The following is a 57,671-nucleotide window of genomic DNA, read 5'->3' on the forward strand; positions in this document are numbered from 1 at the left end:
AGGGTTAAGGTTGCCAAATATGAGCTGGATTCCCGTGAAGGATCCCGTGTGTAGGTGCGAGGTGGGCCTCGAGTGGAAAGATAAGCGATATTTGTCTCCCGCCGTAAGGCTGTTCCGCGAATTCGTCATTGAATTTTATGAAAAGAAGGAAGTCGAAGCGCTTCCCGTATGACTATATCTTCCGGCAATCGGGCAATACTACCAAGTATAGCCCGGGTGCCGGTTTCTTTGTCTTTGGCCGTGCCTGCCCGAGGGCATGAACGGGGAGGATGATCCTGATGACTTTAAGTTTGGTTCTTATGTTGGTACAAGTTTTTTTTGCCGTCGTAATCGGCATTTACTTTTGGAATTTGCTGCGCAACCAGAAGAACAACCGCAGCTCCGTGGATCGAGAGTCCCGCAAGGAAATGGACAAATTGCGCAAGCTTCGCTCCATCTCCTTGACGAAGCCGTTGTCGGAGAAAACGAGGCCGGCGGTCATTTCGGATATCGTCGGACAGAAGGAAGGGCTTAGGGCGCTGAAAGCGGCCCTGTGCAGCAGCAATCCTCAGCACGTTCTCGTATACGGTCCTCCGGGCGTCGGGAAAACCGCTGCCGCGCGCGTCATCTTGGAGGAAGCGAAAAAGAACAAGCTGTCTCCCTTTCGCATGGAGGCTAAGTTCACGGAGATCGACGCGACGACGGCCCGGTTCGACGAACGCGGCATCGCGGACCCGTTGATCGGCTCCGTGCACGATCCGATCTATCAAGGGGCCGGGGCGATGGGAGTCGCCGGCATTCCCCAGCCGAAACCGGGAGCGGTCACGAAAGCGCACGGCGGCATCTTGTTCATCGACGAGATCGGAGAATTGCATCCTATTCAACTGAACAAGCTTCTCAAGGTGCTGGAGGATCGCAAGGTTTATTTGGAAAGCGCGTACTACCATGCGGAAGATACGAATATTCCGCTGTACATTCACGATATTTTCCAGAACGGGTTGCCGGCGGATTTCCGGCTCGTCGGAGCAACGACGAGATCGCCTAACGAGCTTCCGCCCGCGCTGCGAAGCCGTTGCATGGAAGTGTATTTCCGGCCTTTGCTTCCCGAAGAGATCTCCCAGATCGCCGAGAACGCGATACACAAGATCGGGTTCGCTCCGCGCGAGGACGCGCTGGACGTCGTGAAACGGTATGCGACGAACGGACGCGAAGCGGTGAATATTATTCAGTTAGCCGCCGGTCTCGCTCTGTCGGAGAATCGCGAGGAGCTGACCGCTGCCGACGTGGAATGGGTTGTCAACAGCAGCCAGTTGCCGCCTAGGCCCGACCGCAAGGTGCCATCCAAGCCTCAAGTCGGTTTCGTGAACGGACTTGCTGTATACGGACCAAGCATGGGAGCGCTGCTCGAGATCGAAGTTACCGCGATTCCGGCCTTGCACGGCAGGGGACAGATGAACATTACCGGCGTCGTGGAGGAAGAAGAGCTAGGCGGCGGACAACGGACGTTGAGACGCAAAAGCATGGCCAAAGGCTCCCTTGACAATGTATTAACGGTGCTTCGACGTAACGGATTTCAACCGGATAATTTCGACCTGCACGTTAATTTTCCGGGCGGCACGCCGGTGGACGGGCCCTCCGCCGGCGTAGCGATGGCCGTCGCGATCGCTTCGGCCATGACCAAGCAGCCCGTAGACAACAAAATCGCCATGACCGGGGAAATCAGCATTCATGGCGCGGTTAAGCCGGTCGGCGGAGTAGTGGCCAAAGTAGAAGCGGCTTTCCAATCCGGCGCGGAAACCGTCCTTATTCCGAAAGAAAATTGGCAAGCGATATTCGAAGGGCTGGAAGGAGTTCGAGTCATTCCGGTCGATCGGATGGAGGACGTTTTCCGCCATGTATTCGGAGATCTATTGCCGTGGGCGGAGACGAACTGGCAAGCGGGAGAACTGCCGGTTGCGGCGGACGCGTTCGCGGCGGCTCCGACCGGTTCGGTGTTGCATGCAACGCCGGTTCTTAACGAGCCTAAATCGTTAGACGGAGCTAATCTTCGAATCGAAGGGTAGGAAGGCGATTTTTCGGAGAGCCGCCCTAAAGGGAGGCTCTTTTTTGCGGCGAGCGAATACATTTGATACAATGACTGGAGTGTTTGAAATCGTTCCAGAACTGCGAGGTGCGTCAATTATGGGTTCGAGCAAACAGATAAGCCGTTCCATACCCCTGCTACCCTTAAGAGGGCTACTCGTGTATCCCAGCATGGTGCTTCACTTGGATGTAGGCCGGGAGAAATCCGTTAAAGCGTTGGAGCAATGCATGATCGACGATCATATGATCCTGCTCTGCTCGCAATCGGAGATCAATATCGAGGAACCGACCCAGGAAGATATTTATCAGGTCGGTACCATTGCCAAAGTACGCCAAATGCTGAAGCTGCCCAACGGAACGATTCGTGTTCTGGTGGAAGGCGTGACGAGGGCGGAGATCGAGCAGTATTTGCCCAACGATGATTTTTACGAGGTGCTGGCCCGCGAATTGCACGAGGGACAGACTAACGATTCGGAGCTGGACGCGCTTATGCGCGCCGTGCTTAGCCAGTTCGAGCACTATATCAACCTATCCAAGAAGGTCACTCCGGAGACGCTTGCCGCCGTATCCGACATTGATCAGCCGGGTAGGCTGGCCGACGTTATCACGAGCCATCTGTCGCTTAAAATAAAAGATAAACAGGAAATTCTCGAAACGGTCGAAGTTCGGCCTCGCTTGGAGAAGCTGCTCGATTTTCTCAACAACGAGCGCGAAGTGCTGGAGCTTGAGCGCAAGATCAGCCAGCGCGTCAAGAAACAGATGGAGAAAACCCAGAAGGAATATTACCTGCGGGAGCAAATGAAGGCCATTCAGAAAGAGCTTGGAGAGAAGGAAGGCCGCGCCGGAGAAGTCGAAGAGCTTCGGGCGCAGCTCAAGGAAGCGGAGCTTCCGGAGAAAATCTCCGCCAAAGTCGAGAAGGAAATCGACCGTCTGGAGAAAATGCCCGCTTCTTCCGCGGAAGGCGGAGTAATCCGGACTTATATCGAATGGCTGCTCGCCTTGCCGTGGACGAAGATGACGGAAGACGATCTGGACATTCAGAACGCCGAAGCGATATTGAACGACCAGCATTACGGTCTGGATAAGCCAAAGGAAAGAGTGCTGGAGTATTTGGCCGTTCAGAAGCTGGTCAAGAAGCTGAAGGGTCCGATCCTTTGCTTGGTCGGCCTCCGGGGGTCGGCAAAACCTCGTTAGCCAAATCCATCGCATCGTCTCTCGGACGCGAGTTCGTGCGGATATCGCTTGGAGGAGTAAGGGACGAAGCGGAAATTCGCGGTCATCGCCGGACTTACGTCGGAGCCATGCCGGGACGCATTCTGCAAGGAATGCGCAACGCCGGCTCCGCTAATCCTGTGTTCCTTCTTGACGAGATCGACAAGATGGCGATGGATTTTCGGGGCGACCCGTCTTCGGCATTGCTGGAAGTGCTCGATCCCGAACAGAATACGACGTTTAGCGACCACTATATCGAGATGCCTTTCGATCTGTCGAACGTCATGTTCGTAACGACCGCCAACGTCGTGCATAATATCCCTAGGCCGCTGCTTGACCGGATGGAGCTTCTTCAAGTTCCCGGGTATACGGAATTAGAGAAGCTGCAAATCGCGGAACGTCATCTCCTGCCGAAGCAGAAACGCAATCACGGTTTGGAAGATGACCAGCTCGTGTTGGAGAGCGAAGCGCTTATGGCCTTAATCCGCCATTACACGAGGGAGTCCGGCGTCCGCAACATGGAACAGCAGCTGGCTTCCATTTGCAGGAAAGCGGCCAAGGCGATCGTAGCGAACGCCGAAGCGTCTCCGTTCGTCGTGGACGAGGAGAAGCTGAAAGAGCTGCTCGGACCTCCGAAATTCCGCTATGGCATGGCGGAACAGGAAGACCAGATCGGCGCCGTTACCGGGCTTGCTTGGACGGAAGTTGGAGGAGATACTCTCGTCATCGAGGTTACGGTAATGCCGGGGAGCGGAAAGCTGACCTTAACGGGCCAACTCGGCGACGTCATGAAAGAATCCGCTCAAGCCGCGTTCAGCTATACGCGCAGCCGCGCGAAGGAGTTCGGCATCGATCCGCAATTCCATGAGAAGAACGATATTCACGTTCATATTCCGGAGGGAGCCATCCCGAAAGACGGTCCGTCAGCGGGGATAACGCTGGCTACCGCTCTTATCTCGGCTCTGACTAACCGCAAAGTAAAGCGGGAAGTAGCCATGACGGGCGAGATTACGTTGCGCGGCCGCGTGCTTCCGATCGGCGGATTGAAGGAGAAATCTTTGGCCGCGCATCGCGCCGGAATTACGAAGGTGCTGCTGCCCAAGGATAATGAACGGGATCTGCGCGACATTCCCGAAAGCGTGCGGGCGAACATGACGTTCGTTCCGGTTGCTCATATGGATGAAGTGCTGCAGCATGCCCTGTCGGAGCCGCTGGGCCTGGGTTCAATCGAAGCGGGCGTTACCGGTCAGGAAGAGGATGAGCTGCAGGCGGGGGCCTCGGCGATCCAGACTCCAGTAGACGATAAAGCGGAGGACGTACCGCCGCTTGGAACGCACTGACGGAATTCGGCTCTGGCGGATTCGATACACATGGATGGGAGACCTTTGGTTACATGAAGATCAAGCAAACGGAATTTGTCATTAGCGCGGTAGGCCCAGGCCAATATCCGGAGGATGGTTTGCCGGAGATTGCCTTGGCCGGCCGCTCCAACGTAGGGAAATCTTCCCTGATCAACAAAATGCTGCTGCGCCGCAATTTGGCCAGGACGAGCCAACAGCCCGGCAAGACGCAGACGCTGAACTACTACAGAATCAACGGAGATCTATTCTTCGTTGATTTTCCCGGTTACGGGTATGCCCGGGTATCCAAGTCCGAGCGAGAAGCGTGGGGTAAAATGATCGAGCGGTATTTAAGAGGGCGAGAGCCTCTTAAGTTAGTGCTGCAGCTGGTCGATTTGCGGCATCCGCCTTCCGCGGACGACGTGCGGATGTATGAGTGGCTTTCCCATTACGAAATCCCGATGGCCGTCGTGGCGACCAAAGCGGATAAAGTATCCAAATCGCAATGGCCTAAACATATGAAGATCATCCGCCAAAGCCTGGGAATGCCGGGTCATGTTCCGCTCGTCTTGTTTTCTTCGGAAACGGGACAAGGAAGAGACGAATTATGGAGCATTATCATGCAATCGGCAGGAATACCGCTTAATCCCCCCTCTGAACCCCTTAACAACGTACAGGAAACAGAGGATAACGGGTAAAAGGTTGGCTGGATCGCGGGAGAAATCGATTTTTGCGCGTTTTTCCCGGGAATATCAAGTTTGGGCGAGAGGAAACGGCTTGCGAATTGGCGTATAATAAAATTAATTATCGAGTAACACAATCGCAAGACAATGGGAATTGAGGAGATTTTATGGCTCAACGCGTAGCCACGGAGTATGTCAATGCCACTCTGACACTGACGGAAGCCGAAATGCCGAGATTGATCTCTCTGTGCGAGTTCCAGCAGCTTCGTCTGCAAGTATTTGTATTGGATAACGGCAATCAGGAGATCGTGTTGGAAGAAGATGCCGGCGGTGAATCCATTCGCCTGACTTTTGAACGCACGAACGGACAGTACCAGTGCGTATTGACTTGCCGCGTCGTTCAACCCAAGCTGACCAACGCTTTACGCAAACTCGTTTCTTCTTTCAAAGGCGATGCGGTAGTAAATCGGATTTATCAAGGTTTTACGATGATATATCATTATATTCAGGGTAACGTTGCTCGGATCGTGGAAAGCAAAGGAACGATTCTAAGGACGGTATTCGAGCATAAGGATACGCTAGGCCGATTGGAATCCCGGTTCAAGTTGTTCTCGGTCGAAGAGGAAATAAGCCGTTTGCGCGGAACCGTGAACGAGCTGCTCGACATTCGCAATCAAACGAAAAAACCTGAACTCATCGCCGAAATCGACCAAAAGTTGAAATATCATAGCCGTCTATTGTTCGCGTTAGAAGCTTAAGCAAGCAGGTTAATCACAATAGAGAAGAAGAGCCATTCCGATGGCTCTTTTCTTTTTAGCCGGCGCAGGCACTTTCCCTGCCTCGGCGGCATATTTTAGGACGTATTAGCTCTCCGGGGCAGCTATGCGGGAAGTTGGGCAAAACCCTGTCGGGACGCGGAAATAAAAGGATTTGTTAACCTTCGAAAAAACTGTTGCATTTACCCCGGATAGATGTTATTTTTAGATTCGTTGACAACACAATACAATAGGAACCAGGATTCACTCAAGGAATGCGGTGAGAGCAAATTCCCTCCAAGTGAATGACGTAGGTCCTAGCGGATGAAATCAGTTTCACATTTTATTCCTAGGAAGGGGGAACCGAAAGATGGAATATTCAACTTTCGGACGGCACGTTGCGGTTGATACATGGGGAGGAAACATCGACTTACTGAATAGTGCGGAACTTCTCCAATCGCACATGGTGGAAGCGGCTGAAGCATGCGGCGCGACTGTACTCTCGGTTCAAGCTAAACAATTCGAACCTCAAGGCGCAACGGTATTGGTCCTGCTGTCGGAGAGTCACATCTCCATTCACACGTATCCTGAGAGAGGTTTTGCCGCGATCGATTGTTATACCTGTGGCGAGACCGTGGATCCGCAATTGGCAATTGATTATCTTGTCAGTGTCCTGAAACCGGAAAAAACGTATGCAAAAAAATTGATTCGCGGACTCGGCGAATTGCAGGTCGAAGAACCAACGATTAAGCAAGTCGAGTTTGTCAAATAAAGTAACGGCAACGGAGCCATGAGGGTCTATCCTCGTGGCTTTTTCGTATTCATAGGGAATACGAATGGAACAAAACGCCGACAATAGAAAGAAGATCCGTGCACGGTTTTCATAAAGTTTTCATATTTAAGGGTAAAGAGTCCGGTTAACTGTGCTATAATAATCGTTGACATAAAGGCTTGCCCTTACTCTCATGCAGAAAGTCAGGTGAATGCTATGCATCTTATCGTTGTCGGATTGAACTATCGTACAGCCCCTGTAGAGATAAGGGAACGGTTTGCCCTGTCCGAACGGGAGATGCCGCTTGCCCTGCAAGCGTTAAAGCAAACGACGGGCATTCTCGAGGGAGTAATCGTGGCGACCTGCAACCGAACGGAACTATATGCGGTCGTGGACAGGCTTCATCTGTGCGGACATTACATTCGCGCTTTCATGGAGCAATGGTTCAAGATCCCGCGCAAGGAATTTAACTCTCATCTCTATATGTACGAGGACGATCGCGCCGTTGAGCATCTTTTCAGAGTGTCGAGCGGCCTGGATTCGATGATTATCGGCGAGACGCAGATTCTGGGTCAAGTTCGCGATGCTTTCCTGTTGGCACAGGATCAGAAGGCAACGGGAACGCTGTTCAACCGGTTGTTCAAGCAAGCGATCACGCTGGCTAAACGGGCCCATTCGGAAACTTCCGTCGGGGAAAGCGCCGTATCCGTAAGCTACGCCGCCGTAGAATTGGGCAAACGAATTTTCGGGCGGTTCGACGACAAGTCGATCATGATCGTCGGAGCTGGGAAAATGAGCGAGTTGACGGCGCAGCATCTTCACGCCAACGGCGCGAAAGAAGTATTCGTCGTCAATCGGACGTTGGAGAAGGCGGAGGAGCTGGCCGAGAAATTCCAAGGCTCGGCAATGGCTCTGGACGAGGCGCTAGGACGCTTGAAAGATGTAGATATCGTCATCAGCAGCACGGGGGCGGAGAAGTTCGTCGTCACGCGCAAGCATATCGAAGCCGCGATGTCCGCGCGGAAGAAAAAACCGTTGTTTCTGATCGACATCGCGGTACCTCGCGATATAGAGCCGTCTTGCGGCGACATTCCGAACGTGTTTCTCTACGATATCGATGATCTGGAAGGCATCGTGGAGACGAATATGGCCAAACGGCGCAAAGAGGCGGAGATCATTGAGGAAATGATCGAGCTGGAACAGGAAGCTTATCGCCAATGGTATGCCACTCTCGGGGTTAGTCCGCTCATTCGGGCGCTTCAGGAGAAGGCTGCAGCCATTCAGGAAAATACGCTGGAGAGTTTAATGCGCAAGCTGCCGGAGCTGGATGACCGACAGGTGAAAGTCATTAGCAAGCTAACCAAGAGCATCGTCAATCAAGTCATTCACGATCCGATATTGCGGATCAAGGAACTTGCCGCGGAGAAGCGAAGCGATGAAGCGATGAAGCTATTCGTTCAACTGTTCGCTCTTGAAGACGAGGTCGCTCAGTTGAAAGCGGAAGAAAAGGCCGAGGAGAAGTCCCGGAAAGAACCGCACCCTTCCGCCAGCGGCTCGGAAACAGCCTCGGGCTCCATCCTGGACGTCGAGAAATTGCTGTCACAGCTAGCGGGAGCGCTAAGATAATGCAAGGGATGCTGGAGGCGCTGCTCCCATGGTAACACAAGACTGGTTAACCGACGCCGTACTTTATATTTATGCCCTGAGCTTGCTTTTTTTCGTGTCCGATGCCGCATCCGGCAACCGGAACGCGAGGAAGGTAGGAACAGGGCTGCTTGTTTTTGTCTGGGTGCTGCAGGGGGCCTTTTTATTGGTCTTATTGATGGAGCGTTTCTCCGTTCCTACTTTGACGCTGAGAGATTTCTTGTTTGTCGTATCTTGGCTGCTCGTCTCGGCGTCTTTTATCCTTAACAGGCTTATGCGGGCAGAACTGCTAGTGCTTCTGGTCAACGTGGTCGGTTTTGCGGTATTGGCCCTTAATTTGATCGAACGGCCTAAGCGAGCGATGGAGCTCGAGCCATGGGAAGTCGCGAGGAGATTGCTCATCGTCCATGTCAGTCTCATTACGTTGGCGTTCGCGGTATTGACGGTAACCGCGATTCTCGGCGTGATGTACCTGTTCCTTCATCAGAGGCTGAAGGCTAAAAAGTGGACGCACGTCATGAGCAGAATGCCTAGCTTGGAATGGATCGATCAATATGCGTACCGAGCCGGGCTGATCGGTATCCCGCTGCTGCTATTGTCTTTGTCTACGGGTACCGTCGCCTTATTAATCGATAAGAGTCCGGCGTTGCTGTTAGACGAGAAGGTTTTGCTGTCTTTCGCGGCCGGATTGCTATATATCTTTTATTTGATCCGAAGATTAGCTTCCCGCGATGACGGCTCTAAGCTGGCGATATGGAATTTGCTCGGCTATCTCGCTTTGGTCGCAGGATTTTTCGCTGATTCCCTTTCTTCGTTTCATCAATTGCTATAAGCGAAAAAGAAGTATCCGAGTTGGTTGCCGGCCGAGCGTAAAGTCGGATGGGGGAGGGATTAACGGTGTCGGATTGGTATCCGGTATTGTTAAAAGTAGAAGGGCGAAAATGCGTCGTCTTCGGCGGAGGTTTCGTTGCGCAGCGCAAAACGGAGGGGTTGCTCCAAGCTCGGGCGGACGTCCGTCTGATTAGCCCGCGATTGACTCCCGAGTTAAGGGCGTGGGCAGAAGCCGGACGACTGCTCTGGACCGAGAGGGAGGCGGAAGAGAAAGATTTGGACGGGGCCATGCTCGCGTTCGCGGCAACGGACGATCCGGATGCGAATCGGAGTCTAGCGGATGCCGCCCGGATACGGGGCATTCCGATTAACATTGCGAATGCCGGCGAAGCGGGGGAGTTTATTTTACCCGCCGTCTTGAGGCGAGGAGGTCTGGTGTTGACGGCTAGCGCTTCAGGGGCGGGGCCCGCGTTGGCTGCTCGGATCATAGATGAGCTTGCTGAACGCTACGGCCCGGAATACAATGAGAACATTGAAGCATTAAGAACGATCCGCGGTATCGTGAAATCGGAAGTGGCAAACCCCTCGGAGAGGCGCGCGTTGCTGCAAGCAGCCGTTACCGACGAGGCCTTGGAAGAATGGCGGTCGTCGCCGAGGCTGCAGGATAACGCCGAACTCCTCGCGCGATTACGACAACGGGCAATTGACCGGAAGGGATAGATAAACATATGCGTAAAATTATTGTCGGATCCAGACAGAGCACGCTAGCTCTGACGCAGACGAATCAGACCATCGACCTGCTCAAACAACTGTGCGCCAGGGATAATCTGGACTATACGTTCGAAGTTAAGCCTATCGTCACCCGAGGTGACCGCATTTTGGATGTTACCTTGTCTAAGGTTGGCGGCAAAGGGCTGTTCGTGAAGGAAATCGAAGAGGCGTTGCTGAACGGAGAGATCGATCTCGCTATCCATAGCATGAAGGACATGCCGTTCGAGCTTCCCGAAGGATTGGTTATCGGGGCCGTACCCAAACGGGAGGACCCTCGGGATTGCTTAATCAGCAAAGAAGGCGTAATGCTGTCCGAGCTGCCTCACGGGGCTCGCGTCGGAACGAGCAGCCTGCGCAGATCCGCTCAGCTTCATGCTCATCGTCCGGATCTGCTGATCGAATCCATTCGCGGCAATATCGATACGAGGCTTCGAAAGCTTACCGAGGAAGGCTTCGATGCCATTCTTCTTGCAGCAGCAGGCTTGCATCGGATGGGCTGGAAGGAGCGGATTACGGAATATCTGCCTCCGGAAGTCTGCTTGCCTGCCGTTGGGCAAGGCGCGCTGGCGATCGAATGCCGCGGCGACGACGAGAATGTGCTCGGCGTGCTTCGCCGGCTGAACGACCCGGCAACCGAAAGAACCGTCGCTGCCGAACGTCGCTTGTTAGGTTTATTGAACGGCGGGTGCCAGGTGCCGATCGGAGCTTACGCGCAGTTGGAATCCGATGCTCCCGAGGCTGGGGTCGCCTTGACGGGATTGGTTGCTTCCCCTGATGGAACGAACATACTTAGAGAAGCCGCTGTCGGACCGGATCCGCGGCAGGTTGGCTCAGATGTCGCGCAAGCGCTGCTTCGCCGCGGCGCGGATACTATTTTAGCGGAAGCGAGGGAATAGTCGGATGGAGAAGGGTAAGGTCTATCTGGTCGGCGCCGGACCGGGCGATCCTAAGCTGATTACGGTGCGAGGATTGGAGGCTTTAAAGCGGTCCGACGTCATCGTGTTCGACCGGCTGGCGGGGCCGCAGCTGCTTAACTTTGCAAAACCGGACGCAGAGCGCATATACGTCGGCAAGCTCCCCGATCGCCATACGATGAAGCAGGAAGACATCAATCGGTTGCTTGTCGATCTGGCGCTTCAAGGCAAGACCGTTATCCGACTGAAGGGCGGAGATCCGACCGTATTCGGGCGGGTCGGGGAAGAAGCCGATTTATTGCAGAAGAACGGCATCATTTATGAGATCATTCCCGGCATTACTTCGGCGATATCCGTTCCCGCATATGCGGGCATTCCCGTGACGCATCGCGACATGGCATCTTCTTTCTCCGTTATTACCGGACATGAAAGCCCGGACAAGCTCGATCTGTCGATCTACTGGGACAAAGTAACGAACGCAACGGGCACGCTCGTCTTCCTGATGGGCGTTGCCAAAATTGCTTATATTAGCGATCAGCTCATTAAACACGGCAGATCTCCGGATACCCCGGTTGCGCTCGTGCAGTGGGGGACGCGGGCGGAACAAAAAACCGTAGTCGGCACCCTAAGCAATATCGAGGAACGGGTCAAGGCAGCGAACTTGAAGCCGCCCGCGGTCATTGTCGTAGGCGACGTCGTGCGCCAGCGGGAAACGTTATCTTGGATCGAAAAAAAGCCTTTATTCGGGCAGAGAATTCTCATTACCCGCGCTCGTTCGCAGGCTAGCGATTTGCTTGCGAAGATAGACGATCTAGGCGGAGAAACCTACGAATATCCCGTAATCGAAATGAAGCTGCCGGAGAAACCGGAACAACTGCAGGAGATCGAACAGGCTTTGGCGCAGGCGGAAGCTTATGATTGGGTTATGCTGACGAGCGTTAACGGAGTGGAATATTTTTTCCGCTGGCTAGACCGGTATGGAGTCGATATTCGCCGATTCCATAAAGCGAAGTTCGCCGCGGTTGGACCGAAGACGGCGGATGCGCTTAGAGATCGGGGGATTCGCGCCGATCTGCTGCCGGAGAGCTTCCGCGCCGAAGGGTTATTGGATAGCTTGGACGGGGTTATCGCCCCGGGACAGCTCGCACTCCTTCCTAGAGGAGATCTGGCAAGGGAAACGCTGCCTAAGGAATTGAAGGAACGGGGAGTTCGAGTTGTCGAGCTCGACGTCTACCATACCGTTCTGTCGGCGCCCAAGGATCTATGGCTTCCGGAGATGCTGGAGAACGGAGAGATCCACGTCATTACGTTCACAAGCTCTTCGACGGTCGTTAATTTGATGGAAGCGTTGCGGCAATTAGGAGTGAGCAATCCGGCCGAAGCCTTGCGAAACGTTGAGATCGCCTGCATTGGGCCGGTTACCGCCCAGACGGCCAAGGAACATGGTCTAACGGTGACGGTCGTTCCAGAGAAATATACGATTGACGGCTTAGTGGAGGCGTTGGTGGATAGAAGACGCATGACGAAAGGGGATTAACATCATGGCTATAACTTTTGACCGGCATCGCAGACTGAGAGGCACTGCCGGACTGCGTAATCTGATCAGAGAAACAAGCATCGGGGTCAACGATTTCATCGCTCCGATCTTCATAACGGAAGGCTCGGGGATTAAAGAGGAAATTACGTCGATGCCGGGCGTTTACCATTGGTCGTTGGATACGGTGGATCAAGAGTTAGCTGACATTGTCGGTCTAGGGATTCAGTCGGTTCTCGTATTCGGGGTTCCCGACCGCAAAGATCCGAGAGGCACTTCCGCATACGATGACAACGGAATCGTCCAGAAGGCCATTCGGCAAATCAAAGCGACATATCCCGAGCTTGTCGTCGTTGCCGACACTTGCTTGTGCGCATATACGGATCATGGACATTGCGGCGTCGTTCATACGACGGAGTGCGGAGCGGTGATCGATAACGACGAATCGCTCGCCCTTCTGACGCAAACCGCGGTTTCCCAAGCTCGGGCTGGTGCCGATATTATCGCTCCTTCCAATATGATGGACGGTTTCGTAGCGGCCATACGCCAAGGACTGGATGAAGCGGGCTTCTCGAATACGCCGATTATGTCTTACTCGGTGAAATATTCTTCCGCGTATTATGGACCGTTCCGCGAAGCTGCGCATTCTTCGCCGCAATTCGGGGACCGCAAGACTTATCAAATGGATCCGGGCAATGCGCGCGAAGCGCTAAGGGAAGCTCAATCCGATGCGGACGAGGGAGCGGATTTCCTCATGGTGAAACCGGGGCTTGCTTATCTCGACGTCGTTAGAATGCTGAGAGACCGTTATTCCGTGCCGATCGTCATCTACAACGTGAGCGCGGAATATTCGATGGTGAAAGCGGCGGCTATGCAGGGGTGGATCGACGAGAAGGCGATCGTGCTGGAGACGTTAACCGGAATGAAACGCGCGGGAGCGGATTTGATTATTACTTATCACGCCAAAGATGCCGCGCGCTGGTTGCAAGGCATTTGAGGCGGTTAGCCCCGAAGCTTTAATAAATTCAGTTTGTATTCGTTGATGCCGAACTGCAGAACTCCGCGAGATTCCAATTCGCGAATGACTTCGGATAATACGGCTTTGGTTACGCCGGCCATCTGGGCAAGCTCGTCGTAATTAAGCGACACCGGGATGGAGATGATATTCCCGTCCCTCTTGCCGTTCTTGTTGGCTAGAGCGATCAAGTTTTTGAGTACCCGGGTACGTCCGTCGAGGAAAGTCAGATCGTTCACGTGCTCGTTCGTCGTACGCAATCTCCGGCAGAGCTCGGCCAAGATACCGCGGGTTATATCGAAGTGCGCCTGCAGCAAGTCCATGAACTGCTCGCTGGAGAGCTCGAGCACGGTGGTCGGTTCCAGCGTTTGCGCCGTAGCGGAGCGCGGACGTCCGTCGAGCAGCGACAGTTCGCCGAAGCTTTCGCCGCTATTGACGAGAGAGAGGATCTTCTCTTCGCCGGTATTGCTCCTCGTAAACAGTTTAATGGATCCGCTTAGAACGACGTAGAAGGTCAAACCCATTTCTTTTTCGTGAAAAAGAGTCGTTCCTGCGGCCAAACTGCGTCTGTGGGATATTCTAAGAATGTGCTCGAGCTGTTCGTCGTTTAAGTTGTCAAACAGCGATACTTTTTTCAGCCATTCGATCATCGGTATCTCTCCTGCTCTACTAAAGTACGATAAGTACGATTATTTGTCCTAAGTTTACCACAGCCATTTCCAATTCTGATAGTAGGGACGTGACGAAAATGAGCGAAAATCATCGAAAACGCGTGGAAACCCGCTCTAAGGCGGCCTTTGAACGTGCGAAACATGTCATACCCGGAGGGGTTAACAGTCCCGTTCGGGCTTTTAAGTCCGTCGGTTTGACGCCTCTGGTCATAGAGAAGGGCGAAGGCAGCCGAATTACGGATATAGACGGCCAGACGTATATCGATTACGTCCTCTCATGGGGACCGTTGATCGCGGGACACGCCCACCCTGAAGTGGTCGAAGCGATTAAACGGACCGCCGAAAAGGGGACAAGCTTCGGAGCGCCTACCGAACTGGAAACGTTGATGGCCGAGCTCGTGTGCGAGCGGGTTCCTTCCGTCGAGATCGTTAGGATGGTCAATTCCGGGACGGAAGCGACGATGAGCGCGTTAAGATTGGCTCGGGGGTATACGAAACGGAGTAAAATATTGAAGTTCGAAGGCTCGTACCATGGCCATGCGGACAGCTTGCTCATCAAAGCGGGCTCAGGCGTTGCGACGTTGGGTTTGCCCGACAGCCCTGGCGTGCCCGAGAGCGTCGCCTCTCATACGCTAACGGTTCCTTATAATGATCTTGCATCCGTTAAGCTGGCGTTCGAGCGTTACGGAGAGGAGATCGCGGCGGTTATCGTCGAGCCGATCGCGGGCAACATGGGCGTCGTTCCGCCATTGCCGGGATTTCTATCCGGCTTGCGGGAACTGACGGCCAGCTACGGAAGTCTCCTCATTTTCGACGAAGTCATGACCGGTTTCCGCGTCCATATGAACTGCGCGCAAGGACTGTACGGGGTTACTCCGGATTTGACCTGCTTGGGCAAGGTTATCGGGGGAGGCTTGCCGGTCGGAGCATACGGCGGCCGGAGGGAAATCATGGAGCAGATGGCTCCGGTCGGACCGATCTATCAAGCCGGAACGTTATCGGGCAATCCGCTGGCGATGGCAGCGGGATATACGACGCTTAAACTAATGACGGAGGAAGCTTACCAGCTTCTGGAGAGATTGTCCGTTCGCCTGCAGGCGGGGCTTGAACGCAATGCTCGGGAGACGGGCATCCCTATGACCATTAACCGCGTAGGCTCGATGGTTTGTCCGTTCTTCACGGACAAGCATGTCATTAACTACGACGTTGCCAAAACCGCGAATTCGGAACGGTTCCGCACCGTGTTCCGCAGGCTGCTGGACAATGGCGTAAACATCGCTCCTTCGCCCTTCGAAGGTTGGTTCGTTTCTACCGCGCATTCCGAAGACGACATCGATCAGACGATCGCGGCGCACAGGGCGGCGTTGGAAAAAGGATAATTTATTGCCACAAGCGCACCCCTTGTCATTTTGATGGCAAGGGGTGCGCTTGCATCCGCCGAAAAAACCCGAGTGAGTCGTGCTAAATCCGCCTAAAGTGTCTCCCCGATCGAAATAACCCGAGTGAGTAGTGTTAAATCCGCCTAAAGTACCTCCCCCGATCGAAATAACCCGAGTGAGTCGTGTTAAATCCGCCTAAAGTACCTCCCCCGATCGAAATAACCCGATCGAGACGTGTTAAATCCGCCACGAGTACTTCTTCCACCAGCCAAAATCCAAGGGGTTGTTTGCTTTTTCAGTCATGCCCGACTAACCACGGCATATAGATAATTAGTGAATTGTAAAGGACCCCGGTCTATGCGATCGGGGGCTTATGCCGAAAGGAGGACTTCGTCGTGACTGACCAGTTGAACGGGTTACGATTCGATATTTACGAACGTGTGCATCTGCCAGACGATGTAGCCGCAATTGAAGAGCTGGAAGAAATCGAATTGGTGCCCCATATGCAGGCGCTGCCTCAAGATGATCAGGTCCTGTTAAGGGGCCATCTGTTGCTGTCCGGAATTTACCGGTCTCAGGACGTCGCCGGCGCGAGCCAGCTGGAGCATTGGATACCAGTAGAAATCTCGTTGCCGCTGAATCGGATTCAGAACGTGGAAGAACTTGCCGTGGAGATCGATAATTTCGATGTCGATTTGCTGACGTCGCGTTCGTTAAACGTTACGGGCGTATTAGCGTTGCGAGGGTTGCAGGTCCAGTCGGCGGAAAGTCCGATATGGAGGGACGACAGCTTTACCGTCGTGCACCAAGCCCGATCGGATACCGACGAGATCGAGCTGACCGAGCCGGGAAGGTTTCCGCAAGCAGGGGGCGGGTTAGAAGACGAAAATCCGGGCTCATTCCCGGCAGGCGATTATGCACCCGAATATGTCGAGCAGCTCATTGAACAGGAGCGCGAGGAATCGTTGGAGCCGCAGTCCGCGGCGGACCTGAATGAAGTCCAAGACAACGCCAAGGAAAGCGGTTGGCTGTCCATGTTTCAGCACTCGGAACAATCCAGAGAAGAAGCGGATCTTCCGCAGGAGCAGTCGGCGGAAGCCGTGAACGAAGCGCAAGCGTCCTCTCCGTGGGGCGATGTGACGAAGGAACGGCTGGAAGAAGCGGAGGTTGTTCCGGAACTTGAATTAACCTTGGCCCAAGAGGCGGTAATCGAAGCGGAGCCAAAACCGGATTTGAAGGTAGCGCTTGGAGGCAAAGCGCTTGACACCGCCCCGGCACTGCAACAACAGCAACAGCAACCATTCGGGGTCGGGCTGCTGTCCCAATTAGGCGACAAGGGAGCGAAGAGAGAAGCGGAGCTGCGCATCCAAGAGGCCGCGCAGGCGGAAGAAAAGGCTCAGCTGGCGAGCAATTCGGCGCAAAGTACCGGCGACGAGCTGGAATGGACCCGGTTATTCTTGAATAACGCTCCCGCGCAATCGTTCCGCAAAGTGAGATTGTGCATCGTTCAACGCGAGGAAACGCTCGAACTCATCGCGAATAGATACAATGTCCAGCCGCGGGAGCTTCAGCTCTATAACAGATTGCACGAACCTTACTTATCCGAAGGGCAAGTCCTCTACATTCCGTAATAAACAATAAGGCCGATCCTCGATTCCATTCGACGAGGATCGGTCTTTTGGCTTGTCCGCAAACGTGATTGAATTAGGGCACTTCCTTGTGGGATTTTCGCCCTTCGCCCATGAATCTTTTTGCTAGAATGAAGTCAGAGCTTCTTCCATTCCTCTTGGTTTCATCTCCTCTCTCGCAACAAATCCATCGCAACGGTTAAGAATAACGAATCCGGTTTTCCCTATTCAGTGCGTCATTTCGCGAATATCAAGGAGATCTTCTTAATTTAAAGGAGAGTGCTCGTTCTATGAAACTGCCAATTGGCAAGCCTCCGATCGTCGGATTGTTACGTTGGGCGCATACGCTCGGCATTACTTCGAGCTACAAGGATACGCAACCATGGTTTTACGGCAACTTCATCCAACTTAGCGGAAACCGACGATTCATTGAAAACGGGGAAGAGTTTTTTTTCGATTTTTACAGGGGCGGACGTTCCGAGTTCGATAATAATAACCCCTTCCTGCATTACCGCAAGCTGGGAGTCGAGGTATTCCGAATGCTCGGATTAAAGTCGATGTCCTCCTTTTGCGTAGAGGCGCTTGAGGAGGGGTATTACCCTGACGTATTCATCGACGAGCAATGGATTCCGCATAGCCACGCTTTCGGCTCCTATCGGTTACCGCATCACCTTCTCATTTACGGATATGATTTCGGTAAGCATTTCTATTGCCAAGGCTTCGATAAATTCGGGATTTACGGGGATCACATGGTTTCGTTCGATGATTTGGACCGCGCTTACGGCTCATTGTCCGAGCTTATCCAAAACGGGCAAGTGGGGGAGCAAGGTACTTACCTGTTCAAGTTCAATGCTAACTATCGTTATCATTTCGATATGCGTTCCGTTGTCAATCAATTGCAAGATTACTTACGCGCGGATACGGACGAGAACCGGATCAATCGCAATCCGGAGCAAGACGTTCTGGGCGTCGAAGTGTACGACAGCTTGCTGAAGTATTTCGATTTTGTCAGCAGGGAAGATCCCACTCTAAAGAGAAGGGCGGACATCCGGCAGCTACACATTCTATGGGAGCATAAGAAAACGATGGTCGATCGCCTCGACTATATGAAGAGGGAAGGCTATTTAACCGATTCCGACGAGCTCATCGCGGCATATAAAGAGGTAGCTAAGAAGGCGATGTCGATGCGGAATCTTTATTTGAGAGACGCGATGGCGCAAACCGACGATTCCCCCTTTCCCGCCGCGCGAGTCCAAAACTTATTCTTGATGGTGGAAGAAAGCCTGCACGAAATAAGGGGAATGGAGACCGTGATTTTGCATAAGCTGATAGAAGTATTGGGACAAGCTTCAAACCACCATATGTCTTGAGATTCCATCCGTATTGACTCTCCCACGGACGGCGGGTAGAATAGGTAAGAAAGACACGGATAGGGAAGAGCAGGCAGTTTAACCCTTCAGAGAGCGGAACCGCCGGTAAATACGGCGCTGCGAGGTTCCGCAGGACAACACGCTGCTGCAAGTCGCCCTGGAGTTTCCTGCTTGAATAATCGTCCGTTTCGGGACGATCCTGTAGAGCTGGACGGTAGCAACCGTTATCTTGCAACGAGTGCCGTTACGGGTAATGATGCCGAACGGAACGAAGGTGGTACCACGGAAGTTTACCTTTCGTCCTTTGCGACGGGAGGTTTTTGTGTTTTTTTAAGCATCTTTACGAGGAATATTTCTCGGTAAAGCCGAATTGACGTCTTATGGAGGTAGTGTCACTCATGTCCGAATCCCAAGAACGCCTTAACGTCGAAATGCCGACGACCTATGATCCTACAAGCGCTGAACGCAAATGGTACGATCATTGGCTGAGCAATGGTTATTTTCAAGCCGGACGTCGTCCGGACGCTCCTAAATACACCATCGTGATCCCTCCCCCGAACGTAACCGGTATGCTGCACATCGGCCATGCCTTGGATTTTACGCTGCAAGATATCCTCATTCGCTTTAAGCGGATGCAGGGCTTCGATGCGTTATGGCTGCCGGGCACCGATCACGCGGGTATCGCCACGCAGACCAAAGTGGAGCAGAAGCTTCGCGAAGAAGGAAAGAGCCGCTACGATCTAGGGCGCGAAGCTTTCCTCGACAAGGTATGGGAGTGGAAAGAGCATTATGCGGGGACGATCCGCGACCAGTGGTCCAAAATGGGACTTAGCCTCGACTATTCGCGCGAGCGCTTCACTTTGGACGAGGGGCTTTCCAAAGCCGTGCGCGAAGTGTTCGTTCGATTGTACGATAAAGGCCTTATCTACCGCGGCAAAAGAATCATCAACTGGGATCCGGCGGCTCGTACCGCGCTCTCGGATATCGAGGTCGAATATAAAGAAGTAAACGGGCATTTGTATCACTTGCGTTATCCGCTCGCGGACGGCAGCGGCCATATTACGGTGGCGACCACGAGACCGGAGACGATGCTCGGCGATACGGCGGTTGCCGTTCATCCGGAAGACGAGCGTTACAAGCATCTCATCGGGCGCATGATTCTGCTTCCGATCGTAAATCGGGAAATACCGATTATCGGAGACGAATACGTCGAGAAGGAATTCGGAAGCGGCGCGGTCAAAATTACGCCTGCCCACGATCCTAACGATTTCGAAGTAGGCGCGCGGCACGATCTTCCTCAGATTACGGTCATGGACGAAGGCGGACGCATGAACGAGCATGCGGGCCCGTACCAAGGACTGGATCGCGCGGATTGCCGCAAGGCGATCGTGAAAGATATGCAAGAGCAAGGAATCTGCATCCAAATCGAGGACCATGTCCACCAAGTCGGCCACAGCGAGCGTTCCGGCGCGGTCGTCGAACCTTATTTGTCCACGCAATGGTTCGTGAATATGAAGCCGCTCGCCGAGAAAGCGATCGAATCGCAGAAATCGGGACAGGGCGTGAACTTCGTTCCGGATCGCTTCGAGAAAATTTATTTGCACTGGATCGAGAACGTTCGCGACTGGTGTATTTCCCGCCAGCTCTGGTGGGGCCATCGGATTCCGGCATGGCATCACGAGACGACGGGCGAAATCCACGTCGGCGCGGAAGCTCCGGAAGGAGCGGACCAGCCGGATTCCCCGTGGAAACAAGACAACGACGTTCTCGATACGTGGTTCAGCTCGGCGCTATGGCCGTTCTCTACATTGGGATGGCCGGAAGACAGCGACGATTTGAAAAATTATTATCCGACCGGCGTACTCGTAACGGGGTATGACATCATTTACTTCTGGGTTGCCCGAATGATTTTCACCGCGCTTGAATTCACGGATCGAATTCCGTTCAAGGACGTCCTCATTCACGGACTCGTCCGCGACGCGGAAGGACGCAAAATGTCCAAATCGCTGGGCAACGGGGTCGATCCGCTGGAAGTGATCGAGAAGTACGGCGCGGACGCGATGCGTTTCATGATCTCCACGGGCAGCACTCCGGGACAGGATTTGCGTTTCCGGTTCGAGAAGGTCGAGCAAGCGCGTAATTTCGCGAACAAAATATGGAACGCGTCCCGGTTTGCCCTCATGAACCTTGAAGGGTTCACCTACGAACAGATCGACCTTAGCGGCGAGTTGTCGACGGCGGATCGTTGGATTCTTCACCGCTTGAACGAAACCGCCCGGGATATTACCCGGTTGATGGAGAGCTACGAGTTCGGGGAAACAGGCCGGTTGCTCTATAATTTCATCTGGGATGACCTGTGCGATTGGTATATCGAGTTCTCGAAGCTTACGCTGTACGGAGACAATCCGGCGGCTAAGCGCAGCACTCAATCCGTCCTTGCCTACGTGCTTGATCGCACGTTGCGCTTGTTGCACCCGTTCATGCCGTATCTCTCCGAAGAGATTTGGCAGCATTTGCCTCATGAGCCGGGCGAGACGATCATGCTGTCCGCATGGCCGGAATATCGCGCCGACTTCGAAGCGGCGAACTCGCTCAAAGAGATGGAACTATTGATGGAAGCCATCCGCGCCGTTCGCAACGTCCGAGCGGAAGTGAACGTGTCCCCGGGCAAAAAAATCGAGCTGCTGCTGAAACCGACAGGCGAAGCGGAAGAGGGAATATTCCTCCGCAACGAAATTTACGTTCAACGTTTCTGCAACACGTCGTCTTATACGCTCGATCGCGCATTGACGCCTCCCGACAAAGCGATGACGGCGATTATTACCGGAGCGGAGCTTTTCTTCCCGCTTGCGGGGCTCATCGACATCGGACAGGAAATCGCGCGTCTAACCAAGGAAGTAGACAACTTAAACGCGGAAGTAGAACGCGTGGAGAAGAAGCTGTCCAACGAAGGTTATATCGCCAAGGCGCCGGCTCACGTCGTGGAGCAGGAACGCGCCAAAGGCCAGGATTATAAGGAAAAACGGGATAAAGTACTGGCCAGAATCGCCGAGCTTCAAGGATGACGGAGGAGATGAGCGGCATGAATAAAGACGGCATCTCTCCATCGGAGGCTCTTCGAAGCGCCGAAGAAGCCATGGCTTGGATTACGGGCCTTACTGCCTTCGGTATCCGGCCGGGCTTGGATAGAATTAAGCAGCTGATGGAAAGCTTCAATCACCCCGAGCGGAGATTGAAGTTTATCCATGTGGCCGGGACGAACGGCAAAGGCTCGGTTTGCGCTTATCTTACGAGCGTGCTCAGGCAGAGCGGATACGACGTGGGGACCTTCACTTCTCCGTACCTCACTTCCTATTCCAATCGCCTCCAATATAACGGGCAAGATATCGGAGACGAAGATTTGGTACGGTTGGCCAATCGGCTAAAACCCGCCGTCGAGGAGATGGCCCGTACCGAGTGGGGATCGCCGACGATGTTCGAGGTGACGACCGCGTTGGCGTTGCTTTATTACGGGACCGTCGCTTTTCCGGATTTCGTCGTGTGGGAAACCGGACTAGGCGGCCGATTAGACGTTACGAACATCGTAACTCCTATCGTGAGCGTCATTACGAACGTAGGCCATGACCATATGGACGTGCTCGGACCGACGTTAGTCGATATTGCAAAGGAAAAAGCCGGGATCATTAAATCCGGCGTTCCTGTCGTGTCCGCGGTTTCGCAACGCGAAGTCATAGATGTCGTCAGAGAGTCGGCAAAAGCGCGCAAAGCGACCCTGTACTTGCTGGGGGACGAATTCTCTTACGAGAAATCAGCCATAGCGGAAAATGAGCAAAAGTTTTCTTTTCAAGGACCGTTCCGTGCTTTACAATCTTTAACGGTGACGATGAACGGAGCGCATCAGATTACGAATGCCGCCACCGCGGTGATGGCCTTGGAAGTGCTGCGGCAATATTATGCATTGATCGTGGACGACGAGGACCTTGCCGCCGGGCTTAAGAATACGGCATGGCCGGGTCGGCTGGAGATGGTGTCCCATGATCCGAGAATTCTAATTGACGGCGCGCACAATCCCGAAGGAATGGAAGCTCTGAGCCACGCTCTTCGGGATATTTACAAGTTCGATCAATTAAATGTGATGATGGCAATGATGCCAAATAAGAATCATGAGCATTCCCTGCGGCATATACTACCAATGGTGGATACGCTTGTGATTACGGAACCCGATTTTCATAAAAAAATGAACGCCGCCGACCTGGCCGACGTCGCCGAAAAGCTGCGTTCCGAGCTCGGACGGCCGCGCAATGTCATCGTGGAGCCGGATTGGCGCCGTGCTCTGGAGCTTCTGAAGGAAGCTTCCGCATCGTCTAAAGCCGAGCAACCTCTAAACGTCATTACGGGCACTCTGTATTTGATTGCCGACGTTAGATCGTGGGTGCTCCATGGAACGAAATCTGAAAAAGGCTGGTGAAGCGTTGTTGCGGACCGCTGAACACGTGCATTTTATCGGCATCGGAGGATATGGAATGAGCGCCATCGCCCGGGTCATGCTGGAGATGGGTTATCAAGTGTCCGGTTCCGATGTGGTACGCCAAGAACTGACCGACAAGCTGGCGGCCAAAGGGGCACAAATCTATATTGGTCACGAACCGGAGCATGTCCGGGGCGCTGATCTGGTCGTTTATTCAACGGCGTTGTCCAAGGACAACGTCGAACGGCAGGAAGCCGAACAGTTAAACATCCCGATCTTGCATCGGGCGCAGATGTTAGCCCGTCTGCTCAATTCCCGTACGGGAATTGCGGTTGCAGGCGCGCATGGCAAAACGACTACATCTTCCATGATCGCGTTGGTCATGGAAATCTGCGGCTTGGATCCGACCTATATTATCGGCGGAGAGATCGTGAACGTCGGAACGAACGCCAAAGCAGGCAAAAGCCGGTTCGTCGTGGCCGAAGCCGACGAGAGCGACGGCTCGTTCTTACAGTACGAATCCGCCGTCGGCGTCGTGACGAACATCGAAGCCGACCATCTGGAAAATTACGATGGAGACTTCAATAAGCTTAAAGAAGCTTACGTCTCGTTCCTGCGCAACATCAAGCCGGAAGGCTGCGCCGTCGTGTGCGTAGACGACGAGAACGTTCGGGAGCTTCTGCCTCAAGTCGGCGGACAAAGAGTCATCACGTACGGCATGCAATCCGAGGATGCCGAATATCGGGCTACCGATGTTCAACTGGGCGATCGCTGCGCGACATTTACCGTTAGCCATCGTGCCGATGTCCTCGGTACCGTAACGTTGTCGGTGCCGGGCAAACATAACGTATATAACGCGCTTGCGACGCTTATCGTTTGCTTGGAAGCGGGAGCTGCATTCGAAGCGATCGCGGAAGCGATTCGCGAGTTCCGCGGCGCGAAACGCCGGTTTCACGTGCTCGGCGAAGTGAAGGACATGCTCGTCATCGACGATTACGCCCATCACCCGACGGAAATCGAAGCGACGATTCAAGCGGCCAAAGCTACCGGCAAGCGGATTATCGCGGTATTCCAGCCTCAGCGATATACAAGGACGTTCTTCTTGCTGGATGCGTTCAGCAGAGCTTTCGCGGGTGCGGATGAAGTCATCATTACCGACATTTATTCGCCGGCCGGCGAGCAAAGAATCGAAGGGGTCAATTCCCGCAAGCTGGTGGAATTGATCGCCCAGAATAGCAATTCCAACGTCAGTTACGTTCCGACCAAGGAAGAAGTTCGGGATCAGCTCGCCGAGCGCGTGGCTCCGGGGGATCTCGTACTGACGATGGGGGCGGGGGATATTTGGAAGACGGCGGTCGAGTTGTCTCGCATTCTGCGCGAACGCAGCGCTGAGTAGGTCGAGTCGCCAACTGAAACGGGATGGAGAATGGGGAGACCCTTTCTTCATCCCGTTTCGGTTATTCGGCAACCGCGTGGACATAGCGCTAGCATAGCGGCACGGCGTGCCGTTATTCGGCAACCACGTGGACATAGCGCGAGCATAGCGGCACCACGTGCCGTTATTCAGCAACCTCGTGGACATAGACCGCTAGCATTAGCGGCACGGCGTGCCGTTATTCGGCAACCGCGTGGACATAGCGCGAACGCAGCGCTGAGTAGGTCGAGTCGCCAACTGAAACGGGATGGAGAATGGGGAGACCCTTTCTTCATCCCGTTTCGGTTATTCGGCAACCGCGTGGACATAGCGCTAGCATAGCGGCACGGCGTGCCGTTATTCGGCAACCACGTGGACATAGCGCGAGCATAGCGGCACCACGTGCCGTTATTCAGCAACCTCGTGGACACGTAGCGCTAGCATTAGCGGCACGGCGTGCCGTTATTCGGCAACCGCGTGGACATATCGCGAGCATAGAGGCACCACGTGCCGTTATTCAGCAACCTCGTGGACATAGCGCGAGCATAGCGGCACCACGTGCCGTTATTCAGCAACCTCGTAGACATATCGCGAGAATAGCGGCATGCATGTCTTACCTAGCTAGAAGGAGAAAAATAGCCAGCATAACATAGTGCGGAGCCGATCATATTTCTCTCTATCCTCTCATATTCTAATTACTAGATTGAGGGACAAGGGGAGACTCCGCATGCAACAACCGAAAGCAAGGATGACCATTCGTTTCGAGCCGCCGGTGAAACCGAAAGGATCGGCGAAGCCGACCCTTCGAACCGTCGAGCTCGACGCGGAAAAGGCAGAGCCCGTAACCGAAGAAGTACTTACGGCCTGGAATAGTCCTTATCAAGACGATATACATGCTTTGGAGGAAATCATTCGCAGAACGGAACCCGCCAAGGAATCCGACTATCCGACTGTCCAATCGCTCGTTCCCTCCGTACCGATCATCGACAATCCAATTGCCCGCAAGCCCGAATATTTCCGGAGAGAAATTACGATTGACGAAACTTCCGAAGACATTTGGAGCAGGGAAACGCCGGAATTCGGGCAGGAGGACTTGCGGCATGCTGAATGGTATAGCCGCACGCCAAACGTTCGAGAAGAGAATCCGTCTTGGGGCAGGGTTTTCCTGTCCGTCGCCGCGGCCGTTGGCACGGGGGCCCTGTTCGGATATATGGTCCTTAGCCTATTCACGGGGGAACCGTTGTTTCCCGGCAAATCGGGAACGGCTGCGCAACTGCCCGTGCAGGCTTCGTCCAGCCAAACCGATACTCCGGGAAGCGCGCCGCCTGTTTCCCGCGAGCCTGAACAATCCGACGTACCGTCTGCCGCGACTCCCGTTGCCGAGGAGAACGCCGGAAATTCCGTTAACGCCTCTAATACGGAATTGAAAACCGACGTTTACTACATGCTTCAGTACGGCGTGTTTCAAAGCGAAGAGAGCATGGAGACGGCGGTCAAGCAACTGCAAGAAAAGGGGCTTGCCCACGCGTCGGAAACGAGCGACGGATATCGGGTGTACGTCGGGACGGCAAGGTCGCGGGATGAAGCGGAGCTGCTCGCCGCGCAGATGCCGGATACCGAGATTTACATTAAGCCTATCGGGGGAGACGAACAGTCGGTTCCTGCAACAACGCTCTCCGAAGAAGACGTTGAATTTATGAACGCGAGCGCCGGAATGATCCGGAAGCTGGCGCAAATATCGGCTATCGGCTTGCAAGACAAGCTGCCTCAGCGATTAGGAGAAGCGGATCTTGATTCCTTAGAGAATTCGCGTCGGGCATGGGTGGAAACTATTCCGGCGGCCGACAAGTTAAACGGCAAGACGGCGGAGGATGCGGAAGCTATCGTGAAAGGAATTCAATCGGCGATGCTCTCGATGACGGAGTTTAATCGCAAGCCATCGCGATATCACCTATGGAACGTGCAGTCCTCCGTGATGGCAGCCTTGCTCGCGGACAGACATATGCGCTCCCTTTTTTCAAGCGGCGACCTAGGATAGGAACGGTTCATAATTCGTACTCGGGACTTTAGAACGGGGCAGCCTGCAACCTTGGGGCTGTCTTTGTTTTATACGTTGTGTGACTTGTCCGAGGAACGTATAATGAGTAGACGGGTGTCAAAAAATGGTGGGAGACGGAGAATCATGAAGAAAAACGGATGGATATTGGTGCTGTTTATTTTCTTGGGAGTACTTGCCGGAGCGTTGGTGGCCGTCTGGCTTCAGGAAGTTCCCGGACTCACCTTTTTAACTCGCGCGATCAAGGTCAGTTGGTCTCCGGCAGCGGATTTGTCAGTCATTAAGTACAGCTTGAACTTAAGCATTAACTTTAGCTTGTTAAGCGTGATAGGCGCTATCGTCGCGATATGGCTGTATCGCAAAATGTAATGCGAAAGGAATCGTGACAACATGCAGTCCGTTACGCAGCATCTCGTACTAGCTTCTTCTTCGCCCCGCAGGCAAGAATTGATTTCATTGCTGGGGTTGCCGGTGCGAATAATGCCTAGCCAAGTTTCCGAAGAAACTCCGACGGAATGGTCTCCCGAGGAGATCGTCGAAGGACTTTCATTGCGCAAAGCGTTAGCCGTGAAAAAAGATTTAACTAATCCGGCGGAACAATCGTCTATTATCGTAGGCAGCGATACGATCGTCGTGTTGAACGGTCAAGTGATGGGAAAACCTAGAGACGAGCACGATGCCAGAGAAATGCTCGGCAAGCTCTCCGGAGCAACGCACGAGGTTTACACCGGGGTGACGTGCCTTCGGGTTTCCGACGGGAAGACGGTAACTTCCCATCGCGTAACGAAAGTGTCCATGAGGCCGTTATCGGCCGGCCAAATTTCCAGATACGTCGCTACCGGCGAGCCTATGGACAAGGCCGGGGCATACGGGATTCAAGAGATCGGCTCCCTGCTCGTCGAATCTATCGAAGGCGATTATTTCAACGTCGTGGGTTTGCCTGTTTCTCTCTTAGCGGTTCTATTGGAACAATTCGAAATTACGGTGCCATGAACGACGAAGCCAATTCCGCGGCCGACGCGGCATTCGAGGGTAGGTTAACGACGTGGAACAACGATCCTTCCGACTGCGAGAAATCCCTTCCGAGGAACGGCCGCGGGAACGCATGCAGAGATACGGCGCAGAGGCGCTCAGTCACGCGGAATTGCTGGCTATATTGATTCGGACGGGCACGTCCAACGAATCCGCGATTCATCTTGCCCAACGTATTATTAACGAGAGCGGCGGGCTTAGGCGATTGGCGGAAAAAAATTGGGAAGAGTTGACGCAAATTCACGGAATCGGACCGGCGAAGGCTTTGCAGCTTCAAGCCTCTCTTGAGCTCGGGAGAAGGATAGCCCGTTCCAGGTTGCCGGAAATGGTTAAGATCACGAGCCCTCAGGATGCGGCCGATCTTCTAATGGAAGAACTCAGGCATCACAGGGAAGAGCATTTCGTATGTTTGTTCCTTAATACCAAGAATCAAGTTATCGGTCGCCAAACGTTATCCATCGGCAGCCTGAACGCTTCTATCGTCCATCCAAGAGAAGTGTTCAAAGCGGCCATCAGGCGCAGCAGCGCTTCGATCCTCTGCGCTCACAACCATCCGAGCGGAGATCCGACTCCGAGCGCGGAGGACATTCAGCTTACTAAGAGATTAGGGGAAGCCGGACACTTGATCGGGATAGAGCTTCTCGACCATTTGGTAATCGGTGACAATCGCTTTATAAGTTTGAAGGAGATGGGTTGCTTGTAATATAATAATAAGGATTGTCCCGACGACTGACACGCATCTTGAGGCGTCAACATAGCAGTCGCGGTCAAAGCAGGAGGTAGCGGAATGGTAGGAGGATTTACGCGGGATCTGGGAATCGATCTTGGAACCGCAAACACGTTGGTTTATATCAAAGGTAAAGGAATCGTCGTCAGAGAACCGTCAGTGGTCGCTCTGCGTACCGATACAAAGAAAATCGAAGCGGTCGGATCCGATGCCAAAAAAATGATCGGACGCACGCCCGGGAATATCGTTGCCATTCGTCCGATGAAGGACGGGGTTATCGCCGATTTCGAAACGACGGCCACGATGATCAAATATTTCATCCGTCGCGCTCAGAAGCCGCGGTCGCTGTTTCCGCGCCATCCGAACGTGATGTTTGCGTCCCGTCCGGAATTACGGCCGTTGAGAAACGCGCCGTAGAAGATGCCACGAAGCAAGCCGGCGCACGCGAAGCTTACATTATCGAAGAGCCTTTTGCGGCCGCTATCGGAGCGGATTTGCCGGTATGGGAACCGATGGGAAGCATGGTCGTCGATATCGGGGGCGGAACGACGGAAGTCGCGGTGATCTCGCTAGGCGGCATCGTAACCAGCAAATCGATTCGCGTTGCGGGCGATGAAATGGACGATGCGATTATCGCGTACATTAAACGGTTGTACAATTTGATGATCGGGGAGAGAACTTCCGAGCAATTGAAGATGGAGATCGGTTCGGCGATGCCGCTGGACAAAGTCGAATCCATCGAAATTCGCGGACGGGATCTTGTCTCCGGGCTGCCCAAGACGTTGGCTATTACTTCCGATGAAATCACGGAAGCGTTGTCGGATACCGTGAACTCGATCATCGACGCCGTTAAGGTGACGCTCGAGAAGTGTCCTCCGGAACTGTCCGCGGATATTATGGATCGGGGTATCGTATTGACGGGCGGCGGAGCTTTGCTTCGCAATTTGGACAAGATGCTGGCTCGCGAGACGGGAATGCCTGTATTGGTGGCGGAGAACCCGCTTGATTGCGTTGCGATCGGTACGGGAAGGGCTCTCGAGAACATTCATCTCTTCAAGTCCAAAGGCGGAGCTTCCCGATCTGGACGCTAATACAGTGATAATTCAGAGAGGTTAAGTTTAGGACGGGAAAGCAGGTGAGCGGGATCTTTCGATTAATGCGCAACAAGCGATTGTTTATCCTCATGATCGGGCTTATCGTATTTATTGCTCTCATGGGATTTACGATGGGCCGAACTCGCTTGACCTGGCCGGAGAAATTTCTCAATGATGCCTTTGGGACAGTGCAAGGAGCTTTATACCGGCCGGTCGGAGCGGTCGCGGATTTCTTCCGCGACCTCGGCCGGCTTTCCGATGTATATAAGGAAAACGAGCAGTTACGCCAGACGGTAGCCCAGTATACGCAGGACCAGATCAAATTCAACTTGCTTGAAGCGGATAACAAGCGGTTGGAAGATGCGTTGCATTTTACCGAGCAACAGAAGAACATGGACAACTACCGCTATCTGATTGCTCAAGTCGTAGGAAGCACGTCCAATCCGTACGAGAAAACGATCACGATCAATCTAGGAAGCCGAGACGGGATTAAACCCGAGATGGCCGTCAGAACGGTCGATGGTCTGGTCGGATTGGTAAGCAAAGTCAAAAATTTTACTTCCACGGTCACATTGATTACGAGCCTAGACCCCAATTCATCCAAAGGCACCCCAGTGTCGGCTACCTTCTTAGGAAGGCCTGAATCATTCGGAATCATAGAATACGACGATGAAACCCAATCGCTTCAGATGACCAAAATCGATGAGCACGACAAACCCGCCGAAGGAGACAAGGTCATCACTTCGGGGTTAGGCAGTTTATTCCCCAAAGGAATCATTATCGGAACGGTCAAGAGCAGCCAGGTAGGAGATTTCGGTCTGACATACACCGCTATTATCGAACCCGCGGCCAAGTATGATCATTTGAGGGAAGTATTCGTAGTCGTCGTTCCAGAGGTGGAAGAGCCGTGAACATGCGAATCAACTGGGTGATCCTGTGCGGCATAGTCCTGCTGATCATAGAGAATTCCATCGTGCCATGGATCGTTCCTCCGCAATGGAGCGAAAGATTGCTTCCCCATTTGAACCTGATCATGACTTTGTTCGTAGCGGGTTTCGCGGGACGGCACAACGCATTCCTGTTCGGACTCGGCTTCGGATTGCTTCAGGACCTGTTATCCTATGGATATTTGATAGGACCTTACGGCTTCGGAATGGGCTTGATCGGTTATATGGCAGGGCTCGTTGCGGAACGAAAAAGCTTCACGCTCGGTTTCTTTGCCTGGGTTGTCCTTATATTCGGGATTATACTAGATTCGATTGTCTACTCCATATACAAGCTGTTCCGGATCACGAACCTCGAGTATGATTACATCTTGTATTGGCAAGTAGCTCCGACGGTGCTGCTTCAACTGATGATCGCGCTGCTGATGTATGTTCCGGTTCGCCGCCTTCTGGTTAAACCTTCGCACTCTTCGGGAGAAGAATCTCCGGAATGAGCATCGTTTAGCTTGACAGGCAGGAATTCCGCTTCTCGAAGCAGAATTTCAAATACCGTGGGGAGGAGCGGACGCAGTGACGGGCAAATCATACATTACGATCAAAGGAACAAAGGAAGGCCTCGTCTTTCTACTGGATGACAAATGCGATTTCGTCCTGCTATTGGATGAATTGAATTCGAAACTAGATAAACATGTACAGCAATTTACCGGACCAATCGTCCATATTTTTATAAAGCTAGGCGCTAGGCAGTTGGAAGAGGAAGACAAGGAACGCATCCGGTCCATCCTTCGCAGGCAAGGCAATTTGCTGATTCAGTCCATTGAAAGCGATCCTCCGGCGGTGGATCCGAACCTTAAGCTTGCGCCGACTTTGCATACGATGACCGGTATTATCCGTTCCGGCCAGACTGTCGAATACGAGGGGCATCTGCTTCTTCTTGGGGACGTCAATCCTGGCGGCACGATCAGATGCAGCGGGGATGTATATGTGTTAGGAGCTCTAAGAGGAACCGTGCATGCGGGCAAGTACGGAGACGAAGAAGCGATCATCGCGGCATCGCTGATGAAGCCGACGCAGCTGCGTATCGCGGATATCATTAGCCGTCCGCCGGATGAATGGACTTCCGCCGAGCCTTGGATGGAATATGCGTTCTTACGCGAAGGCACGATGGCCATTGACAAAATGACGAGCTTAAGCCGTCAGCGCAAAGAAGTCATGCTGTTCAAAGGAGTGTAGAAGGATGGGAGAAGCGATCGTTGTCACTTCTGGCAAAGGCGGAGTCGGCAAAACGACGACGTCAGCCAATCTAGGCACGGCATTGGCGATAATGGGGAAAAAGGTATGCATGGTGGATACGGATATCGGCCTGCGTAACCTTGATGTCGTCATGGGGCTTGAGAATCGCATTATTTACGATTTGATCGACGTAGCCGAAGGCCGCTGCCGGGTAAACCAGGCATTGATCAAGGATAAACGGTTCGATGAGCTTTACATGCTCCCGGCGGCCCAGACGAAAGACAAGAACGACATTTCGCCGGATCAAGTACGTCAAATTATCGAAAGCTTGAAGCCGGATTTCGATTATATTATCATCGATTGCCCTGCCGGAATCGAGCAAGGGTTCCGCAACGCGATTGCCGGCGCTTCTCAAGCTATCGTGGTGACCACGCCTGAGAACGCGGCGGTTAGGGATGCGGATCGGGTTATCGGCCTGTTGGAGAAGAGCAACTTTCCGTCTCCCAAGCTGATCATCAACCGCATTCGTCCGAACATGATGAAAAGCGGGGATATGCTGGAGATCGAAGACATTTGTCAGGTGCTTGCCATCGATCTGATCGGAATCGTCCCGGACGACGAACACGTCATCAAAGCGGCGAATTCCGGGGAACCGACGGTCATGAACGTCAATTCGCGCGCTGCGATCGCTTATCGCAACATCGCCCGGCGAATTTTGGGCGAGACGGTTCCATTGTCGCAGCTAGAGGAAAAGGCAGGAGTGTTCCGCAAAGTAAAGAAGTTTTTGGGAATGGGATGATCGGACTTGCTTAACCGATTGAAGAAAATGGACTGGATGATGCTCATCATTCTCATACTGTTCATGGGAATAAGCACCATCCTGGTTAGAAGCGCTACGTATAATAATCCGTTATACCCGAACCATGACGTGAAAACCCTAATTTTCTATGGTTTGGGGTTCGTCGTCATTTTACTTGCGACGTTGGTCGATTACCGGCTAATCTTGAAGGTTTGGTACGTATGGTACGCGCTAGGGATCGTTCTTCTCTTGCTTATTTTCGTGTTCGTCGAAGAGAAGAACGGCGCTCGCAGCTGGTTTGAGTTCGGCGAAGTTTCCTTCCAGCCCGCGGAGGTCATGAAGCTTTTCCTGATTATCGCTATCGCGGCGTTGATGGGAAGAAGGCAAGGGGATCCGCTGCGCATGCGAAGCGACGTAATGGTCGTGGCGGCGGTTGCTTTTCTGCCTTTTCTGTTAGTCATGATGCAGCCGGATCTCGGGAACGCGATTATTTACATTTTTATCGTGCTCGGGATGCTATGGATCGGTAACGTGCGCTACTCTTATGTCATGATCGGATTGGCTGCGGTCGTGGGCGGATTGATCCTGTTCGTTACGTTGTTCAATGCGTACAATACGGAGATTCGCGACTACTTGAAGGAACACAAAAAAGTCCACTGGTACGAACGGATCAACACGTATATTCATCCAGAGGAAGCTTCGGCAGACGATAGGCGCCAATCCGAGTATGCCAAGATAGCGATCGGTTCCGGCGGGCTTGCCGGCGACGGGTATTTGCAAGGGGAATCGAAAAACCGGAAATTCATTCCGTACACGTATTCGGATTCCATCTTCGTCGTTATCGGGGAAGAATTCGGGTTCCAAGGAGCGGCCGTGCTGTTGCTGCTGTATTTCCTCTTCATCTATAGGATGATTCTTATCGCCTATCAATGTTATGACTTACGAGGGTCGTTCATCATTATAGGGATAGCGACCATGATGGTGTTTCAGATTTTCGAGAACATCGGAATGATGATCGGAATCATGCCGATAACGGGGATTACGCTGCCGTTCATTAGCTATGGCGGAACTTCCCTGTTGCTCAACATGATGTCGATCGGACTCGTATTCAGCATACGCGCCCATCAGGAGAAGTATCAGATGGAGAGCTAATCGCGAAAATGCGAATAGAGAACAACAGGGACTGACCGCTCGTCTCTCCCTTCAAACAGATATTGAAATAAAGCGTAATACTGTCCAGCGATCTATTCTCGGTATTCTACCGGGAGAGATCGCTGATTTTTTGTTAGCGATCATTCCCATAGTCGCAAGAAGCGACGATGGGCGCAGCCCGATACGCCGAACGCAGAAGCCCAAGGTCTAATCACCGCTTGTCCGCCATAAAGTAATAGGAGAGAGCGGACAAGGAGGGCTTGCTATGCAAATACGGAACAACGTTCGGGAACGCAGGCGGCAGCGGATCGAGCAAATCATTGGACGGCACGAGGCGGAGAAGACGAGCCATGCCGCCGAACGATCGATAGACGAAGCTAGGATAAAGGAAAAGGAAAACGCCGAAACGGCTGGGCCGACTTACTCGAACGCGGAGATATCTGACATCCATACCGAATCGGATCCGACTTATTTTGCCCCCGATAACCCGTCTTCCGTCACTAAAAATGGCTATGCGAATCCGCGCCCAACGAACGAACCGGATCCGGAGTTGTGGTGGCGGGAGCGAGAGAAGCGTCTGAAATCCGGACAAGCCGCCGATTGGCAAGGATTAAAAGGAATTCCTCCAACCTCTTCCGCTAGAATCGATCCCCCGAATAGCGATGCGATTAGCTTTTTTATGCGGGGTTTTACTTTGCGAATCGTGCTGGCGGCGTTAGCGTTAGCCGGAATCTGGGGCTGGCTTAAGCTTGAATTGCCGGGAAGCGGGGAGGCGCGCGATTGGATGGTGACCTCGGTAACCCGCGATATGGACTTCGAAGCGGTCGAGGCATGGTATGGGGATACGTTCGGAGGCTCTCCGTCTTTTTTCCCGTTTAACCGCAACGAACCGGAAACGAAAGAAGCTTCAACGTTATTAAATCCGACGGAAACGGCGGTTCCCGTGCAAGGACGGGTCGTGCAAAGCTACACCCAGGAGGGGACGGGCATCAAAATCGCGGCGGCCGGGGGCAGCGAGGTGTCCGCAATTTACACGGGGCGAGTGCAGCAAGTGACCCCCGATCAGGACGGCGGCATCACCGTCATCGTTCAGCATCAAAACCACATTCTCTCCGTCTACGGCGGCTTGGAACAATCATCGGTCAAACCGAACGACTGGTCGAAACGGGGCAGCAAGTCGGGCAACTGAAACCTTCCGGCGACAACGATACGGAGGGCGTTCTTTATTTTGCCGTTCAACAAAAAGGGAAAGCGTTGAATCCTGCGGAAGTGGTTGCCTTTGATTAAATGGCGGGGAATCCAGTTCCGTCTGCATCCGTTATTCGTGCTCGTCATGATCGCCTCGGTCGCGACAGGCCGCTTTGCGGAGCTTGCTATGCTATTCGTCATCGTTCTATGGCATGAATTAGGCCATCTCTTAGCCGCGCTTCGCTTCGGATGGACGGTTAAGGAGGTCAAGCTGCTGCCCTTCGGAGGCGTCGTGGAAGTGGAAGAAGCGGGGACGTTGCCGGCAAGGGAAGAAGGTTGGGTGGCGATAGCCGGTCCCGCTCAGAACGTGATCCTAGCGGCAATCGGCTATTTTCTTGGTCACGTCGGGTGGATCGATAGGGGGTGGTCGGACGATTTCGTGCGTGCTAACGCGCTGATCGGCCTTTTTAATTTATTGCCGGTTCTTCCGCTCGACGGGGGAAGAATATTACAGGCTTGGATCTGTTTGCAGGTGCCCTATCATCGAACTTTAATGTGGAGCGCGAAGATAAGCTTGGCGTTCAGCGGGTTAATCGTCGTCGCTTCGATATATCCGCTCTGGAACGGCGGGTTACTCCATTTGAATCTGTTGGCCGTGGGACTCTTTTTGTGCGTTTCGAACTGGATGTATTACCGTAATGTTCCTTTTGTGTTTCTGCGTTTTCTAGTTCACCGGAGCGAACGGGCTGAAAAGCATATCGATCGGGGCAAGCTATCCCAACCGATCGTGATCGCCGAGAACCGACCGTTGTCCACGATCATTCGGCTATTCATGAAGGAACAATATCACCTCATCTATGTGATGAAACGCGGTAAAATCGCGAAGGTCGTCCCCGAGAAGGCTATTATCGACGGATTTCTCGGTCATTTGACATCCGGGAATGCGGATATGAAGTTTTTCAGGTAAAATGGAGAAAAGAGCACCAAGTGGGAGGTTTGCATGAAGCAGCTGTTTATCCATTGCTCGCAAAATATTACCCAATCCGCGCTATTGGAAGACGGGAAGCTGACCGAGTTCAGCGTGGAGCGGACGGAAGGAACGTCGCTGATCGGCAATCTCTACAAGGGGCGGGTCGTGAACGTTCTTCCGGGCATGCAGGCGGCATTCGTTGATATCGGATTGTCTAAGAACGCTTTTTTATACGTTGACGACGCGTTGCATCCTCACTTGGATAAGCAGCCTAAGGTGAAGCCGGCGATTAACGAGCTGCTGAAACCGGGCGATGAACTGCTCGTGCAGGTTATGAAAGAGCCGCTCGGCGGAAAAGGGGCTCGAGTGACGACGCATTTCTCCATCCCGGGGCGATGGCTCGTATATATGCCGGACGCGGACTACGTAGGCATTTCCAAAAAAATAGAGCTCGAAACCGAACGTGCCCGACTGAAGAGCTTGGCCGAGACGATGCGCCGGAACGGGGAAGGGGTCATTCTCAGGACGAACGCCGAAGGAGAAAGCCAAGAGTCGCTGGCCGAGGATCTGGAAGCTTTGCGCAGAGCGTGGCGCAATATCGTTAACCGAAGCCGGGAGGCGAATGCGCCATCCGAACTGCACCGGGATTCGGGCCTTGTCGAACGGATGGTTCGGGACGTGATTACTCCCGATACGGAGCAACTGATTATCGATGATCGGATAAGCTTGCAGGCAGCTAAAGACTATCTTAGGCAAACGGCTCCCGCGCTAGAAGGGAAAGTCCATCTTTACGAAGAAGCTAAACCATTATTCGACAAATACGGGATCAAAGAGCAGCTGGACAAGGCTTTTCAACCGAGAATATGGCTGCCGAGCGGAGGATATCTCGTCTGGGAGCAGACGGAAGCGTTGACGGTAATCGACGTGAATACGGGCAAATATACGGGCTCCATCGATTTGGAGGAAACCGTATTCCAGACGAACAAGGAAGCGGCGGACGAGGTTGCCCGCCTGTTGCGGCTTCGCGACGTCGGAGGAATTATTATCATTGATTTTATCGATATGGAAACAGATGAGCATCGCCATCAGATCGTGCAGCAATTAGAGCTGCGAATCAAACGGGATCGCACGAAATGCCAGGTCGTAGGCTGGACGAAACTCGGGTTAATGGAGATGACTCGCAAAAAAGCGCGGGAAAACGCGATGAACTTCTTCTATGAGACATGCGCATCCTGCAAAGGAAGAGGTAAAATTTATATCCGATAAGAACATATTGATTTCTTTTGGCGGAGTATGCTATAATCCCATAGTGCGTGCAATCTGAAGATTTTGCAGGCTACAACCGCACTCCACCGGGTCGATAAGATCGGCGCTGCCCTAGCTGAATGGCGCTGCGGCATCCGACACCCTATGAGGCGAGTCTTAGACATGAGGAGGTGCACCAGATGTACGCGATTATTGAAACTGGCGGTAAACAGTACAAAGTTCAAGCGGGCGATGTTATTTTCATCGAGAAGCTTTCCGCAAACGCAGGCGACAGCATCACGTTCGACCGCGTGTTGGCAGTATCGAACAAAGACGGATTGACTACGGGATCCCCGATCGTGGCAGGCGCGTCCGTAACGGGCAAAGTCGAGCAACACGTGAAAGGCGAGAAAGTCATCGTTTTCAAGTACAAGCCAAAGAAAAACTACAAGCGCAAGCAAGGCCATCGTCAACCGTACACGAAAGTGACGATCGAGAACATTAAGGCATAAGCGAGGTCGCCGAGATGATCACGATAACGATCGTGCGCAATGTTGAGAAGGCTATTATACGGTTTACCGTAACGGGACATGCTTTTTACGACGATCCTGGCAAAGACATCGTCTGCGCCGGCGTATCGGCCGTAACGATCGGAGCGGTTAACGCGATCGAGAAACTAACGGGGCTGCAGCCTCGCGCCGTTTCCGAATCCGGACTGCTCAAGGCGGAGACGCCGCATAGCCATGATCCCCTGCGGAACGATCAAGTCCAGCTTCTGCTGGAAGGAATGGTCGCCGCTCTCGAGTCCATTGTGGAATCATACGGCAAGTACGTGAAAATAAAAGAAACCTTTGCGGAAAAAGGAGGTTGACACCATGTTGAAGTTAGATCTTCAGTTATTCGCCTCGAAAAAAGGGGTTGGATCGACGAGGAACGGACGGGACAGCCACTCCAAGCGTCTTGGCGCTAAGAGAGCTGACGGTCAAGTCGTAACTGCAGGCAGCATCTTGTACCGCCAACGCGGCACTAAGATTCATCCGGGCAGCAACGTAGGCATCGGCAAAGACGATACGCTCTTCGCTTTAGTGCCAGGCGTTGTTAAGTTCGAACGTTGGGGACGCGATCGCAAAAAAGTTAGCGTCTATCCTGTAGCGCAAGCTCCCGTAGCTGCCGCTCTTGAAGTTTAATATGGCATCCAGAACCCCGGCCAATGCAAGTTGGTCGGGGTTTTTGCATGAACGGCGCTTCTATTGGGCTATCGTGGTTAAGCTGATCTCTCCATGCTATACTATGGAAGTGGATAGTTTCCAGGCTTTAGACGGAATGGATTAACGAAACGGGGAAGTCACATGCTGTTTAGGAAAACGACACTGTGGGGACTTGCATCTTTGTTATCGCTGACTTTGCCTGCCGCGGCGGTCTTAATCTGGCATCCATCATGGTGGCCATTAATCGTATTCGTCGTATGGACGTTCGCGGTATGTGCCGTTATCGTTGCACTGCAACGGGTGAAGCACCGAGAACATAGCGACCGTTTGCTTACCCACGCGCAAGTATCGGCTATTCGCACATTAAGCCATCATCGGCACGATTGGATGAACGAGCTGCAAATTTTGTATGGATATTTAAGGCTCAACAAGCCCGATAAAGCAGTGGATGTCGTGGACAGAATAAGAGGGCGGATGGAGCAGGATAGCAAGGTGTCGCAGATCGGGATTCCCGAATTGGCTACATACCTATTATCCTTCCGCACGGTTTGCGACACGATGCGTCTGGATCTGGACATTGAGGACGGGCTTCATCTGGAGAGATTACCCTATTCGGCAGAGAAGCTGTCCAAGACGATAACCGGGCTGGTTAACGTCATCCGGTTCCGCGCGACGAGTCCGATCAGCGGAGAGAACGTGCTGAAGCTCGTTTTGTCGCAATCCGAGGGCGAGCTTAAGATCGTGATGGCTTATCAGGGCGAGCTTGCCGCCGCTGATAGCGTACGCGCGGAGTTGGAGAAGTGCTTGGAAGGAATAGGAAAATTAGATCAGGGAGAAGAGCCGGCAGAGCATTGCGAACCAGCGCGGACGATGGTTATCCATTTCCCTCTGCCGGCATAACGGAGTGAACTCAACATGTTTGTAGACAAAGCGAAGATTTTTGTTAAAGGCGGAGACGGCGGGGACGGCCTCGTATCCTTCCGCAGAGAGTTGTACGTGCCCGAGGGCGGACCCGCGGGCGGCGACGGCGGCAACGGCGGCAACGTCGTTTTCAAGGTGGACGAAGGCTTGCGCACGCTAATGGATTTCCGCTATCAGAAACACTTCAAAGCGGACAAAGGCGAGAAGGGACGCAACAAGTCTCAACATGGCGCTAACGCGGATCACATGATCGTACGCGTACCGCCGGGCACCATCGTCGTAGATGACGACACCGGCGAGACGATTGCCGATCTGACTCGCCATGACCAGCAAGTCATTATCGCCAAAGGCGGTCGCGGCGGCAGAGGGAACATCCGGTTCAAGAGTTCGGTGAATACCGCGCCTGCCATCGCCGAGAACGGGGAGGAAGGACAGGCCAGGTGGGTAACGCTGGAGCTTAAAGTGATGGCTGACGTCGGCTTGGTCGGGTTCCCGAGCGTCGGCAAGTCTACGTTGCTATCCGTCGTATCCGCGGCGCAGCCGAAGATCGGCGCCTATCACTTTACGACGATTACGCCTAATTTGGGCGTAGTGGATCTTGGCGACGAGCGTAGTTTCGTAATGGCGGATTTGCCGGGTTTGATCGAAGGAGCGCATACGGGAATCGGGCTGGGGCACGAGTTCCTGCGGCACGTCGAACGGACGCGGATCATCGTTCACGTCGTAGACATGTCGGGTATGGAAGGGCGCGATCCATATGAGGATTGGGTCAAAATCAATGACGAGTTGAAGCTGTACAACGCTAAGCTGGCAGATCGGCCGCAGATCGTCGCCGCGAATAAGATGGATATGCCGGAATCGGAAGAAAATTTGGACGAATTCCGCAAAAAAGCCAGTGAAATAAATCCCGATATCGTGATCATGCCCATCTCGTCCCTTACGAAACAAGGCGTAAAGGAATTGCTGTACCGCGTGGCCGATTTGCTCGAATCGCTTCCGGAGCCTTCCGAGATCGAAGAGAGCGAGCAGTTGGCCAAGGCGGAGGAAGGCATCGTATACCGTTATGAATCCAAAGGCGATTTGGAATTCACGATCACGAGGGATAACGAGGTGTACGTCATCGAGAGCGAATCGATCGAGAGATTGATGAGACGGACCCAATTTAATTCCTACGAAGCGATCATGCGTTTCGGTCGCATCTTGCGGGGAGCGGGTATCGATGAAGCGTTGCGTAAACGCGGAGCTAAAGATGGCAACATCATCCGGATCGGGAAATTCGAGTTCGAGTTTTTCGAAGGCGGGACCGACGAATATTTGTACGAAGACGAATAGAAACGACAAAGCGAAGACCGGTCTCCGTCGGAGACCGGTCTTTGTCATTTAATCGGTCTGCTCCATTATAAAATATATAAGTTGGATTTGCCTATTGAAGCTTGCTTCGCGATTCGATATAATGTCCACTATACACAAACATTCGTCTTTCCTGGGAGGACGCATTATGGCGGAACGTTATTATGTCGTCCGCGAGGATTTGCTGCCGGAAGGCATTCTCAAGACTGAGCAAGCCAAAGAGCTGCTGCGACGCGGCGAAGCGGCTACGATACACGAGGCAGCCGAGAAGGTTGGCTTGAGCCGCAGTGCCTATTATAAGTACAAAGACGGAGTATACATGCTGGAACAAGCTTCGAGAGAGTCGATCGCCACATTGTCGATGGATCTGGAGCATCGTTCGGGCGTACTTTCGAAGGTGCTCGGCATGCTCGCTGCCGGCGAGGGAAACGTATTGACGATATCCCAATCGATCCCTCTTCAAGGGATGGCCAACGTTGTCGTCTCGATGGACATTTCGATGATTAACGGGGCGTTGCCGGAACTTCTGGAGAAGTTGCGTTCATTAGACGGCGTCAAACGGGTCGCCGTGGTTGGACGCAGTTAACAAGGGGAAGCAGATTATTGCGATAGCTGGAAGCGGAGGAAATAGAATGAAACCGGTAAAAGTGGGTTTGCTAGGTCTAGGTACAGTGGGAACGGGCGTCGTTAGAATCGTGGAAGGCCATCAAGAGGATTTGTCTAACCAAGTTGGATCTCCCATCGAGATCGCTCAGATTCTCGTTAAAGATCGCGCGAAAGCGCGAAACATATCGGTGGACCCGTCCAAGCTGACGGAAGACCCATGGGATATCGTACGCAACCCCGGGATCGACGTTATCGTTGAAGTCATGGGCGGCGTTGCCCTTACGAAAGAGTACATTCTCGAGGCATTGGAACGTGGTAAACATGTCGTAACCGCGAATAAAGACTTAATGGCGATGCACGGCCAGGAAATATTGGCGAAAGCTCGCGATAAGGGCTGCGACGTATTATATGAAGCAAGTGTAGCGGGCGGGATTCCGATTATTCGTACGCTGATCGAAGGCTTCTCCTCGGATCGGATTACGAAAATCATGGGAATCGTCAACGGAACGACCAACTATATCCTGACCAAGATGAGTCAGGAAGGCGCGGCGTATGCGGATGTGCTTAAAGAAGCCCAAGAGCTTGGTTACGCGGAAGCCGATCCGACCTCCGACGTGGAAGGGCTGGATGCGGCTCGCAAAATGACGATTCTGTCGTCGCTTGGGTTCAGGGCGAACGTCTCGTTGGATAACGTAAGCGCCAAAGGGATTAGCGGAGTAACCCAAGAGGATATCCAATATGCCAAACGGTTAGGTTATGAAGTTAAGCTGCTCGGAATAGCGGAGCGTCAGGACGATACCATCAGCGTAAGCGTACAACCTACGATGATCAAGAGAAGCCATCCGATCGCTTCCGTAAACGGCGTATTTAACGCGGTATACGTGCATGGCGAAGCGGTTGGAGAAACGATGTTCTATGGCGCGGGAGCGGGAGAATTGCCAACGGCAACTTCCATCGTCGCCGACTTGGTTGCCGTTATTAAGAATATGAAGCTTGGGGTGAATGGACGCCAAGCTCAGTTATCCTATAACGTGATGAAGCTGAAAACGGACGAACAAATCGCGTCGAAGTTTTTCTTGCTCCTTCATGTAGAAGATCGCGCCGGCGTATTGGCGCAAATCGCCCAAGTATTCTCGAATTGCGATGTCAGCATCGAATCGGTCATGCAGCCTTCGACGCCGAACCAGTCGAGTACGGAAATCATCATTATCACGCATGAAGCCAGCAAAGCGGCGATGAATCAAGTTCTTCAAGCATTCGAGAGCCAGAACTCGATTCGGAAAATCAAAAGCGTATATCGCGTAGAAGGCTAACTTCTTACTAATTGGCGAAAACAGCATTAAAGGAGCCTAGTTATGCGTTATGAAGCAAGGAAAGAAGCAAACGTAACAAGCGGAAGAGCAGTCGTCAAGGTGCCGGCGAGCACGGCTAATCTGGGACCGGGATTCGACTCTCTCGGTATGGCGTTGTCCTTATTCGCTTGGGTTAGCATGGCGCCGGCGGAGACGACTAGAATTACGCTGGTAGGCGATAATCTGCAAGGCGTGTCCCGGGACAAAACGAACTTGGTATATACCGTAGCGCAGGCAGTCTTCCACAAGGCTGGAGTCGAGCTACCGGAGCTGGATATCGGCATTAGAAGCGATATTCCGCTTACGAGAGGACTCGGAAGCAGCGCCGCGGCCATCGTTGGCGCGCTAGTGGCGGCAAACGCGCTCATCGGCAATGCATTGACCGAGGGCGAGCTGTTTCAAATGGCGACGGCATTGGAGAAACACCCGGACAACGTGGGAGCTTCGTTGTTCGGAGGAATTATCGCCGCGGCTTGGGACGGCGAGAGAGCCGAATACGTGCGTATCGAGCCTCCCGCGGGAATGGACGTGCTCGTGGCGATTCCCGAGTTCGAATTATCGACGAAGAAAGCGCGCAACGTGCTTCCCGAGCGGATTTCGATGAAGGATGCGGTATTCAACGTTACGCATAGCTCGCTCTTGACGGCGGCGCTTGCGTCGGGCCGATTGGATCTGTTGGCCCACGCCATGAGAGACAGGCTGCACCAGCCTTATCGGGCGGCGCTTATTCCGGGAATGGAGCGAATTCTTCGCGAGGCAACGCAGCATGGGGCGCTCGGAGCGGTTTTATCCGGCGCGGGTCCGACTTTGCTGTTGCTGTCCAGAAGCGAGCACTCCGGCGACGGGAAATTAATCTCTTTCGTGCAAGAAGTCATGGGGCAAGAAGGAGTGACCGTCAAAACGCGTTGGTTGGAACCGTGTTTGCATGGACCGATCGTACGCATGGTGAACGAGAACGATGCCGATTTCAATCTGGATCTTGAACAAATATTAGGAAAGGCCGGAGCGGAGGTGGGCGCATGAGTAAACGTAAATCCGTAGCTCTATTGCCCAAAGGCACGGTTTCCGACGAAGCGGTTCGTTATTTGTTCCGTAATGAAGACGTAGAATTCGTATATTGCAAAATGATCGCCGACGTTTTCCAATCCACGGCCAAAGGGCAAACGGATTGGAGCGTTATTCCGATAGAAAATACGATCGACGGATCGGTTAGCTTGCACATCGACTGGCTTGTGCATGAGGTGGACTTGCCTATCCGAGCGGAATGGGTATTCCCGTCCATCCAGAATCTGATCGGTTCGGGAAGCGAATTGGCTGGAGAGAACGGTGTCTGGGATCCAAGCAAGATAACGAAGGTGATGAGCCATCCCGTCGCAATGGCGCAGTGCTTGCAGTTTATTCGGGCTAAGCTGCCTCATGCGGAGCTGGAGACGCTTAGCAGCACGGCCGAGGCTGTCCGAATGGTGAAAAACAACCCGGGCCAAGGATGGGCGGCGCTCGGTACGCGGCTAGCCGCTGCGGAATTGGAGCTTGACGTCCTAGAGTCCGGCGTCACCGATCACGATAACAATTTCACGCGGTTTCTGTTGGTCGGGAATTCATCTTACGAGAAACCTGAAGCTCCATTGCGTAAGACGAGCATACTCGTCACTTTGCCGGAGGATTTTCCGGGAGGGCTTCACCAAATGTTGTCCGCCTTTGCATGGCGCCGCATCAACTTGTCCAAGATCGAATCGAGGCCGACGAAGAAGAAGCTTGGCAATTACTACTTTTACATCGACATCGAATATCCGCTCGACTCCGTTCTGCTTCCGGCTGCCATAGCGGAGATCGAAGCGATCGGATGCCAGGTGAGGCTTCTTGGCTCCTATCCGAGCCTGCCTTTCGAGCAATAATATACGCGACTTCAATCCGACATGCCGTCAGGCGGTCGGATTTTTATATTCGGGGATGTCAAACGCCCATTCCTTGCATAGGATGTAGAGATTGCGCGAGGGCATTCGCCCGCTCGTGAGCTAAGTCAACCATCAGGAGGGAATGGCGTGAAGATCCATATGGTAAAGCAAGGGGATTCGCTCTATTCGATAGCCCAGAAATACGGTGTAACGCTTGAGGACATCGTAAAGGCAAATCCGGATATTAGCAATCCCGATGCGATTGAGGTAGGAATGAAGGTGAAAGTCCCTTCGCGACCGCAGACAACGGCAGAGGTCATTCATCATCATGTCGTAAAGCAGGGGGATACGTTATGGAAGCTTTCCAAGTCTTGGGGAATACAGCTTACCGATATGATCAAGGCTAATCCTCAGCTCAAAAATCCGAATGCGTTGTTGACGGGCGAAGTCGTTAACATTCCGAAACCGGCGCACGGAAACGACGCCGCGAATGTAAACGCGAACGGAAATCCAGGGCAAGGCAAAGCGAACACGGGAGTTATGCCGAGCACCGGAGCGAAAGCCGATACGAGCGTTCAGCCCCAGCCAACGCCTGCGCCGGCACCCGTTCTGGTTACCCCGGTTGCGCCGATCGTCCCGGAACCCGTTCCTCAGCCGGTCCCGGCTCCTGCTCCCGTCCAGCCGATTGCCGAGGCGAAGCCGATCTACGGGTTCGAGGTTCATGAACACGTAGAATTGTTCAAGCAATATCCCGTACCGGCGGTGCAAGCTACGGTTCATAAGGAAATACCGCATCCGGACGCAGTGCCGTATGGGTATGGACACGGTTACGACGCGCAACAGCCTGCCTACGCGGATCATGCGCAGCGGGCAGGGCTACGGCGCGCAACAGCCTGCCTACGCGGATCATGCGCAAGCGGGACACGGCTACGGAGCGCAACAGCCTGCCTACGTGGATCAGTGCCCAAGCGGGTTACGGCTACGGCGCGCAACAGTCTGCCTACATGGATCATGCCCAAGCGGGTTACGGCTACGGCGTTCAGCAGCCGGTCATCTCTCCTCTCGGAGGCCAATTGGCCGGGAATATCGGCGGGTTAGGCTCTTATGGATATCAGGATATTTCGTACAGCCCGCCTGAAGTAGAGGCTTCTATCCCGGGCATGCACTATCCCGTTATGCCGAGCGGTAAACCGGCTTCCGGCTGCAAAACCTGCGGCGGGCAGTCCGCTTGGCCGTCGACCGCGGCGATTAATTCAGCAGTTGCTCCTCACGCAGTCGGCTACCCGGGTATGGCCTATTCCGACGAAAGAGTTCCGTACGGGGTCTCTCCGTATGGCGCAGCTCCATACGGTTACGCACCGCAAGGCGTAAGTCCCGCGGGGCAATTCCCGGGAATGAACCCCGGACCTTATTACGGTTCGCCGATGGGAGACATCCCGGTAGGCGCAAGCCCGCTGGCGGAAGGTTTGCCAGGAACCGTAGCGGGGGTCGCGAATTGCGAGCCGTATCCCTATTACGGAGGTGTCCCGTCCATTCCTCCTATTCCGTCATTTCCTCCAATGCCGCCTTTAGGGCCGCTAAGGGGAGATGGAAGCGGCGAGAGCGGCGAGAGCATCGATAGCGAAGATGAGGTGACGAAAATAGCTCCCGTGAAGAATCGACAGGCTAAGACGAAGCTAAAGGTCGCGGTAGCTAGAAAAAGCAAGCCGAAGCGCAAGGAAAGCCTTCCATGGATTAAATGGTAATTAAAGCGCATATCGCCGGAATTCCCAGGGAACAATAGAGAAAAAAGCAGAGAAGGGGATTCCGGTGTCTCGCTTTCGCATTCTTAAAGAACTCAAAAAATCGTTGAAGAGAAAACGCCGTCACGTATGGTCTCTCGGGTTGGTTGCCGCTTTGTTCCTGCTCGCAGCGATCGCCGGTTCATGGATGGCCCATAGGATCGTTGCGCAGAAACCATCGCAGGTGTTCCTGCCTATCGAATCGGCGTCCGCTTGGGCGGAAGAACCCGGCTTGGCTCGTCATCCCACTTCGCGTGATCGGACGCTTAGCGCCTTGCAACGATGGCACGGGCAAGTCGAACTCATCCTTCATCGCACTTATTTGTGCGGGGAAGAAACTCGGCAACTGGGCAGATTATCGTCCTCGGAGGCTTCGGATTTACTTAAATCCCATCGCGAATGGGAAGCGAGCTTCGATTCGGCGGGCAAGATGCTCATGGAAGAATCGATTGACGACTTGTCTCCCCAATGCCGTAAAACCGCCTACATAGGGATGGATGGAGACGGCAATTTAACGCTGTTCGACGGACCTCCCTGGCAGGAAAAAGCGATCCGTACCTTTTTTCAACTCGATGTAGAAATGTTGGAGTCGCGAATGTCCGACGATCGCCTTCGCGATCTGGCGAACGGCATTCGCGTAACGGATAAGGATGAATACAACAGCGTATTGTCTAGTTTCGACGAGTACGCCATCATGAAGTCGCAAGCAGCTCCGCAATAGAACAATGTGGGAAAAGGGCGGCATACGGGACGCCCTCGTATAATTTGGTCAGCCAGGCTTTTCTGGTTGGCCTATTTTTATGGCTGTATGATGAAGGCCGGGAGAACGCGGGGCGCTTTTTTGGCCTTCGTGCATCAAGCGCGGTTGTTGTGCTCATCGAGGGCCATTTAGCGGAGCGTCCCAAATTCAAGTATGCGTGACCTTCGGACGATTTTTCTGCGGAACGATTCGCCTTAACCCTTACCACGCTTAAAACAAGCTTAACACTAAGATTGGCGTTCACGTATTTGCGTTCTCCTTCTGTTCTCATGGGGGGGAACATTTGATATAATTAAATGAATTGTGCGTAGATAGAGTATAAACGGGGGGATCGTGCTCATGAGAGTACTCGGAATCGACCCTGGGATAGCCATTATGGGATTCGGGTTTATCGACAAAACGGGGCATAAATTGACTCCCGTCCAATACGGATGTATCGAGACCGCCGCGGGTACCCCGCAGGAAGTACGGCTCAAACAAATCTATGAATCCGTCTGCAGTTTGCTAGATCAGTATAAACCGGATACCGTTGCGGTAGAGAAGCTGTTCTTCAACAAGAACGTTACTAACGCGTTCAGCGTCGGACAAGCTCGCGGCGTATTTATGCTCGCGGCGGCCCAGCGCGGATTGCCGATCGCGGAATACACTCCGATGCAGGTTAAGCAGGCGGTTGTCGGGTACGGAGCCGCGGAGAAAAGACAAGTCCAGGAAATGGTCAAAATGCTGCTCAAATTGTCCGCGATCCCGAAACCCGACGATGTTGCCGATGCGCTTGCCGTTTCCATCTGCCATGCCCATTCCATCGTCCTAAATGACCGAATGAACGGAGTGAAGCGTTAATGATCGATTTTTTGCGAGGAAAGGTTGCTCATCTGGAAAGCGAATACGTGGTGCTAGACGTCCGCGATGTCGGGTACAGGGTGTTTACTCCGAATCCGTATGGTTTGGCGCGTACGAACGAGCCCGTAGAACTGTATATTTACCACCATGTTCGCGAAGACGCGATACATTTGTTCGGATTTACGACGCGGGACGAGCAAGCGTTATTCCGCAGATTGCTAGAAGTATCGGGTATCGGACCGAAGGTGGCGCTTGGCGTATTGGCGGGCGGACGTCCGGAAGCGGTCGTAGCGGCGATTCAGCAGGAGAATCTTGCTTTTCTGACCAAGCTGCCGGGAATCGGCAGAAAAACGGCGCAGCGAATGGTTCTAGATTTGAAGGACAAGCTCGGAACGATCGACAGCCGTTGGGCTGTTGCTTCGATGATCGATATGTCGGAACCGGCCGCCTCGGATAGCAGCTCGGCATGGACCGCTGCCCGCGAGGCGTTGACGGGGCTTGGCTACCGGGATGCGGAGCTGGACAAAGCGTGGCTGACGCTGAAGGATAAAGTAACCGGCGAGGAGTCGCCGGACGTGTTGATTAAAAAAGCTTTGCAGCAATTGTTCCAAGGATAATTCGCAAGCGGAGAGGAGGCCGGAACAATGGAAGACGAGCGTATCGTCACCGCGCATTTGATGATGGAAGACCAAGCGGTGGAATACAGCCTGCGCCCTCGCTATTTGGCGGAATATATCGGCCAAGCGCAAGTGAAGGACAACCTGAAGATCTACATAGAAGCCGCCAAGATGCGGCGCGAGCCGTTGGACCATGTGCTTCTGTACGGTCCTCCGGGACTAGGTAAAACAACGCTATCGAACATTATCGCCAATGAGCTTGGCGTTAACATTCGCACGACGAGCGGCCCGGCCATCGAACGCCCCGGCGATCTGGCTGCCATTCTAACGAATTTGCAGGAAAACGACGTTCTGTTCATCGACGAGATTCATCGGCTGCATCGGACGGTAGAGGAAGTGCTATACCCGGCGATGGAGGATTTCGCGCTGGACTTCATTATCGGCAAAGGACCGAGCGCTCGCTCGGTACGGTTAGACCTCCCTAAGTTTACTTTGATCGGAGCGACGACGAGAGCCGGGTTGTTGTCGGCTCCGTTACGGGACCGCTTCGGCGTCGTAAGCCGGTTAGAGTTCTATACGGAGGATGAGCTGTCCTATATCGTAACGCGTACGGCTGAAATTTTCGGAGTAGGCATCGTCGGCGAAGCTTCGCGCGAGATTGCCAGACGCGCTCGCGGAACGCCTAGGATCGCGAACCGGCTGTTGAAAAGGGTACGCGACCATGCGCAGGTCAGAGGGGATGGCATCATTACCGATGCGGTCGCCCATGACGCGTTGGAAAGAATTCAAGTCGATCCGATGGGATTGGACAGCATCGACCATAAGATGCTCCGTTCGATGATTCAGAATTACGGCGGCAGACCGGTCGGGTTGGATACGATAGCGGCTTCCATCGGCGAAGAGAGCCAAACGATCGAAGACGTATACGAGCCGTATCTGATGCAAATCGGCTTTTTGCAGCGAACTCCGCGAGGACGTATCGTTACGGCGGCAGCATATCGGCACTTAGGCTTGCCTATACCGGATCAGAATGGATGATCGAACGAAGACAATACTTAGGGTCGATAGTCGACAGGCTGACCTAAACGACGGAGGAGAATTCGATGATCCCCTATGCTAAGCGCAGTTTTGCTCGATTGTTAATCACGCTCCTTATAGCTTCTTCGGTTCTCGCAAGCGCTGCCCCGCATCCCGTTCACGCCGCGTACCAAGCGCCGGAGAACATTCGGGTAGCCTTTTTCCTTAACTTAAGCTCGTTTAAATCGATTACTCCGGTGGCTACGTTACAATCCTCCGGCGGCTTAAACCTTAGTTGGAACGAATCCGCGAATAGCCTTCCGCTCGCGACTGCTCCCGCAGGTCAAGCGGTCCGCTTCGGGATGGACGGCTATCGCGCGCTGCTAGCGGAGACGGAGGATTACAGTGCGGCGATTGCCGTTCTGAAGAAAGTGCAAGCCTCGTCGAACGCGGCATTCGTGACCCAACTGTCCAAATCCGGCAGAACGGTCTATCAAGTGTCCGAGGGAGCTTATGCCAGCGCTTCGGAAGCCTCCGCCGCTTTGACGAAATGGACGAAAGCGGGAGTTGCCTCGGGCGTGCAATCGTCGACGGCTGCCCGGATAGCAGGCCCTTTGGCTCTGGAAGCCGGCCCTTACGCTAGCTTGGCGGAGGCGCAAGCAGCCGCCGATCAGTTCGGCGGGGCAGGTTTGGATGCATTCGCAGCGCTTAAGCCGCAGAATGGCGCGCTGAGCTATATCGTCCGCGTTGGCCAAGAGAAGGATGCCGCGTCTGCTGCGGCATTGCAGCAATCGGCTATGGCAGCCGCAGGAGGAGCGAACGTACGCATACCTGGTGTCAACGAACCATACGTTACGCTCCGCAATGACATGACCTATAACGGAAGCGCCAAAGTAGCGGTACCCTTGTATGCTATCCCGGTTGGCGGGGGAGCCGTCTTGAGGGCGGATCCCGCCGGAGAGGGCGGAATTCAATTAATCGAACGCAGCAAAAGAACGTACCGCGGCAGCATGGAGATCAGCGTGCTGAACCAAGCGTTAGCCGTCGTGAATGACGTTAACTTGGAACAATACCTGTACTCCGTCGTCGGCACGGAAGTCGGTTCCGGTTGGCCGTTGGAAGCGCAGAAAGCGCAGGCGGTCGCGGCAAGGACTTATGCGCTGTCCGTGGGAACTCGCTATCAGATTGCGCACGTCGTGGATACGACGCTCATTCAAGCTTATTACGGAATAAGCTCGGAAAACGCGAACTCGACGGCCGGCGTGAACGAGACGGCGGGACAGGTGATGACGATCGGCGGCAAACCGATCAGCGCCGTTTTCTCGTCTAATGCGGGGGGCGTAACCGCAGACACGAAATCGGAAATATGGGGAGGAGACAACTCTTTCCTAGCTTCGAACGTGACGAGCCCTGACGAAGGGCCGCAGAAGAGCAAGCTGGATTGGTACTACGTCGCTCTTCCTTCCGGACAGGTCGGATACATTCGTTCCGACTTGGTCTCGGACAGCGGACAAACCCACGTTAGCGGGGCCAAGTATTTGAAGGTGTCGGGAGAAGGGACTGCCGTTCGCTCCAGGCCTCAGGTCGTCTCGACGATCGAGCCGATAGCCCGCGTCGGAGCGGGAACGCTCGTCGTGGAGCTGGATAAAGTGCCGGAGTACACGGTATATAGTTGGACGGAAGCGCCGATGACATCGGAACAGTTGTTGACCGCATTGAACAAACGCGCCAAAACCCCGATCAATGCGCCTCTGGTAACGTTGGAAGTATCCAAGAGAGGTCCTTCCGGGCGCGTGACGGAAGTCAAAGCGAACGGAACCGTCGTGGACGTAGGAGTACCGGACAATCTGAGAGGAGCGTTCGGCGGATTGATGAGCACGTTGTTCTCCATTGAGGAGACGGGACGCTATACGATTATAAACGGCGACGGCGCCAAACGCGAAGTTCCGGAACGGAGCGGCACGCTCCAAGCGATCGGCAGCGATGGCCAAGTCCGTTCCATCCAAGATCCCAATCTCTTTATCATGGACGGAAACGGCAGTTTGCGAGCTGCAACGACTTCGCCTTCGTTCGTCATCTCCGGTAAAGGGAACGGACACGGCGGAGGAATGTCCCAGTGGGGGGCTAGAGGACTTGCGGAGCAAGGGTATGACTACCAATATATCCTGCAATACTACTACAAGAATGTAACGATCGAAAAGGATGCCTAATCATGAACGTTAGCGATTACGATTTCGAATTACCGGAGACTTTAATAGCCCAGACTCCGCTTCTGGAACGGACTTCATCCCGTCTTTTAGTCCTCGATCGGAACAACGGACAGCTCGAGCACCGTACTTTCACGGATTTAGCGGAATACTTGCGACCGGGAGACACGCTCGTGCTGAACGACACGAGAGTGCTTCCCGCAAGATTGTTCGGGATCAAGGCGGACACGGGAGCCAAAGTCGAACTGCTGTTGCTTAAACGGATAGAAGGCGATAGATGGGAAACGTTGGTTCGACCTGGCAAAAAGATTCACATAGGAGCAAGGTTAAGCTTCGGCATAACGGCCGCGGAGGAAGGCGAAGAGGGAGAACGGACAGCCGAACCTCTGCTGTCCGCGGTCGTCGAAGACGAGGGGGAAATGGGAGCCCGAACGATACGGTTCGAATACGAAGGAATATTCAACGAGCTATTGGACCGACTCGGACAAATGCCGCTTCCTCCTTATATTAAAGAAAGATTATCGGACCGGGAACGGTATCAGACCGTTTATTCCCGCAATGAGGGTCCGCGGCCGCTCCGACCGCGGGGCTGCATTTCACGGATTCGTTCTTGAACCGATTGCAGGAGAACGGGGTGAATCTCTGTCCGATTACGCTGCACGTCGGTCTCGGAACTTTTCGCCCCGTAGCGGTAGATACGATCGAAGAGCACGAGATGCACGCGGAATGGTATTCCGTTAGCGAGGAGAGCGCGCGAATTCTTAACGACGCAAAGGCAACGGGAGGCAGAATCGTCGCGGTCGGAACAACTTCGGCACGGACGCTGGAGACGATCGGCCGGCGTTTCCAAGGTTCGCCTATCGAGGCATGCGACGGTTGGACCGATATTTTCATTTATCCCGGCTACGAGTTCTCGATGGTCAATGCGCTCTTAACGAATTTCCATCTTCCGAAGTCGACGCTGGTCATGCTCGTAAGCGCATTGGCCGGACGCGACAACGTTTTGAACGCCTATAACGAAGCCATTAAGCAGCAATACCGCTTTTTCAGCTTCGGCGACGCGATGTTTATAAAGTAAATATAGAATTTAGATATAGTAATCGCGGAGGCGGGAGGAAAAGGGGAGGTACGGAAAGTTTACGTCCGCCTTTAAAATCCGAGTTGTATCCGAATAACAAATTCATAAACAACTCGGATTTTAACGGCGGTGGAGTAACTCCCCTTTTTCGTACGGCGATCATCGATTATTTAAAGGAAGGACCACCCCAATAATGGCAGTCAAATACGAATTAATCAAAACTTGCGCCCAGACCGGCGCGCGACTCGGCAGATTGCATACGCCGCACGGCATTATCGAGACTCCGACGTTCATGCCCGTCGGTACGCAAGCCTCCGTCAAAGGGATGAGCCCCGAAGAGCTTAAGTCTCTTGGAGCGCAGATCATTTTGAGCAACACGTACCACTTGTTTCTTCGACCGGGACACGAGCTCGTGAAAGCGGCAGGCGGGCTACATAAGTTCATGAATTGGGATCGCCCGATTCTGACGGATAGCGGCGGCTTCCAAGTGTTCTCCTTGAGCGAAATGCGCAAGATCACCGAGGAAGGCGTTGAATTTCGCTCCCATATTAACGGCGACAAGCTCAGCTTGACGCCCGAGAGCGCGACGCACGTGCAGAATGCTCTCGGAGCGGACATTATTATGGCTTTCGACGAATGTCCGCCTTATCCGGCCGAATACGAATACGTTAAGCAATCGACCGAGCGGACGAGCCGTTGGGCGGAGAGATGCCTCAAAGCGCATGGCCGGCCGCATGATCAAGCGTTATTCGGCATCGTCCAGGGCGGCATGCATAAAGATTTACGCAAACAAAGCGCGCTGGATTTGACTTCCCTAGATTTTCCGGGGTATGCTATGGGTGGACTGAGCGTGGGAGAGCCTAAACATCTCATGTACGAAATGTTGGAAGAGACCATCCATTTGCTGCCTAGCAGCAAGCCTCGCTACTTAATGGGAGTCGGATCGCCGGATGCTCTGCTTGACGGCAGCATTCGCGGAGTCGACATGTTCGATTGCGTTCTGCCGACGCGCATAGCGCGCAATGGAACGCTGATGACTAGCCAAGGCCGAATGGTCGTCCGTAACGCCAAGTACAGCAACGATTTCGGTCCATTGGATCCGGAGTGTACCTGTTATGCATGCCAGAACTATTCCCGAGCCTACATTCGACACTTGATTAAAGCCGACGAGATGTTCGGGCTACGCTTGACGACCATACATAATTTGCATTTCTTGGTGCAACTCATGGGTCAAGTTCGAGAGGCGATCCGGGAAGACCGGCTGGGAACGTTCCGAGACCAATTTTTCGAGAAATATGGAATGGCACAAAACGATAGCGGTTTCTAAGAGAGGAGGGAATACAAATGTGGTTAGCGGAAACAACTAGCGGCGGTGGAAACCTTCTTTACACACTGGCGCCTTTCATCCTGATGTTCGCTATTTTTTATTTCCTGCTGATTCGTCCGCAGCAAAAGAAACAGAAGCAACGCGGTTCGATGTTGAATGCGTTGAAAAAAGGCGATAAAGTTACGACGGTAGGCGGCCTGCACGGAACGATCTCGGAAATTTCCGACGATACGGTCGTTCTTAAAGTAAACGACGTAACGAAGCTGACGTTCGATCGTTCTTCGATCAACAACGTAACGGCTCGTTCCGAAAAGAGCGAAGCTGGAGAATAAGGATACTTATTCCACGCAGTAGACGAAACGAAAAGCCATTCTGCTCCGGACATCATCCGCGGCGGAATGGCTTTTTTCGTTAGGAGCCGATCGGCCCGGAAGCTTTGATTTTGGCCTTCGCGCGCACGCTTGAGCCGATATGCGAACGGCTTTCCGCCCATGCGCCTATTTTGAGTCCTACAGTTGCCGAGAATAAGGCGAGAGCGATTCCCGCGACCATGTCCGTAAACCAGTGAATGCCGAGATAAAATATCGAGAATAGAATAATTGCCGCGTTGATCCAAGTAAAAATCGCCCAGCGTCGTATTCCCGATTTGCTCGCTAATAAAGCAATCGTAATCGAGATTGAAGTATGTAGGCTTGGGAAACAATTATTCAATCCCGATAGCGGACGATATTCGCGTTCGAATGCAGGGAACACGTCCAGCAGCAGAAAACGGACTTGCGGATGGACGAACCATACCTCGTTAACGGGGACGAATAAGTAAAAAGGAACGGCAAGGAAATAGTTGAGCAATAAGGCGATGCAGAAAGCATAAAAAAGCTTCATGTTCTGATGATGGGTATAGATGGCGACGGACGCGATCATCGCGGATTGAAACACGACCAAGTAAAATATCGCGCAAATCGCGGTTAGCGCCGGGGATTGAAAGTTCGTCTGCAGCCATGCGGGCCAACCGCCTTCCCATCCGCTAAGCATGGGAGTAAGATCGTAAGGAACTTTGAGCCAGTTCTCCAGCAACAGCTCGGTTTTATTCAATAGCATAATCGCCATTACGGAAACGAAAAAAAGCAAGTATTTGCGCGAGACGACTAACGTTTTCAGGAATGACCACGCAGCCGCGAAAGGTTGGCGTCCCGTTCCGAAAGCGATAAGAACGCTGACCGCGACGATCGTGCTGATCGATATAGCCGACATGCTATGGAACAAAACCATGATGCGCCCCCCATGTAGCCTTCTTAATGCAAGCACCGATATATTATATCATATTATCGGGATGCTACGATCATTATCGGGCTTTGGAGCTTGCATTGACTCCTAACATGCCTCCGAATGCTCCCGCAAGACACGTGACCAACAGCAGGATCGGAACGGCTGCCGTCCAACCCGCATCCGTGGCCAGAAAGCTGATCGTCAGAAGCAGAACGGTATAGAGCAGGCCGTTAGCCATTCCGAAGTACCAGCCTCGCCGGCCCGACCGTTTAGCCGATACGAAACCTCCTGCCAATGACGCGCAACCGTGCACGCCGAATACCCATGGAAGCATGTTCGATTCGCTAAGCGAAGAACCCATAAGCAGAACGGATAAAATAATCGCCCCGATAGCTAACCATATCCCCGACCAATATAAGCCGGAGGCAACCGGCGATGCGTTGCGCAAGCCGAATAAACGGGAAAGCGAGCTCACAATCAATCACTCCTTCATGAAGTCGTTTGTAACAGCATATGGCGATGCCGCGGCGCATAGTACAGGCTTCTGATTACCATATTTTCCGTACGGATGTCGGGAATGAGCGTATTCCTACACGGTGAAACTAGGAGTCCACGCTTCTGTTCAACGCACGACGATGACGATAAGACGGAACGGCTTCAAATAGTGCGACAATGATCGGAGGGAGACCATGGAATTGGCATCGATTCTGCTAAGAACGACGTTCATGTATTTCTTCATTTTCTTGATCATGCGATTGATGGGCAAGCGCGAAATCGGCAAGCTTTCCGTATTCGACCTAGTCATCTCCATTATGATTGCGGAGATCGCCGTAATCGTCATCGAGACGACCGATAAATCGATGTTCTACGCGATCGCTCCGATTGTTCTTCTTGTGCTGATCCAGATCGGATTCGCCTTTTTCTCCATGAAGAGCAGAACGCTCCGGATGCTCTTCGACGGCAAGCCTAGCGTTCTCATCCGGGACGGACATTTGAACCGCAAGGAAATGTTCAAGCAAAGGTACAACCTCGACGATCTGATGCTCCAGCTTCGGGAGAACGAAGTAACCGATATCGAGAACGTCGAGCTCGCCGTATTGGAATCCACGGGCAAACTATCGGTCATCAAGAAGGACAATTTGGGATCTACGGAAGAGCATTCCGATCGCTCTGCCGCTAATGCGGAATCGAAAGAGCGTCTCTACGCCAAGGAGGATAGCAGTCCCAAAATTAGGTATGAGGTTTTGCCGATCGCGCTTATTCTAGACGGACAAGTACAAGATGAAAACTTAGAAAAAATAGGAAAAACCAGGTTTTGGTTAAAGAGCGAGCTGCAAAATTATGAGGTAGACAATTTCAAGAATGTTTTTTTCTGCAGCATCGATCATAAAGGCAAGCTTTACGTGGATAAGAAATGAAATGAATGGCATTAAGTATCGCTTCTAGGTTGGAAGAAACGCCCGATTATCGGCACGCGCGCGGCATCGTGCCTGTCGATCAGCTTGAGCAATACAAGCAAGAACAAATAAATAACGATTGCAACTAAACTGGCTAATCCTAAGTTGAAGCTGCTCTGCTTAAGAAGGTTAATGTTCCATATCCATAGTGCCGCAGCGCTCATGACGATCATGGCGACGGTAACCTTGAGAAAATCAAGCGGCTGCATCCGGAATCCGGTTAACCGCGAAATGCTGATCCAGTGCAAGAGAGTGACCAGTACCATGTTTACGCTGATGGCGATCACGGCTCCGATAATTCCGAATCGGGGATCCGTAACAAGCTGCGCGATCAGGACGAGCTTGACTGCAGCGCCGGCGAACGTATTGAATAACGCCGTTCCGGGGCGATTTAATGCCTGAAGCGCCGCTTGCAACGGGGCTTGCATATAAAGGAAAATCGCAAGAGGGGCGATCCAGCGAAGCATGTCCGCCATTGAATCGTCGCCGTATAGCAAGGTGCAAATAGGTCCGGCCATCAAACCAAGCAGGACGACGAAAGGCGCACCCGTGACGATAGCCAGCCTCATCGATTGGTGGAGCCGAATATGAATCGTCGCCCAATCTCCACGGGAAGCAGCCTCCGATAACGAAGGAACTAGAGAAACGGCCAGCGAATAAGTTAGCGCCCCGGGAAGCAAGAGCAACGGGATAACCATTCCTTGAAGGGCGCCGTATTGAGCCGTTGCCGCCGCCGTAGCGACTCCGGCTATCGTAAGGCTTCTTACGGTTAAGATCGATTCGAGCAAGTAGGACAGCGATCCGATCATCTTGCTGCCGGTAACCGGAATGGCGGTATGCAATATTTCCCTTAACGGCCGATCAGCTCGTCCGAACCCGGTTTTCGGGACTTGAGGTTCGGCTTTCGTTTCTAACGGCTTCCGACGATCCCGAACGAGTTGAATCCACAGTACGGCTAGCCCGGCGAGCTCGCCGGCAACCATCCCCAGAACCCCCCCGGCCGCGGCCATTTCCAAACCGTAAGGCATAAACATCCAGGCAAACAATAAAGTCAGAACGATTCGGAACACCGTTTCGGACGTTTGGG

Annotated in this window: 52 protein-coding genes, 3 pseudogenes and 2 other annotated features (2 of these 57 cut by a window edge); of the genes and pseudogenes, 51 read left to right on the forward strand and 4 right to left on the reverse strand. The window is 53.3% G+C overall.

Going from position 1 to position 57,671, the window contains the following annotated elements:
• The 12 genes and pseudogenes from FPL14_RS23540 to hemB form a co-directional block, all read left to right on the forward strand.
• Positions 1-172, forward strand: partial view of a LysR family transcriptional regulator gene (locus FPL14_RS23540; RefSeq protein WP_182300029.1) — the 3' end only. It extends 731 nt beyond the left edge of the window; only the last 172 of its 903 coding nucleotides appear in the window; the start codon falls outside the window, past its left edge; its stop codon occupies positions 170-172.
• 106 nt (positions 173-278) lie between these two features.
• Positions 279-2,042 (forward strand): ATP-dependent protease LonB, encoded by a 1,764-nt coding sequence (gene lonB / locus FPL14_RS23545; RefSeq protein WP_182300030.1) that lies wholly within the window; start codon positions 279-281, stop codon positions 2,040-2,042.
• A gap of 118 nt (positions 2,043-2,160) precedes the next feature.
• Positions 2,161-4,613, forward strand: a pseudogene (gene lon / locus FPL14_RS23550) (endopeptidase La).
• A 53-nt stretch (positions 4,614-4,666) separates the two neighbouring features.
• The gene (gene yihA / locus FPL14_RS23555) at positions 4,667-5,311 is read left to right on the forward strand and encodes a ribosome biogenesis GTP-binding protein YihA/YsxC (RefSeq protein WP_182300031.1); all 645 of its coding nucleotides are present in this window, start codon (positions 4,667-4,669) and stop codon (positions 5,309-5,311) included.
• 152 nt (positions 5,312-5,463) lie between these two features.
• Positions 5,464-6,054, forward strand: coding sequence for a non-ribosomal peptide synthetase module (locus FPL14_RS23560; protein WP_182300032.1), 591 nt, complete (start codon positions 5,464-5,466; stop codon positions 6,052-6,054).
• Between the two features lie 367 nt (positions 6,055-6,421).
• A complete protein-coding gene (gene speD / locus FPL14_RS23565; protein ID WP_182300033.1) occupies positions 6,422-6,823 on the forward strand; it encodes an adenosylmethionine decarboxylase in 402 nt (133 codons plus the stop codon).
• A 216-nt stretch (positions 6,824-7,039) separates the two neighbouring features.
• Positions 7,040-8,449 carry a glutamyl-tRNA reductase gene (gene hemA / locus FPL14_RS23570; protein WP_182300034.1) on the forward strand — a complete coding sequence of 470 codons (1,410 nt, stop codon included), beginning with the start codon at positions 7,040-7,042 and terminating at the stop codon, positions 8,447-8,449.
• 28 nt (positions 8,450-8,477) lie between these two features.
• A complete protein-coding gene (gene ccsA / locus FPL14_RS23575) occupies positions 8,478-9,299 on the forward strand; it encodes a cytochrome c biogenesis protein CcsA (RefSeq protein WP_182300035.1) in 822 nt (273 codons plus the stop codon).
• A 65-nt stretch (positions 9,300-9,364) separates the two neighbouring features.
• A complete protein-coding gene (locus tag FPL14_RS23580) occupies positions 9,365-10,018 on the forward strand; it encodes a precorrin-2 dehydrogenase/sirohydrochlorin ferrochelatase family protein (protein ID WP_182300036.1) in 654 nt (217 codons plus the stop codon).
• 8 nt (positions 10,019-10,026) lie between these two features.
• Entirely contained in the window at positions 10,027-10,965 is a 939-nt protein-coding gene (gene hemC, locus FPL14_RS23585; protein ID WP_182300037.1) for a hydroxymethylbilane synthase, read from the forward strand.
• 4 nt (positions 10,966-10,969) lie between these two features.
• Positions 10,970-12,520, forward strand: coding sequence for a uroporphyrinogen-III C-methyltransferase (gene cobA / locus FPL14_RS23590; protein ID WP_182300038.1), 1,551 nt, complete (start codon positions 10,970-10,972; stop codon positions 12,518-12,520).
• A gap of 4 nt (positions 12,521-12,524) precedes the next feature.
• Positions 12,525-13,514 (forward strand): porphobilinogen synthase, encoded by a 990-nt coding sequence (gene hemB, locus FPL14_RS23595; RefSeq protein WP_182300039.1) that lies wholly within the window; start codon positions 12,525-12,527, stop codon positions 13,512-13,514.
• A gap of 5 nt (positions 13,515-13,519) precedes the next feature.
• Here hemB and FPL14_RS23600 read toward each other — a convergent pair whose 3' ends face one another.
• Positions 13,520-14,182 (reverse strand): Crp/Fnr family transcriptional regulator, encoded by a 663-nt coding sequence (locus FPL14_RS23600; RefSeq protein WP_182300040.1) that lies wholly within the window; start codon positions 14,180-14,182, stop codon positions 13,520-13,522.
• 98 nt (positions 14,183-14,280) lie between these two features.
• On the opposite strand from FPL14_RS23600, the gene hemL reads away from it, so the two are divergent.
• From hemL to yajC, 38 genes and pseudogenes are all read left to right on the forward strand, one after another.
• Positions 14,281-15,582 carry a glutamate-1-semialdehyde 2,1-aminomutase gene (hemL, locus tag FPL14_RS23605; protein ID WP_182300041.1) on the forward strand — a complete coding sequence of 434 codons (1,302 nt, stop codon included), beginning with the start codon at positions 14,281-14,283 and terminating at the stop codon, positions 15,580-15,582.
• 395 nt (positions 15,583-15,977) lie between these two features.
• Positions 15,978-17,213, forward strand: coding sequence for a LysM peptidoglycan-binding domain-containing protein (locus FPL14_RS23610; RefSeq protein ID WP_182300042.1), 1,236 nt, complete (start codon positions 15,978-15,980; stop codon positions 17,211-17,213).
• Between the two features lie 287 nt (positions 17,214-17,500).
• Positions 17,501-18,580, forward strand: coding sequence for a hypothetical protein (locus FPL14_RS23615; protein WP_182300043.1), 1,080 nt, complete (start codon positions 17,501-17,503; stop codon positions 18,578-18,580).
• A gap of 47 nt (positions 18,581-18,627) precedes the next feature.
• Positions 18,628-18,888: a binding site (T-box leader), on the forward strand.
• Between the two features lie 90 nt (positions 18,889-18,978).
• Positions 18,979-21,645: a valine--tRNA ligase gene (locus tag FPL14_RS23620; RefSeq protein WP_182300044.1), complete on the forward strand. Its 2,667-nt coding sequence runs from the start codon at positions 18,979-18,981 to the stop codon at positions 21,643-21,645.
• 8 nt (positions 21,646-21,653) lie between these two features.
• On the forward strand, positions 21,654-23,048 hold the full coding sequence (locus tag FPL14_RS23625; RefSeq protein ID WP_182300045.1) for a bifunctional folylpolyglutamate synthase/dihydrofolate synthase: 1,395 nt from the start codon (positions 21,654-21,656) through the stop codon (positions 23,046-23,048).
• 7 nt (positions 23,049-23,055) lie between these two features.
• Positions 23,056-24,444, forward strand: coding sequence for a UDP-N-acetylmuramate--L-alanine ligase (murC, locus tag FPL14_RS23630; RefSeq protein ID WP_182304125.1), 1,389 nt, complete (start codon positions 23,056-23,058; stop codon positions 24,442-24,444).
• 745 nt (positions 24,445-25,189) lie between these two features.
• A complete protein-coding gene (locus FPL14_RS23635) occupies positions 25,190-26,500 on the forward strand; it encodes an SPOR domain-containing protein (RefSeq protein ID WP_182300046.1) in 1,311 nt (436 codons plus the stop codon).
• A gap of 144 nt (positions 26,501-26,644) precedes the next feature.
• Positions 26,645-26,887 (forward strand): DUF4321 domain-containing protein, encoded by a 243-nt coding sequence (locus FPL14_RS23640; RefSeq protein ID WP_182300047.1) that lies wholly within the window; start codon positions 26,645-26,647, stop codon positions 26,885-26,887.
• Between the two features lie 21 nt (positions 26,888-26,908).
• Positions 26,909-27,511, forward strand: a complete 603-nt coding sequence (locus FPL14_RS23645; protein ID WP_182300048.1) for a Maf family protein — start codon at positions 26,909-26,911, stop codon at positions 27,509-27,511.
• Between the two features lie 52 nt (positions 27,512-27,563).
• The gene (gene radC, locus FPL14_RS23650) at positions 27,564-28,253 is read left to right on the forward strand and encodes a RadC family protein (protein WP_267875388.1); all 690 of its coding nucleotides are present in this window, start codon (positions 27,564-27,566) and stop codon (positions 28,251-28,253) included.
• A gap of 84 nt (positions 28,254-28,337) precedes the next feature.
• Positions 28,338-29,368: pseudogene (locus tag FPL14_RS23655) on the forward strand (rod shape-determining protein).
• Between the two features lie 44 nt (positions 29,369-29,412).
• Positions 29,413-30,282: a rod shape-determining protein MreC gene (gene mreC, locus FPL14_RS23660; protein WP_229263640.1), complete on the forward strand. Its 870-nt coding sequence runs from the start codon at positions 29,413-29,415 to the stop codon at positions 30,280-30,282.
• Positions 30,283-30,284: 2 nt separating this feature from the next.
• Positions 30,285-30,809, forward strand: coding sequence for a rod shape-determining protein MreD (mreD, locus tag FPL14_RS23665; RefSeq protein ID WP_229264008.1), 525 nt, complete (start codon positions 30,285-30,287; stop codon positions 30,807-30,809).
• 76 nt (positions 30,810-30,885) lie between these two features.
• Positions 30,886-31,548 (forward strand): septum site-determining protein MinC, encoded by a 663-nt coding sequence (locus tag FPL14_RS23670; RefSeq protein ID WP_182300050.1) that lies wholly within the window; start codon positions 30,886-30,888, stop codon positions 31,546-31,548.
• Between the two features lie 4 nt (positions 31,549-31,552).
• The gene (minD, locus tag FPL14_RS23675; protein ID WP_182300051.1) at positions 31,553-32,347 is read left to right on the forward strand and encodes a septum site-determining protein MinD; all 795 of its coding nucleotides are present in this window, start codon (positions 31,553-31,555) and stop codon (positions 32,345-32,347) included.
• Positions 32,348-32,353: 6 nt separating this feature from the next.
• Positions 32,354-33,499 carry an FtsW/RodA/SpoVE family cell cycle protein gene (locus FPL14_RS23680; protein ID WP_182300052.1) on the forward strand — a complete coding sequence of 382 codons (1,146 nt, stop codon included), beginning with the start codon at positions 32,354-32,356 and terminating at the stop codon, positions 33,497-33,499.
• 265 nt (positions 33,500-33,764) lie between these two features.
• Positions 33,765-34,688: a M23 family metallopeptidase gene (locus FPL14_RS23685; RefSeq protein WP_182300053.1), complete on the forward strand. Its 924-nt coding sequence runs from the start codon at positions 33,765-33,767 to the stop codon at positions 34,686-34,688.
• Positions 34,689-34,778: 90 nt separating this feature from the next.
• On the forward strand, positions 34,779-35,654 hold the full coding sequence (locus FPL14_RS23690) for a M50 family metallopeptidase (RefSeq protein WP_182300054.1): 876 nt from the start codon (positions 34,779-34,781) through the stop codon (positions 35,652-35,654).
• Positions 35,655-35,687: 33 nt separating this feature from the next.
• Entirely contained in the window at positions 35,688-36,923 is a 1,236-nt protein-coding gene (locus FPL14_RS23695; protein ID WP_182300055.1) for an Rne/Rng family ribonuclease, read from the forward strand.
• Between the two features lie 64 nt (positions 36,924-36,987).
• Positions 36,988-37,090, forward strand: a sequence feature (ribosomal protein L21 leader region).
• A gap of 12 nt (positions 37,091-37,102) precedes the next feature.
• On the forward strand, positions 37,103-37,414 hold the full coding sequence (gene rplU / locus FPL14_RS23700) for a 50S ribosomal protein L21 (protein ID WP_182300056.1): 312 nt from the start codon (positions 37,103-37,105) through the stop codon (positions 37,412-37,414).
• A 14-nt stretch (positions 37,415-37,428) separates the two neighbouring features.
• Positions 37,429-37,773 carry a ribosomal-processing cysteine protease Prp gene (locus tag FPL14_RS23705; RefSeq protein WP_182300057.1) on the forward strand — a complete coding sequence of 115 codons (345 nt, stop codon included), beginning with the start codon at positions 37,429-37,431 and terminating at the stop codon, positions 37,771-37,773.
• A gap of 4 nt (positions 37,774-37,777) precedes the next feature.
• A complete protein-coding gene (rpmA, locus tag FPL14_RS23710; RefSeq protein WP_182300058.1) occupies positions 37,778-38,089 on the forward strand; it encodes a 50S ribosomal protein L27 in 312 nt (103 codons plus the stop codon).
• 162 nt (positions 38,090-38,251) lie between these two features.
• Positions 38,252-39,010 carry a Spo0B domain-containing protein gene (locus tag FPL14_RS23715; protein WP_182300059.1) on the forward strand — a complete coding sequence of 253 codons (759 nt, stop codon included), beginning with the start codon at positions 38,252-38,254 and terminating at the stop codon, positions 39,008-39,010.
• A 15-nt stretch (positions 39,011-39,025) separates the two neighbouring features.
• A complete protein-coding gene (obgE, locus tag FPL14_RS23720) occupies positions 39,026-40,363 on the forward strand; it encodes a GTPase ObgE (RefSeq protein ID WP_182300060.1) in 1,338 nt (445 codons plus the stop codon).
• 166 nt (positions 40,364-40,529) lie between these two features.
• Positions 40,530-40,967, forward strand: a complete 438-nt coding sequence (locus FPL14_RS23725) for an ACT domain-containing protein (RefSeq protein WP_182300061.1) — start codon at positions 40,530-40,532, stop codon at positions 40,965-40,967.
• Between the two features lie 46 nt (positions 40,968-41,013).
• On the forward strand, positions 41,014-42,300 hold the full coding sequence (locus FPL14_RS23730) for a homoserine dehydrogenase (protein WP_182300062.1): 1,287 nt from the start codon (positions 41,014-41,016) through the stop codon (positions 42,298-42,300).
• Positions 42,301-42,342: 42 nt separating this feature from the next.
• Positions 42,343-43,362, forward strand: coding sequence for a homoserine kinase (gene thrB / locus FPL14_RS23735; protein ID WP_182300063.1), 1,020 nt, complete (start codon positions 42,343-42,345; stop codon positions 43,360-43,362).
• Positions 43,359-44,234 (forward strand): prephenate dehydratase, encoded by an 876-nt coding sequence (gene pheA, locus FPL14_RS23740; protein WP_182300064.1) that lies wholly within the window; start codon positions 43,359-43,361, stop codon positions 44,232-44,234. The genes thrB and pheA overlap by 4 nt, the downstream gene beginning before the upstream one ends.
• Positions 44,235-44,381: 147 nt before the next feature.
• A complete protein-coding gene (locus FPL14_RS30620) occupies positions 44,382-45,332 on the forward strand; it encodes a LysM peptidoglycan-binding domain-containing protein (protein WP_182300065.1) in 951 nt (316 codons plus the stop codon).
• Positions 45,239-45,979, forward strand: coding sequence for a hypothetical protein (locus tag FPL14_RS23750; protein WP_182300066.1), 741 nt, complete (start codon positions 45,239-45,241; stop codon positions 45,977-45,979). The genes FPL14_RS30620 and FPL14_RS23750 overlap by 94 nt, the downstream gene beginning before the upstream one ends.
• A gap of 64 nt (positions 45,980-46,043) precedes the next feature.
• Positions 46,044-46,736, forward strand: coding sequence for a BofC C-terminal domain-containing protein (locus tag FPL14_RS23755; RefSeq protein ID WP_182300067.1), 693 nt, complete (start codon positions 46,044-46,046; stop codon positions 46,734-46,736).
• 378 nt (positions 46,737-47,114) lie between these two features.
• Positions 47,115-47,615, forward strand: coding sequence for a crossover junction endodeoxyribonuclease RuvC (gene ruvC / locus FPL14_RS23760; RefSeq protein ID WP_182300068.1), 501 nt, complete (start codon positions 47,115-47,117; stop codon positions 47,613-47,615).
• Positions 47,615-48,232 carry a Holliday junction branch migration protein RuvA gene (ruvA, locus tag FPL14_RS23765; RefSeq protein WP_182300069.1) on the forward strand — a complete coding sequence of 206 codons (618 nt, stop codon included), beginning with the start codon at positions 47,615-47,617 and terminating at the stop codon, positions 48,230-48,232. Before ruvC ends, ruvA begins: the two co-directional genes overlap by 1 nt.
• Positions 48,233-48,259: 27 nt before the next feature.
• Positions 48,260-49,270 (forward strand): Holliday junction branch migration DNA helicase RuvB, encoded by a 1,011-nt coding sequence (gene ruvB / locus FPL14_RS23770; protein WP_182300070.1) that lies wholly within the window; start codon positions 48,260-48,262, stop codon positions 49,268-49,270.
• Between the two features lie 65 nt (positions 49,271-49,335).
• On the forward strand, positions 49,336-51,459 hold the full coding sequence (locus FPL14_RS23775) for a SpoIID/LytB domain-containing protein (RefSeq protein ID WP_182300071.1): 2,124 nt from the start codon (positions 49,336-49,338) through the stop codon (positions 51,457-51,459).
• 2 nt (positions 51,460-51,461) lie between these two features.
• Positions 51,462-52,534, forward strand: a pseudogene (gene queA, locus FPL14_RS23780) (tRNA preQ1(34) S-adenosylmethionine ribosyltransferase-isomerase QueA).
• 193 nt (positions 52,535-52,727) lie between these two features.
• Positions 52,728-53,861 (forward strand): tRNA guanosine(34) transglycosylase Tgt, encoded by a 1,134-nt coding sequence (gene tgt / locus FPL14_RS23785; protein ID WP_182300072.1) that lies wholly within the window; start codon positions 52,728-52,730, stop codon positions 53,859-53,861.
• Positions 53,862-53,878: 17 nt separating this feature from the next.
• A complete protein-coding gene (gene yajC / locus FPL14_RS23790) occupies positions 53,879-54,193 on the forward strand; it encodes a preprotein translocase subunit YajC (RefSeq protein ID WP_182300073.1) in 315 nt (104 codons plus the stop codon).
• Positions 54,194-54,272: 79 nt separating this feature from the next.
• Here yajC and FPL14_RS23795 read toward each other — a convergent pair whose 3' ends face one another.
• Both FPL14_RS23795 and FPL14_RS23800 read right to left on the reverse strand, forming a co-directional pair.
• Positions 54,273-55,130, reverse strand: coding sequence for a phosphatase PAP2 family protein (locus FPL14_RS23795; protein ID WP_182300074.1), 858 nt, complete (start codon positions 55,128-55,130; stop codon positions 54,273-54,275).
• Positions 55,131-55,203: 73 nt separating this feature from the next.
• The gene (locus FPL14_RS23800) at positions 55,204-55,602 is read right to left on the reverse strand and encodes a TIGR04086 family membrane protein (protein WP_229263641.1); all 399 of its coding nucleotides are present in this window, start codon (positions 55,600-55,602) and stop codon (positions 55,204-55,206) included.
• A 214-nt stretch (positions 55,603-55,816) separates the two neighbouring features.
• Here FPL14_RS23800 and FPL14_RS23805 point away from each other — a divergent pair, with 214 nt between their 5' ends.
• A complete protein-coding gene (locus FPL14_RS23805; RefSeq protein ID WP_182300075.1) occupies positions 55,817-56,545 on the forward strand; it encodes a YetF domain-containing protein in 729 nt (242 codons plus the stop codon).
• Positions 56,546-56,556: 11 nt separating this feature from the next.
• On the opposite strand, the gene spoVB is transcribed toward FPL14_RS23805, so the two are convergent.
• Positions 56,557-57,671 carry the 3' portion of a stage V sporulation protein B gene (spoVB, locus tag FPL14_RS23810; RefSeq protein WP_324617840.1) on the reverse strand. 472 nt of this gene lie beyond the right edge of the window, so only the last 1,115 of its 1,587 coding nucleotides appear in the window; its start codon lies beyond the right edge, outside the window; its stop codon occupies positions 56,557-56,559.

It is taken from the genome of Cohnella cholangitidis, assembly GCF_014107495.1.
Taxonomy (GTDB): Bacteria; Bacillota; Bacilli; order Paenibacillales; family Paenibacillaceae; genus Cohnella; species Cohnella cholangitidis.

Coding starts and splice junctions, on each gene's coding strand:
- lonB (WP_182300030.1), top strand. CDS start 279: ATGACTTTAAGTTTGGTTCTTATGTTGGTACAAGTTTTTTTTGCCGTC.
- yihA (WP_182300031.1), top strand. CDS start 4,667: ATGAAGATCAAGCAAACGGAATTTGTCATTAGCGCGGTAGGCCCAGGC.
- FPL14_RS23560 (WP_182300032.1), top strand. CDS start 5,464: ATGGCTCAACGCGTAGCCACGGAGTATGTCAATGCCACTCTGACACTG.
- speD (WP_182300033.1), top strand. CDS start 6,422: ATGGAATATTCAACTTTCGGACGGCACGTTGCGGTTGATACATGGGGA.
- hemA (WP_182300034.1), top strand. CDS start 7,040: ATGCATCTTATCGTTGTCGGATTGAACTATCGTACAGCCCCTGTAGAG.
- ccsA (WP_182300035.1), top strand. CDS start 8,478: ATGGTAACACAAGACTGGTTAACCGACGCCGTACTTTATATTTATGCC.
- hemC (WP_182300037.1), top strand. CDS start 10,027: ATGCGTAAAATTATTGTCGGATCCAGACAGAGCACGCTAGCTCTGACG.
- cobA (WP_182300038.1), top strand. CDS start 10,970: ATGGAGAAGGGTAAGGTCTATCTGGTCGGCGCCGGACCGGGCGATCCT.
- hemB (WP_182300039.1), top strand. CDS start 12,525: ATGGCTATAACTTTTGACCGGCATCGCAGACTGAGAGGCACTGCCGGA.
- FPL14_RS23600 (WP_182300040.1), bottom strand. CDS start 14,182: ATGATCGAATGGCTGAAAAAAGTATCGCTGTTTGACAACTTAAACGAC.
- hemL (WP_182300041.1), top strand. CDS start 14,281: ATGAGCGAAAATCATCGAAAACGCGTGGAAACCCGCTCTAAGGCGGCC.
- FPL14_RS23615 (WP_182300043.1), top strand. CDS start 17,501: ATGAAACTGCCAATTGGCAAGCCTCCGATCGTCGGATTGTTACGTTGG.
- FPL14_RS23620 (WP_182300044.1), top strand. CDS start 18,979: ATGTCCGAATCCCAAGAACGCCTTAACGTCGAAATGCCGACGACCTAT.
- FPL14_RS23625 (WP_182300045.1), top strand. CDS start 21,654: ATGAGCGGCATGAATAAAGACGGCATCTCTCCATCGGAGGCTCTTCGA.
- FPL14_RS23635 (WP_182300046.1), top strand. CDS start 25,190: ATGCAACAACCGAAAGCAAGGATGACCATTCGTTTCGAGCCGCCGGTG.
- FPL14_RS23640 (WP_182300047.1), top strand. CDS start 26,645: ATGAAGAAAAACGGATGGATATTGGTGCTGTTTATTTTCTTGGGAGTA.
- FPL14_RS23645 (WP_182300048.1), top strand. CDS start 26,909: ATGCAGTCCGTTACGCAGCATCTCGTACTAGCTTCTTCTTCGCCCCGC.
- mreD (WP_229264008.1), top strand. CDS start 30,285: ATGCGAATCAACTGGGTGATCCTGTGCGGCATAGTCCTGCTGATCATA.
- minD (WP_182300051.1), top strand. CDS start 31,553: ATGGGAGAAGCGATCGTTGTCACTTCTGGCAAAGGCGGAGTCGGCAAA.
- FPL14_RS23685 (WP_182300053.1), top strand. CDS start 33,765: ATGCAAATACGGAACAACGTTCGGGAACGCAGGCGGCAGCGGATCGAG.
- FPL14_RS23695 (WP_182300055.1), top strand. CDS start 35,688: ATGAAGCAGCTGTTTATCCATTGCTCGCAAAATATTACCCAATCCGCG.
- rplU (WP_182300056.1), top strand. CDS start 37,103: ATGTACGCGATTATTGAAACTGGCGGTAAACAGTACAAAGTTCAAGCG.
- FPL14_RS23705 (WP_182300057.1), top strand. CDS start 37,429: ATGATCACGATAACGATCGTGCGCAATGTTGAGAAGGCTATTATACGG.
- rpmA (WP_182300058.1), top strand. CDS start 37,778: ATGTTGAAGTTAGATCTTCAGTTATTCGCCTCGAAAAAAGGGGTTGGA.
- FPL14_RS23715 (WP_182300059.1), top strand. CDS start 38,252: ATGCTGTTTAGGAAAACGACACTGTGGGGACTTGCATCTTTGTTATCG.
- obgE (WP_182300060.1), top strand. CDS start 39,026: ATGTTTGTAGACAAAGCGAAGATTTTTGTTAAAGGCGGAGACGGCGGG.
- FPL14_RS23725 (WP_182300061.1), top strand. CDS start 40,530: ATGGCGGAACGTTATTATGTCGTCCGCGAGGATTTGCTGCCGGAAGGC.
- FPL14_RS23730 (WP_182300062.1), top strand. CDS start 41,014: ATGAAACCGGTAAAAGTGGGTTTGCTAGGTCTAGGTACAGTGGGAACG.
- thrB (WP_182300063.1), top strand. CDS start 42,343: ATGCGTTATGAAGCAAGGAAAGAAGCAAACGTAACAAGCGGAAGAGCA.
- pheA (WP_182300064.1), top strand. CDS start 43,359: ATGAGTAAACGTAAATCCGTAGCTCTATTGCCCAAAGGCACGGTTTCC.
- FPL14_RS23750 (WP_182300066.1), top strand. CDS start 45,239: ATGGATCATGCCCAAGCGGGTTACGGCTACGGCGTTCAGCAGCCGGTC.
- ruvC (WP_182300068.1), top strand. CDS start 47,115: ATGAGAGTACTCGGAATCGACCCTGGGATAGCCATTATGGGATTCGGG.
- ruvA (WP_182300069.1), top strand. CDS start 47,615: ATGATCGATTTTTTGCGAGGAAAGGTTGCTCATCTGGAAAGCGAATAC.
- ruvB (WP_182300070.1), top strand. CDS start 48,260: ATGGAAGACGAGCGTATCGTCACCGCGCATTTGATGATGGAAGACCAA.
- FPL14_RS23775 (WP_182300071.1), top strand. CDS start 49,336: ATGATCCCCTATGCTAAGCGCAGTTTTGCTCGATTGTTAATCACGCTC.
- tgt (WP_182300072.1), top strand. CDS start 52,728: ATGGCAGTCAAATACGAATTAATCAAAACTTGCGCCCAGACCGGCGCG.
- yajC (WP_182300073.1), top strand. CDS start 53,879: ATGTGGTTAGCGGAAACAACTAGCGGCGGTGGAAACCTTCTTTACACA.
- FPL14_RS23795 (WP_182300074.1), bottom strand. CDS start 55,130: ATGGTTTTGTTCCATAGCATGTCGGCTATATCGATCAGCACGATCGTC.
- FPL14_RS23805 (WP_182300075.1), top strand. CDS start 55,817: ATGGAATTGGCATCGATTCTGCTAAGAACGACGTTCATGTATTTCTTC.